The sequence below is a fragment of the Cryobacterium sp. PH31-L1 genome (assembly GCF_030063145.1).
GTDB lineage: Bacteria > Actinomycetota > Actinomycetes > Actinomycetales > Microbacteriaceae > Cryobacterium.
The window spans coordinates 343,820-399,881 of sequence record NZ_JASISM010000004.1 but is presented as its reverse complement, the minus strand read 5'-3'; the positions used below and the strand labels follow the sequence as shown (position 1 = coordinate 399,881).

Here is a 56,062-nt window from a genome sequence, read left to right as displayed (position 1 = left end):
CGGCCTGCAGAATAATGTGCTGGCAGTTGGCCTCACGCAAAGCGCGGTGGCATATGGCCAGCTGCCGCTGACTAATCCCGACGGCGGCATTTCCCACTACGGCTACAACACCGTCAGCGGCGGTCCCCTCACTCAGGACCCGGCCGAGGCCTTCAAAACGGAGCCCGATAAGAACGTGTACCTCGTGTTCGGCGGAAAGCACTATCTTTTCCAAGGCCACGAAGGCGCACCTCAGGGCTACGTCACACGCATCAACCTGGACGAACCGGACCTCACCAAGCGTGTGACCCTGATCGCGAGCACCCGATCCGACGGACAGCCGGTTCCCACCTTTGACGGCATCACCTGGGATCCCTTCACCCAGCAGCTTCTCGTGACCGCTGAGGCGGCCGCGCCGGTCGGTGGTGTGTTCGCCATTTCACTCGACGCCAACGGTGATCCCGTCGACAGCACGCTAGTTCCTCTCCCGGCCCTGGGCTCGGGCGGGTACGAGGGCGTGCAGAATGACTCGGCCGGGAACGTCTGGTTGGTCGAGGACATCGGTGGTGCCGCAGCCGGAGGCGGGAAAGTGCCTAACAGCTTCGTCTACCGTTTCACCCCCACAACGGTCGACGATCTGTCCGCGGGAACACTTCAAGCGCTGCAGGTGCAGAGAAGTGACGGCACGGCTGTGACCGCCAAGCAACTCGCCGACAACCCCTCTGACTCGTTCATCAGCGACCTGCACCATTACGGCACATCATTCTCAACGAAGTGGGTGACGGTCCCCTTGGGCGCCGACAGCAACGCCACAGCCGGAGCTGCCGCGGCTGGTGCCACCCCGTTCAAACGCCCCGAGAACGGCGTCTTCCGCCCCGGAACAAACTTCGGCGAGTTCTATTTCACCGAAACGGGTGACACCGACAGTGCAAGCACACTGCCCGGCGCATACGGCGGCATCTTCCGCCTGACGCAATCCGCACCGACGTCCCAGACTGGCACGCTCGCTCCGGTTTTCCTCGGCGATTTGACGCACACGGGCCTGGACAACATCCAGTTCGCAAGGAAGGACAAGCTGCTCGTGGTTGAGGACGCCGGCGACAAGCTGCACGCTCAGCGAGACGCTCTCGACTCCGGCTACCTGCTCGACGTTGGAACCCACCGCAAGAACGGGCCGACGGCGGTTCGTTGGCTGGCCGAGGGCCGCGACGCGTCAGCGGCCTACGACCACACCTTCAGCCCCGGTTACAACGATGGCGACAACGAAATCACCGGAATCCATATATCCAACGGTGACGTGACAACCGCCGGAATTCTTGGAGCACAGGTTCCGCAACTGGTCTCTGGGCAATATCGCACCTTTTGGACTCAGCAGCATGGTGACAACGTGACCTGGGAACTTCACGCCCCCGCGGGCACACACAACAGCGGCCTCGAGTAGTAGTCGTACCCGCTGCCCTACACGAGGGTGATGCCCCAGCGCGAACCGCGGCCGGGGCATCACCCGCAAAAATGGAGTTTCGGCCTGATGCGGGACTGTCCGTGACCTCAGCGCGCACGCAATCTTTTCGGTGCAGCCCGTTTCACGTTCGACGAGGTGCGGACATGCTCCCAGAGTTCCGCGAACACGCGGGCGGCCTCGGTGCCGGGAGCGTACGATCCCACCGGAGCGCGCTCGGAACCCATCCGTTCGATCACAACGGCCGAGGGGACCACAATGTCGATCACCTGCGGATGTTCACGCGGCAGAGTCTCGGCAGTCAAGCGGTGCGAAAGTTTGCGGCGGTCCACCATTGACAGGAATGCAAAGACCTTGGGTGGATTGTCGGAATCCGCGATAATCTCGTTGACTTGGTCCAGTGACCGAAGCGAGAGGGGCGACGGAACGAGAGGCAGCACGACGAGGTCGGCGGCGTTCAGGGCGTTTTCAGCGACGCGGGATTCGCCGGGCGGGCAGTCCAAGATCACGACGTCATAGTCCTTGGCGACAGATTCGAGCACCTTGGCGATACGGTGAGTGGACTTTTTCGCCGCGTTCAGGACGAGGTCTAAGTCGCGGTATGTTTCGTCCGCTGGTAGTACGGCAAGATTTTTGTAGGCCGTCGACCGGATCGCGACGTCCATCTCGGTCTTCCCTCGGATCAAGGAGTTCACGCCGCCCTTGACCCGCGGCTTTACGTTGAGCACATAGGTTGAAGCGCCTTGCGGGTCGAGATCCCAGAGCAGCACCCGGCATTCCCGTGACGCTTCCCAGGCTAGATTGACGGCCGCCGTTGTCTTGCCGACCCCGCCCTTGGTGCTGTACACCGCAACCGTCTTCATGCCCCCATCCTAGGAGCACACGGCATGCGGGGAACGTCGCGATGGGTGCCCGCGGCCGATAGGGTGGGGCCGGATATTCTTGACCGGATCGACAATCTCGTGCCCCCTGGCCGGTTCTACAGTGTTGGTAGGAAACCTTTCTAGCGCGCTGTCGCCCGTTGCGATGGTAGGACTTCAGTCCTTCAGATTCTTGTTGCCGAAAGTCTGAAAAGCCATGTTCGAATTCATTCTGGCTGCCACCGCTCGCTACTACTTCTTCTTGCGTCGGTTCATGCCGCAGTAGGTGCCCAACTCGTCGGTCACATTTTCGAGGCCGACCACGTCGCCGTAGTCCAGGGAGAGTTCGGAACTGCAGCCGGCGGGCGCGGCGGCAGTCGGCTGCGCGGTCTGCTCAGCAGTAGTCGCATCCGCTTCGTCATTCGTGGCGGCGGCGCACCCGCCGAGTCCGGCCGAGAGAATTCCGGACACAGCGATTGCCAGTGCGGACCGGCTGAACCTGCGAACCGTTCTGCCGGATCGTTCTTCGCTGAACTCCCCGTGCACGCTGTACGTGTTCTTGACAATCATTTTTGCGTCCCCCGAGCGGTCTTTGTCCGACAGTAAAGGAGAATTTCGCCACGATGCGCCGGTACTCCGGTGCCGATCTCGAGGGAGGCCGCAGCGCAAATTCTCGAGGATTGCTAGATTCAAGTATGCGAGAACTTCAGGCGCGAATCATCGCGGAACTCAACGTCTCACCCACCATCGACCCGGCCGCCGAAGTACGCCGCCGGGTGAAATTCCTTAAGGAATACCTCAAGCACACCGGTGCTCAGGGGCTCGTGCTCGGCATCAGCGGCGGCCAGGACTCTACGCTGGCCGGTCGGCTGTGTGCACTGGCCGTCGACGAACTCGCCGCAGAGGGGCATCCGGCCACTTTTGTCGCCGTGCGCCTGCCCTACGCGGTGCAGCGCGACGAAGCGGATGCCCAACTCGCGTTGGATTTCATCCGCCCGCCCTCGCAGGCCACCTTCAACATTGAGTTCGCCGTCGATGGGTTCGAGAGCGAATTCCTGGCGAGCCTGGACGTGGCCATGACGGACTTCACCAAGGGCAACGTCAAGGCCCGCTCCCGCATGATCGCCCAGTATGCGCTGGCCGGCCAGCTCGGCCTGCTCGTGGTCGGAACCGACCATGCGGCAGAGGCCGTCACCGGCTTTTTCACCAAGTACGGCGACGGCGGCACCGACATTCTGCCGCTCACTGGGCTCACCAAGCGCCAGGGCCGCGCCCTGCTGATGGAGCTGGGTGCGCCCGAACAGCTCTACCTGAAGGACCCCACCGCGGACCTGCTCGACCACACTCCCGGTCAGACCGACGAGGCCAATCTCGGCCTGCAGTACGAGCACATCGACGATTTCCTCGAGGGTCAGTCGGTCGACGACGAGGTGGCCGAGGCTATCGAGGCGCGCTATCTCAGCACCGAGCACAAGCGGCGGGTGCCGGCCTCACTGTTTGACGAGTGGTGGCAGTAGGCCCAACATAAAAGCGAGCCGGTTAGCGCTGGGAAGCGCCGACCGGCTCGTTTCGTGTGTCGCGACTACAGGGTCGGGGCCGCCGAGGAACGCGTGAGCGGGTCGGTGCCGCGCACCTCGAGTTTGTTGACGTCGTCGAGCAGACGCTGGGTTTCTGCTCCGGCGTCCGACGCTGATGCCGGAGCGCGGTTGACGGCTGCAGGCGTGAGCGGTGCGACCCGCACCGGTGCCGGCGCCGAATCGGCGGCGTTGTACTGGTCGTGGTGCTGCTGCGCCACCCACGCTTCCTGCTCGGCGAGCAGGCTCTTCTCGGTGGAGGAGTTCTGCGACTTCCAGCGATCGAGATCGCCCTGGAAGATCTTGCGAGCGCGAGCCGGCTTGTTCTGCCATTCGACGAGGCGATCGCGAAACTCGACCAGTGCCGGTTCCAGCTGGTAGCCGAATGTCGCGGAGGTGCGCTTGAGTTCGTACAGTTCGTGGGCGGCCCAGTTTGCCGCGATGCCCGATCCGCGAATCGGCAGCAACCGCACCTGGATGTCGGCCTGGCCGACCGCCCGGTCGCTCATTACCTGCTCCTGCGGTGTCAGCGAATTCCAGACGGATGCCTCGGTCGCGGCATCGACGAGGGTCGCGATCGCGGCCACTTTGATCTCGCGATCTCGCTGGGTGACGAGCCGTTTGACGGCGCCGCGCGAGATCAACGCGGCCAGCACGCTGGCAATGACGATCGCGCCGATGAACACGACCGCGGTAAAAACCATCGGTTGGGTGCTCACGTCGGTAAACCAGGCTACGAAGTTATTCCACCATTCCATGTGCTGGATTTTATCCGCGCCGACCCCATTTGTCGGGGATCAGACGCGGCGTGCCTTCAACCCGCCTCTGGAACACGTAGCCGCGTCAACGGAAGCAGTCCACCGCATCGTCGATGCGACAAAACACGCCGAGTTCGCGGGTGCGGGTCGCGAAGACGACGCGCCTGGCGCTGAACCGGTCGCCGTAAGCGCCGCCAGTATCAGCACCGCCTTTATAGGCACTGGCCTCGCGTTCGATGTAGCCGACGACAGCGCCGACCGGGTCGACGATGCGCCACAGCCCGTCACGCACGAGGATGAACCGGCGGCCAGGTACTGCTGGAAATGCTGAGTGAATAACGGGTGCGATGAGAGTGGTCATGAGTGCTCCTGACCTACTGGTTCAGCGGTTACCCGGCCGGCCGCGGGTATTTCCTTTACCGTATGGGCGACCACCGACATCCGCTTTCGGCGAACACAGGGCCGGAGTGCCGGCTCGACCTGTGGCTTCGACGGGGGACGAGTTAGGGTAGACGGGTGCAAACTTTTGTGGTCGCAGGTGGATGTTTCTGGTGTCTCGATGCTGTGTATCGGGTGTTACGGGGAGTGAGCGACGTGGTGTCGGGGTATACCGGCGGCACGACCGCCAACCCGAACTATGAGTCGGTCTGCACCGGGCGCACCGGGCACGCCGAAGCCGTCGCGGTTACCTTCGACCCCGACGTCATTCCGGCGAGCGTCATTCTCGACGTGTTCTTCACGCTGCATGACCCCACCCAGCTCAACCGTCAGGGCAACGACGTCGGAACCCAATACCGGTCGGCCATGTTCTACACCGACGACGCGCAGAAGCAGCTGTTTGAAACGGCCCGCGACCGGGCGACCGAATGGTGGGGCTCCGGCATCACGACCACGATCGAGCCGCTCGGCGACTACCATGAGGCCGAGGACTACCACCAAGACTTCTTCAACAAGAATCCCGGGCAGGGCTACTGCATGGCCGTCGCCGTGCCGAAGGTCAACAAGATCCGCAAGTCGTACTCCGAGTACCTGGTCAGCTAGCCTCTCCTCCCCAATCAGTGAGTAGCTGAGTTCTCCACGGATTTACGCGGGTCCAAGCGGGTCGTCCGTTCCGGGCGGCACACTCACTGTGTGCGGCCCGGGTTCGACAAAGACTGGCACGAGTTGTTGTTCCCGGGTCGTGTGCGCCGGCGGTTCGCTGGGCGCCGCGCGCTTGCGTGTTCACGCAATCACCGTGCCGGGAGAAACCATGAGCGACAGCATCACAATATCCGGCGTTATTGGCACCGTTCCCCACCTGATCTTTGGCAAGAACGGGATCCCGATCACCTCGTTTCGGTTGGCCTCCCGCCAGAGCCACCGTGACAAGGCCAAAGACGAATGGATAGTCGACGAAAGCTGCTGGTATTCCGTCACGACCTTTAGGCAGCTGGCCACGAACGCGGGAAAATCGCTCAGCAAGGGCGAGCACGTTGTCGTCACCGGACGGCTGGTCATTCGCCAATGGAACAACGCCGAAAAATCCGGGACGTCCGTTGAGATCATTGCTGATTCTGTCGGCCACGACCTGGCCTGGTACACCACGACGCCGGTGCGCAGCGGGGCGCCAGCACGAGCCGAGGCCACGCCCACCGAGCCGGATCCGGTTGAACCCTTCGAATCCGCTGAAGCAGCTGCCGCCTATGGGGCCGACCCGGGGGAGATCGACCGGTCCGGAGACGGGTTTGTCCCCGTCGACACCGATGCTGATCAGGACGCGTATGCCCGTTTAGACTCGTAGCATCGTCCACGCGCGTGGACTAGGGGGAGGCAGTTCGTGAGCGCGGCACAACCAGTACGGCAGAATATGACCGTGAGAACAGCACGGTGGTCTGCACGCCGCCCGCGGTACACCGTGGTAGTCGTGGCGGCGGTACTGCTGCTCGGAGTCGGCTTGACCGCGTGCACCGGCGCCCCGGCCGAAGCGCCAGCGACCAGTGGCACGGCGCAGGCCAGTTCCGCCGCACCGGAGCCCTCGGCAACTCCGGCGCCCGACCCGGTACTGCTGCCCGACGGAAGCGCGTCCGAGAACCTCGTCTACTTCAACTTTCTCGCTGCCGCTGTCACCAAGGCCAACCCCAACGCTGACGGGCGCGCCTACATCGACGCGCTCGTGGCTGGCGGGTTCGACCGAACGGCTATGGAAGTGTCCTTCGATCGAACCCAGGCCGACCTGGCCGCCGACTCAATCCAGTTCTCGGTGCGATTCAATGGCGAATGCCTGATTGGGCAGATCGGGCCGGCCAGCGACGGCTTCCACAGCGTGGTCGCGCCCATTCTGTCCACCGGATTGTGTCTCGTCGGGTCCACCCGGCAAATAGACTGGTAAATACTATGGCCGAATTTATTTACTCAATGGTCCGCGCTCGCAAGGCGATCGGCGAAAAGCTGATTCTTGACGACGTCACCATGTCCTTTTTTCCCGGTGCCAAGATCGGTGTGGTCGGCCCCAACGGTGCCGGAAAGTCCACGATCCTCAAGATCATGGCGGGCCTGGACACCCCCAGCAACGGTGAGGCGAGACTCTCCCCGGGCTACACCGTCGGCATCCTCATGCAGGAGCCGCAGCTCGACGAGAGCAAGACCGTGCTGGAGAACGTGCAGGAAGGCGTGGGGCCGATCAAGGCCAAGGTCGACCGGTTCAACGAGATCAGCCTCGCCCTCGGCGAACCCGACGCCGACTTCGACACCCTGCTCGCCGAAATGGGCGTGCTGCAGGAAGCCATCGACGCAGCGGATGCCTGGGACCTCGACTCCCAGCTCGAACAGGCCATGGACGCCCTGCGCACGCCGCCGGGCGACTCCGAAGTCTCCAACCTCTCCGGTGGTGAGAAGCGCCGGGTGGCTCTGACCAAGCTGCTGCTGCAGAAGCCCGACCTGCTCCTCCTCGACGAGCCCACTAACCACCTCGACGCCGAGAGCGTGCTGTGGCTCGAGCAGCACCTGGCCAAGTACCCGGGCGCCGTGCTCGCCGTCACTCACGACCGGTACTTCCTCGACCACGTGGCCGAATGGATCGCCGAGATCGACCGCGGACACCTCTACCCGTACGAGGGCAACTACTCGACCTACCTCGAGAAGAAGCAGGAACGTCTGCTCGTGCAGGGCAAGAAAGACGCGAAGCTATCCCGGCGACTCGCCGACGAGCTCGAGTGGGTGCGTTCCAACGCCAAGGGCCGCCAGGTGAAGTCGAAGGCCCGCCTGGCCCGCTATGAAGAAATGGTCACCGCCGCCGAAAGCACCCGCAAGCTCGACTTCGAAGAAATCGTGATTCCGGTCGGCCCGCGCCTCGGCGCACAGGTCATCGATGCGAGCAAGTTGGAGAAGGGCTTCGACGGGCGCATGCTCATCGAGAATCTCAGCTTCACGCTGCCGCGCAACGGTATCGTCGGTATCATCGGCCCGAACGGCGTGGGAAAGACCACTCTGTTCAAGACCATCGTCGGCAAGGAACCCCTCGATGGCGGCGAACTGCGAATCGGTGAAACGGTCGACATCTCCTACGTCGACCAGGACCGCGGCGGCATCGACCCGAATAAAACCCTGTGGGAGGTCGTCTCCGACGGCCAGGACTACATCCAGGTCGGCAAGACCGAGATACCCTCGCGCGCCTACGTATCGACCTTCGGTTTCAAGGGACCTGACCAGCAGAAGAAGGCCGGTGTGCTCTCCGGTGGTGAGCGCAACCGCTTGAACCTGGCGCTCACCCTCAAGCAGGGCGGCAACCTGCTGCTCCTCGACGAGCCCACTAACGACCTCGACGTCGAAACGCTCGGTTCGCTCGAAAACGCGCTGCTCGAATTTCCGGGTTGCGCCGTGGTGATCACTCACGACCGGTGGTTCCTCGACCGGGTGGCCACGCACATCCTCTCGTACGAGGGCACCGACGACAACCCAGCCAACTGGTACTGGTTCGAGGGCAACTTCGAGTCCTACGAGCAGAACAAGATTGAGCGGCTCGGACCGGATGCGGCCAAGCCGCATCGCTCCGCCTACCGCAAGCTCACCCGCGACTAACAAAAAAGGGAGACCGTGTGAAGCTGCACGTACCGATTCGCCTGCGTTGGTCCGACCTCGACGCCTACGGTCACGTCAACAATTCTGAGATGCTGCGACTGCTCGAGGAGGCGCGCATCCTGGCTTTCTGGGTGACCGAAGACGACGGTGCGATCGGCGCGAGCACGGCCGTGCTTGACGGCCGCCCGGGTGCGGCAACGCTCACGCTGATCGCCCGGCAGGAGATCGAATATCTGGCGCCGGTTCCGTACCTGCGTCAGCCGCTGGACGTTCGACTCTGGCTGGGCAAACTCGGCGGCGCCAGCCTCGACGTCTGCTACGAGGTGTGCAGCCCCGACGGCGTCACGCCCGAGGTGCTGTACGCCCGGGCGAACACCACGATTGTGCTCGTTGATGCGGCGAGCGAACGCCCCCGCCGCATCAACGACACCGAACGCGCGGCGTGGACTCCCTATCTCGACGCTCCGATCGAGTTCGCCCGACGCTGACAAATACCCCATTCGGCGGCTCCAATTGCCGCGATATGCGGGTATTACTGAACCGAACACGCGTCCGTCGCGTGTTAAGCAGGGGAGGTAGTCATGGCTGATGAGCGCGCCGAACTTCTGCAGGCCCTGCACGACGAACACGCGCCGCTTCTGTGGCGCTATGTTGTGCGGTTGACGCACGATCCGGCCCTTGCCGATGACGTCGTGCAGGAGACCCTGCTGCGCGCCTGGCGACGCCCCCGCCTGCTCGACCAGACCGAGGTGTCGGCTCGGGCCTGGCTGTTCACGGTGGCTCGCAACCTCGTGATCGACGACCGACGCTCGGCCAGGGCCCGGCACGAGATCCCCACCGATCAGCTGCCCGAGGTGCCCACCGACGACCAGACCGACGCACTGCTCGATGCCTGGCTGGTCGCGGATGCCCTGCACGACCTCTCACCCGACCACCGGGCGGTCATTGTCTGCGCGTACTATCGAGGCCAGTCCGTGGCCGAGACCGCGCGGGACCTGGTCATTCCCGAAGGCACCGTGAAGTCCAGGCTGCACTACGGCCTGCGAGCCCTCCGGCTCGCACTGCAAGAGCGAGGAGTGACGGAGCGATGAACACTCCAACAGATCTGTACACGGACTGGGACGGCGCCTACGTGCTCGGCGCCCTCTCACCGGCCGACCGCCGGGACTACGAACGTCACCTCAATGACTGCGTCGCCTGCAGCCAGGCGGTCGCTCACCTCGTGGGTCTTCCTGGGCTGCTCGCCCAGGTGCCGCTCGATCAGGCCCTGCAACTCGGCCAGCCCGCTGATTCCCGAACGGATCCCGCCCCCTCCGCCACCCTGCTGCCCCGCCTCGTGCAGGCAGCCAGAGTCCGCACTCGGCGCGCCCGCCTGCTCGCCGCTGGCGCGGTGGTGGCCGCCGCTGCGATCGCGGCATCCGCTGCCCTCGTCCTGCCGGGCTGGCTCGATCAGCCCGGTCAGAGCATCACCGAACCGGCCGTAGCCATGACCGCTGTGATTCCCAGCCCGCTCACGGCCTCGTTTCGCCTGACCGGCGAAGAGTGGGGTACGCGCATCGACGCGAACTGCAGCTACGCGCGCGGCGGGGATGATTTCGGCGCGCAGCCCTACGCCCTGTTCGTCACCGACCGGGACGGCCAGGAGACCCTCGTGGCCAGCTGGATCTCCGGTCCCGGCAGCACCATCAGCGCGGCCGCCACCACGAGCGTGTCCGAAAACGACATCGCGAGCGTGGATATTCGGTGGATGCCCGACGAGAAGGTGCTGCTCGAATCCAAACCCAGCTGGTAGCGCTCCTACTCGAGAACGATGGGCACGCGCAGCATGCCCTCCTGCGCCACGGTGGCCAGGAGCACACCGTCGCGGTTGAAGATGCTGCCCGTGGCGAGGCCGCGACCACCCTGCGCGCTCGGTGAATCCTGCACGTAGAGCAGCCATTCGTCGACCCGACCGAACCGGTGCCACCACATGGCGTGATCCAGGCTCGCCACCTTAAGGCCTGGAGTCGCCCAGGCCACTCCGTGCCGGCGCATGATCGGTTCCATGATCGAGTAGTCGCTCGCGTAGGCCAGGGCTGCGCGGTGCAGATCGGGGTCATCGGGCAGCGGCAGGAAGGTCTTCATCCACACGGCCTGACGCGAGGTGTGCTCGCCATTGACCTTGAGAAAAATCGGCGAGGGAATATGCCGCATGTCGAAGGGCCGCTCGCTCGCCCAGTAGCGCGCCACCGAGTGGTCGATGTGGGCCAGCGATTCGGATGCCGTCGGCAGGCTTTCCGGATCGGGGATATCTTTCGGCATCTCCAGGTGATGCTCTAAGCCCTCATCGGCGTCCTGGAACGACGCGATCATCGACAGGATCGGCACGCCGTCCTGGTAGCACTGAGTGCGGCGGGTCGAGAACGAGCGGCCGTCGTGAATGCGTTCGACCGAAAAGGTGATCGGCTGGTTGACGTCGCCGGGGCGCAGAAAGTAGCCGTGCATCGAGTGCACGTGGCGTTCGTCTGGCACGGTGCGCATCGCAGCGACGAGGGACTGGGCCAGCACCTGCCCGCCGAACACGCGGCCGAGTGGCATCCACTGGGACGGCCCGGTGAAGATGTCCTCGCTGGTACGTGCACCGGTATCGGTCAGATCGAGGACGGCCAGAAGGCTTTCCATGGGCTTGTGCATGCTGTCTCCTCGGGCAAGTTCGCGTTCGCGGCATGCGGTCGTGGCGCATCTTGATAGTTTAGAAGATGATGAGCCAGTCATTCACTCTTACCGATTCCCAGTCCCTCAGCGATCTGATCGTGTTTCTCTCACGCTCCGGTCGCGTTCTCGACGGTTCCGTGCGCCTCATGGCGTCCGACGGCGTTCTGGCGGTGTACACCGCCATCTTCTATCCGCGCGGTCTGCTCGACGCGAGCCCGACCGTGCTCGGCCTGCGCACCTTTGCCCTGACCGAGCCGGTCGACCTCGACAAGGTCGTGCCGGTGCGGTCGCTGCTGGAGCGCCTCAAACGCCTCGAGTCAACCGCGCGCGACCTGAGCCTGCCGGTCATCGTGACCGTTCCGCTTGAGGTCAATACGGTGACCTGGGCCGGTATCTCCCCGCCGAAGGGCGGGTGGGAACCACACGGCCAGACTCCGGCGTCGCACCTCGAAGCAGCCGCTCGTGAGGGCATCGACGAGGTTGCCGCCGCCCTGCCGGGGGGCACCGGCGAGCTGATCGTGGAACGCGTGCGCTCCGAAGTGTGGGGCCGTCAGGTTGACGGGCTCGAATTCGTACCGACCGGGGCCGGTTTCGCGGCGTTCAGCCTGGGCTTTCTTTCCAATGACGAACCCGTGCAGCTGTTCGAGTCGGGGCTGTGGACTCGCCTCAGCACGAGTCGCGGCCACGTTCTGGTGCGGCGCAAGCCGTGGACTCTCCAGGCCTGACCGGCTCCACAACGGCAGCGTCGGTGGCGAGCAGGGCCGCCCAGACATCTGCTCGAGCCGGAAACGATGCCAGGTCGCGGGAGAGCAACTGCTCACCGTGCTGAATGCGGGTGCGCACCGTGTGGCGGTGTACCCCAAGCTGCGCGGCGGCCTCACCGAAGTGTCCGTTGCACACGAGCCAGACCCGCAGGGTAGCCAGCAACTCGGTGCCGTGCGCCCGATCGTGCGCCATCACCGGCGCGAGGGTGGCGAGGCCGACCTCGCGGGCGTCCGTTCTGGCCAATAGGGCTAGCACGCCCTGCCGGGCGACCAGGCTGAAATCGGTCACACCCGGTGCGCTCTCCCTGGCCCGGGCCAGCGCCTGCTGGGCCTGATCGAGGGCGCGGGGGAGCTGGCGGTAGGCGGTCGGCTCCGACAGACCGGCGTGCAGTTTGAACAGCGCGCACAGATTTAGAAGGATGCCGTGGGCCGCGCGGTCGAGACACAGCACCACGGTGTCGTCCCGGCCGGCGAAGAACAGCTGCCCGGGGGAGTCGTCGACGCGCAGTTCCAGGTACTCGGTGATCGCATCCCGGCGCACCGCCGGAACATCCACGACGGCGACGAGCACCGGAGGCTCCGGGAGCGCGCCCCACATCTGTTTGGAGATCTGATCGACCAGGGTGTGGTCCCCGGCGAGCAGGGTGTTCAGCAGGCCAGAGCGCAGCAGCCCCTGGGCACGATCCAGGGCATTGTTCTGTTCGAGGGCGAGGCCGGCCAGGGCAATCACGCTCGTCACCACCTCGGTGCTGGCCTGATCCAGGGCGAGCGCGCCGCCGAGGGCGAGCACACCGCGCAGGTGATCGTGACCGCCAAGGGTCTGCAGGGTGAGCGTCTCGCCGCCGGCATCAACCGTGCTGCTGGAACGCTGGCCGCGGGCCAGTAGGCGCCGGGCCTCGAGCTGCACCGTGGCGAGCGCCTCGGGGGCAGTGGCGAACGTGGCGCGGGGAAACACCCGATCCAGGGTTCCGCTCGCATCGAACAGGGCCACCCAGTGGCCGAGCTGGGCGGACAGCTCGGCGAGAGTCGCGCTCAGGCCGTCCGGACGCAGGGCGGCGAGCGCGATCGCGCGCTGGGCCTTGAGCGCCCAGGTGGCGCGGGCATACCGGTCTTCGGCCACGAGGTCTCCGGCCGCACGCGCGACGGCGATGAACGGGGTGCGATACGGCACCTCGAACAACGGCAGCCCGAGCGTTCGGCAGGCGGCGATCAGTCCGTCGGGCGTGCCGTCCCGAACGACGTCGGTGCCGAAACCGAGTGCCGTGATGCCGAGGTCTCGCAGACGCTGTACGTACGGGCGGTAATCGGCATCCGCTGCCGGATCACTGCCGAACTGGGTGCCGGTCGTAAGCAGCACCTGGTCGGCGGAGAGGAACGGGGTGGGGTCGATCAGGTCGGAGCTGTGCACCCATTCGACGGTGCGGTCGAGCAGTGCCGCCCGCGTGATCGGGTGGGCCGTGCCCGCATCAGCGTGCTCGATCATGGTGAGTCCGAGGTTCGAATCAGCGAGGAGCAGGCGCAGGGTGGGGAGCATGAGCTGACTATACAGTGTGGCGGAATATTGCGCCTCAACTATACAGCTAGGAGATAGTGCTATCGCTGGGTTGTGCCTAGCATTGCCGCATTGGCACCGTAGCCGCGGTACCGCCCGTCGCATGGATCGGAAACACTCATGACACTCGTAGACACTCCTCGCCTCACCAGCACGCCTCTCGGTGGCCCCACGCTGGCCCAGGAACGCAGGCTGGTCACGAGCATCCCCGGGCCGAAGTCGAAAAGCTTGAGTGAACGCAAGGCCCAGGCGGTCTCGGCTGGCGTCGGGATCTCACTGCCCGTGTACGTCGTGGCCGCCGGCGGAGGCGTTCTGGTCGACGTGGATGGCAACTCACTCATCGACCTCGGGTCGGGCATCGCCGTCACCGGTGTCGGCAACAGCGCGCCGCGCGTGGTCGAGGCCGTCGCCGCCCAGCTCGCCCAGTTCACCCACACCTGCTTCACCGTGGCGCCCTACGATTCCTACATCGAGGTGGCCGAGGCCCTCAACCGCCTCACCCCCGGTGACCACACTAAGCGCAGCGTGCTGTTCAACTCCGGCGCCGAAGCGGTCGAAAACGCCGTCAAGATCGCCCGCCACTTCACCGGCAAGCAGGCCATCGTGGCCTTCGACCACGCCTACCACGGCCGCACGAACCTCACTATGGGCCTGACCGCCAAGAACCAGCCCTACAAGAACGGTTTCGGTCCCTTCGCCCCCGAGGTGTACCGGGCGCCCATGTCCTACCCGCTGCGCGACGGCGGCCTCGATGGTGTCGTGGCCGCGAACCGTGCCATTTCGCAGATCGAGAAGCAGATCGGCGCGAGCAACCTCGCCGCGATCATCATCGAACCCATCCAGGGCGAGGGCGGCTTCATCGTTCCGGCACCCGGCTTTCTGGCCACGCTGCTGGCCTGGTGCCGCGCCAACGAGGTCGTCTTCATCGCCGACGAGATCCAGACCGGCTTCGCCCGAACCGGCGCTATGTTCGCCTGCGAGTACGAGGGCATTGTGCCCGACATGATCTGTACCGCAAAGGGCATCGCCGGCGGCCTGCCGCTGTCGGCCGTCACCGGGCGCGCCGACATCATGGACTCCCCGCAGGCCGGCGGCCTCGGCGGCACCTACGGCGGCAACCCGCTCGCCTGTGCCGCAGCCCTCGCCACCATCGACACCTACGAGACCGAGCACCTGGTCGAACGCGCCGCCGCCATCGGCACGATCATGGGCGACCGCCTCGGCGCGCTAGCCGACGCCGACCCGCGCATCGCCGAAGTGCGCGGACGCGGCGCCATGATGGCCATCGAACTGGTCGATCCCGTCACCGGGGAGCCGGATGCAGCCCTGACCGGCCGCCTCATCGCAGCTTCCCACGCGCAGGGCGTCATCCTGCTCGGCTGCGGAACGTACGGCAACGTCATCCGCTTTCTGCCGCCGCTCAGCATTCCCGACTCCCTGCTTCTCGAGGGCCTGCAGGTTTTGGCCGACGCACTCGCTGCCGATTCGGCCGCAGCATGAGCGCCGTTATCGAGGGCGCTGTGCGCTCCAGCGGTCAGGTCGCACTCCTGGCCCGCGTACCCGATCAGCTCTACATCAACGGGCAGTGGGTGAACGGCACCGGGGAGCCGATCGTGGTGACCGACCCCGCCACCGGTCGGGTGCTGAAAACCATCCAGAACGCATCCGTCGCCGATGGCGCCCGCGCCCTCGACGCGGCTGTCGAGGCCGCGGACTCCTGGGCAGTAACTCCGGCTCGAATACGCGCCGAGATTCTGCGCCGCGCCTTCGACCTGCTGCAGGAACGCCGGGACGACTTCGCCACGCTCATGACGCTCGAGATGGGCAAACCCATCGCCGAAGCCAACGGCGAAGTGACCTACGGCGGCGAGTTCCTGCGCTGGTTCAGCGAAGAGGCCGTGCGCATCAACGGCCGGTACGGTGCCAACCCGGAGGGAACCGGCACGATGGTCGTCAACCACCGGCCGGTGGGCCCGTGCTACCTGATCACGCCGTGGAACTTTCCACTCGCCATGGCCACCCGCAAGATTGCCCCGGCGCTCGCCGCTGGCTGCACCGTTGTGGTCAAGCCGGCTGAACTGACACCCCTGACCACCCTGCTGTTCGTGCAGCTGCTGACGGATGCCGGTGTGCCGGCCGGCGTCGTGAACGTCATCACGACCACCGAGTCGCAGGCCGTCTCGGCCCCGATCATCGCCGATCCCCGGCTGCGCAAGCTGAGCTTCACCGGGTCGACCGCGGTGGGTCGCGCCTTGATCGCTCAGGCGGCCCAGAACGTGCTGCGTACCTCGATGGAGCTCGGCGGCAACGCCCCCTTCGTCGTGTTCGCCGACGCCGACCTCGGCAAGGCCGTCAACGGCGCCATGCTCGCGAAGTTTCGCAACACCGGCCAGGCCTGCACGGCGGCCAACCGGTTCATCGTGCAGGCGTCGATCGCCGAGGAATTCGGCCGCCGACTCACCGAACGGGTGAATGCGCTCGTGCAGGGCCCCGGCATCGACCCCGCCGTGAATTTTGGACCGCTCGTGACGGAGACAGCCGTCGACAACGTTGACGCCCTCGTGCAGGATGCCCTCACGCGCGGCGCCACGCTGCTCACCGGCGGCACCCGCCCCGATGGACCCGGCTCGTTTTACGCTCCCACCGTGTTGACCGGTGTGAGCTCTGACAGCCGCCTGGTGCGGGAAGAGATCTTCGGCCCCGTCGTCGCGATTACAACCTTCGAAACAGACGAAGAGGCCATTCAAATGGCAAATGACACCGAATATGGTCTGATCGGATATGTTTTCACCACCGATATCGCACGTTCACACCGTATGATCGACAGTATCGACACCGGAATGATGGGCCTGAACACCGGCTTGGTTTCCAACGCCGCGGCACCGTTCGGCGGAGTCAAGCAGTCCGGTCTCGGTCGGGAGGGTGGCCTGGAAGGCATCAACGAATACCTCTCGACCAAATACACCCTCATTCCCGCGTCCTAATCCCACCCAACACAGGAGCAACCATGACCACGATTGATCGTGACGTCGTTATTATCGGCGCCGGGGCATCCGGTCTCACCGCCGCCACCGCACTGCAGAAAGCCGGCCTGACCGTCGCCGTGCTGGAAGCCCGCGACCGCGTCGGCGGGCGCCTGTGGACCGACCAGATCGAGGGCGCCATGCTCGAGATCGGCGGCCAGTGGGTCTCGCCCGACCAGCATGCCCTCAAAGAGACCCTGGCCGAGCTGGGCCTGGCGACCTATCCGCGTTACCGAGCCGGTCGCAACATCTACATCAATGCCGCCGGCGTGGTGAACCGGTTCGACGGCGACATCTTTCCGGTCCCGGCCGGCACCGAAGCCCAGATCGTCGGTCTGATTGAGAAACTGGACGCCCTCGTGGCCGAGATCAACCCGGACAGCCCGTGGGAGCATCCGCTCGCCAAGGAACTCGACGAGGTGTCCTTCAGCCGCTGGCTCGAGACCCAGACCGACGACCAGGAAGCCCGCGACAATATCGGCATGTTCATTGCCGGAGCCATGCTCACCAAGCCCGCGCACGCCTTCTCGGCACTGCAGGCTCTGCTCATGGCGGCCAGCGCTGGTTCGTTCAGCAACCTCGTCGACGCCGATTTCATTCTCGACGAACGAGTCGTCGGCGGACTGCAGCAGGTGCCGCTGCTTCTCGCCGCGAACCTGGGCAGCGACGTATTCCTCGGGCAGCCGGTGCGCAGCCTGGCCTGGAACGAGGCCGGTGTCACCGTCGTGGCCGACGGCATGACGGTTACCGCCCGCCACGCCATCGTGGCGGTCCCGCCGCCCCTGATCAGCCGCATCAGTTTCGAACCGCCCTTGCCGCGCCGCCAGCAGCAGTTGCACCAGCACCTCTCCATGGGCTTCGTGATCAAGGTGCACGCCGTCTACGAGACTCCGTTTTGGCGCGCCGATGACCTCTCGGGGACAGCGTTCAGCCCCTACGAGCTCGTGCACGAGGCCTACGACAACACCAACTTCGAGGACCCGCGGGGCACCCTGGTGGGCTTTGTTTCCGACGAGGAAGCGGATGCCGTCTTCGCGCTGACCGCCGACGAGCGCAGGACGCGCATCCTGGAATCTCTGTCGCACTACTACGGTGCGCAGGCGCTGCACCCGGTCGTCTATTACGAGAGCGACTGGGGTTCCGAGGAATGGACCCGTGGCGCCTACGCCGCGAGTTTCGACATGGGCGGACTGGCCCGGTATGGCGCCGAACTGCGCAGCCCCGTTGGCCCGATCTCCTTCTCCTGCAGCGATATGGCCGGCAAGGGCTATCAGCACGTTGACGGTGCCATTCGGGTCGGCCAGGAATCCGCTGCGGCGATCATCGCCCAGCGAATCCGGGTCACCGCGTGAGGTTTCTGGTCGGTTATACCGCTACCCCCGCGGGAGCGGATGCCCTCGCCCTCGGCGTGCGCCTCGCCCGCGCGCCGGGCGCCGAACTGGACATCGTGCTCGTGCTCAACGCGGGGGAGCGTGCGACGCTCACCCCCACCGATCCCGGCTACCATCGACTGCTGCTCGAAACGGCCGAGGTCTGGCTGGCCGAGGCACTGACCCTGGTTCCTGCCGGCATCTCCGTGCACACCCACCTTGAACACGCCGACTCCTTCACGCGGGGGCTGCTCAAAGCGGCCGAGCGCCTGCAGGCCAACCTGATCGTGGTCGGCGCGGCCACCCACGGCCTGCTGGGGCGCTTCGCCATCGGCAGTGTCGCGGGCGGTCTGCTGCACTCCTCCCACGTTCCCGTTGCGCTGGCTCCGGAAGGCAGCCGCGCGATGGGCACCGACGAACCGATCGGCCGAGTCACCTGCGCGGTCGGCACCAAGCCGGGGGCCGACGGACTGCTGACGGCCGGCATCCGCTTGGCCCGCACAGTGGATGCCCCGCTACGGCTGGTCTCCCTCGTCGCGATCGACCGCCCCGGTGCCGACGCCCAGACCATTCAGCTGGCCGCCGACCACGCCCAGGCCGTGCTCGACTACGCCACCGAACACCTGATGGACGGGCTCGAGGTCACCGCCAGCGTCGCTTCCGGCGGCAGCATCGAGCATGCCGTGCGCGGCCTGCACTGGGACCCGGCCGAGGTCTGCATCGTCGGCTCCAGCCGGCTGGCGCAACCACATCGACTTTTTCTAGGTTCGATCGCGGCCAAAATGCTGCGCGAATTGCCGGTGCCGCTCATCGTGGTGCCGCGAGATTTCACCGAGACGGGGAAGTAATAGAGCATGACACTTGAAATCAACGCCAGTGAAGCCGTTGAAAAAACGACGGGGGGAATCTCCAAGAAGGGGCTGAGCGCCGGCTCGGTCGGTCTGGTCGGGGCCGTCGTCATCGGGATCTCCTGTATCGCCCCGGCCTACACGCTCACCGGAGCCCTCGGCCCGACGGTGGCCGAGGTCGGTTTGCAGTTGCCCGCGATCTTCGTGGCCGGGTTCATCCCCATGCTGCTGGTCGCCCTCGGCTACCGCGAACTGAACAAGGCGATGCCGGACAGCGGGACGAGCTTCACCTGGGCTACCCGTGCCTTCGGCCCATGGATCGGCTGGATGTCCGGCTGGGGGCTCATCGCCGCCACCGTCGTGGTGCTCAGCAACCTCGCCGGTATCGCGGTCGACTTCTTCTACCTAATGCTCTCGCAGATCTTCGGCAACAGCGCCGAGATCGCGGGTCTCGCCGGCAATCCGTGGATCAACGTGGGCACCTGTCTGGTCTTCATCTTCGCCGCCACCTGGATCAGCTATCGGGACATGCAGACCACCCAGAAGGTGCAGTACTGGCTGGTCGGATTTCAGCTGATCGTGCTGGTCGGCTTCGGCATCATGGCCTTCGTACACATTGCCAGCGGAACGGCCTTCGACCCCACACCGGTCTCGCTGTCCTGGTTCAACCCCTTCGCCGTGACCTCCTTCTCCGCCTTCGCGGCCGGACTGAGCCTGTCGATCTTCATCTTCTGGGGCTGGGATGTCACCCTGACCATGTCGGAAGAGACCAAGGGCTCGCGCTCGACCCCGGGCCGGGCCGCAACCCTCACCGTGATCATCGTCATGGTGCTTTACCTGTTCGTCGCCATTGCGGCCATTTCCTTCGCCGGTGTCGGCGGGGTGGGCGTTGGCCTCGGCAACCCGGAGATTCAGGGCAACGTGTTCTTCGCCCTAGCCGGCCCGGCGCTCGGCCCGTTCGCGATTCTCATGTCGATCGCTGTACTCTCCAGCTCGGCGGCCTCGTTGCAGTCCACGTTCGTCTCGCCGGCCCGCACCCTGCTCGCGATGGGTCACTACGGCGCGTTGCCGCCGGCCTACGCCAAGGTCAGCCCACGATTCTTCACCCCCGGGTACGCCACCATCGCGTCAGCGATCGTCGCTGCCGGGTTCTACACGATCATGCGTTTCGTCAGTGAAGACGTGCTCTGGGACACCATCACGACGCTCGGTATGATGATCTGCTTCTACTACGGCCTGACCGCGTTCGCCTGCGTCTGGTACTTTCGCCGCCAGTGGTTCGCCACCGTTCGGAACGCCTTCTTCACCCTGGTGTTTCCCCTGATCGGCGGCATTATTCTGGCGGTGCTGTTCTGCACGACCCTGGTCGACAGCATGGACCCGAACTACGGCAGCGGATCCGAGATCTTCGGGCTCGGTCTCGTCTTCGTGCTCGGCATGGCCATCCTGCTCATCGGCGCTGTCATTATGTTCGTGCAGTCCAAGGTGCGGCCGGCTTTCTTCCGCGGCGAGACGCTCAGCCTGGCGGCGCCGCGGTTCGGCGAGCACGAGGAGTAGGCGAGCTGCGGCATCTGCTTGCTGAGAGCGGATGCCGCGCCGCTCGCGTCACTCGCTGGCCTTGGCGGCACTCGTTAGCGCTGGTGGCATTCATTGGTAGGGGGTCCACGAACCGTAACGAGTGCCGCGAGCCGGTCCTGCGGACGCTCATGGGGCGGCGGGCTCGCGTCCTTTAGGCTGTGGGAATGCCCACACTGTTGCACCTCGACTCGTCCGCAGACCTCGTGACCTCGCGTTCGCGCGCGATCACCGCAACCTTCGCGGACTCTTGGCGCAGTCTCGGCAGCGACCACACCGTCGTTCACCGCGACCTGCACCGCGAACCGCTGCCGCACCTGACGGATGCCGCGCTGCACTTTCCGCCACACCTCCGTCCCGAGGGTGCGAACCCCAGCGCCGAGCAGGAAGCTTTGCAGCAGGCGCTCATCGCTGAACTTCTTGCCGCCGACGTGCTGCTGATCGGTGTTCCGCTCTACAACTATTCGATGCCGTCGACGTTGAAGGCCTGGATCGACTACATTCACCTGCCGGCGGTGACGGCACCGTTCAACGATCCCGCCAGTCAGCAGCCGCTGGCCGGTCGTCCGGCCGTGCTCGTGTCGACCCGCGGTGGCGTCTACGACGCCGGAACGTGCACGGAGTTCGACGACCACGCGCTTCCCGCGCTGTCCCTGATTCTGGCGAACGCCCTAGGGATGACGCTGGAAACGATCGTGGCCACGCGCACGCTGAGCGAACGTTTTGGCGCCGCCGCCGACGAGGTGGCCAAGCAGCACGAGGAGTTGGCGGGTGCCCACGAGTCCGCGGCCGAGGCCGCCCGTCGCCTGGGCTGACGCGCATTCATGACAACAAATAGCTCGTTTCTTCGCAATCGTACGCTTCGCACCAAAACGCTGCAGCTGTGGGAGCTACAGTCCCCGTCTCGGGGAACTCCGTTGTGGACATGCCGAAAGACTAGGTCTCGCACAGCGCGCCCGGTCACAGTTGCCACCGATCGTAATCGAAACGTGCGGGAGCGCTAGTCGCCCTTGAGGTCGCCGAACTCTGATCCTCGTGTCGACGATGTGCAGGGGTGACCGAACCTCAGGCGGGTCCAAACAGGGGAGACTACGAGGTAGACGAATATCGGAGATATCTGGTGGGGCAGAAATCATTCTTAAGAATTCATCAAACACGCTCATTGGGCTGAGCCTGGCTGGCCTATTGACTCTCGGGCTTGCAGGCTTCGCAGCCGCGTCGGTCGGCAATTCTGCAGCGGAACCAACGGTAGAATCAGTCCTCGCGGAGAATTCAAGTCTCAATGATGGTGTTGAAAACATCCTTATTATGTCTGTCACATATAGGCTTGGCTTTAAGTCATCGGCCGAAATAAGTGGAGTCAGTTTCACTTATCAGACGGCCCCGATAATCGTCAATAACAACTGAGCCTATTCTCTGCGGAGTCGCGCCTAACGGGAGATTTGTTGCAGCGCCCAGGAGTTTTTGTCGGGGTCGCTGAAGAAGGCGTAGCGCACGCCGCCGCCCATGTCGTTGACGTCGGACACGGCAACACCCTTCTCGATCAGAGTTGCCCGAGCCGCCTCGACATCGTCGACCACCAGGTGGAGGTTCTGCACCGGTGCGGCGTTCGGGTCGCTGAATCCCACTCCGATGGCGATAGAGCAGGCCGACCCCGGCGGCGTCAGCTGCACGACCCGCATCCCGTTGCCGGGTTCCACGTCGTGATCGAGGCGAAAGCCCAACTGATCGACGTAAAAGGCTTTGCTGCGGTCGACGTCCGTCGAGGGTATTGGAACAAGTTCCAGTCGCATGTCCATGGTGCACTCCTTCGTGCCGCAGGCAGCGTGCCTACAGGAGAGTCAAGCATGCCACGCCCGACGCCGGTCAGGCATCCGTTTTGAGCGCGCCTGAGGTCAGCGCGTCGAGGTCGGCGAGCGGCACGAGCCCTTCGGCTTTCGCCGCGAGGGCCGAGTCGACGGTGATCAGTGCATCTGCTTGGAGCACCGTGACCGCGATGTATTCTGCCTCGTACGTAGTCTCCCAGCCATGGTCGCGGGCGACGCGCCACGTCGTACGGCGCGAGATCCGATCGCCGAGTAGCCGCATCTTCAGCGCGGTGAGGCGCCCGTGCTGCTCGAGGGCCTGCTCCTCAGTGATATCCCCGGCGCGAACGGCAGCAAACAGTATGGCCAGAGCCTGCGAGCGGATGATGCTGGGTGCGACGATCTGATGGCTCGCGCCGACGCGCAGGTCGGTGGCGACGATGTGCAGCAGGGTCGGTGCGTCGATCACGAAGCGAGTCATGCTGCACACCCTAGACCGGTCGATCTCGGTGAGCCGCTGGTAGTCGATACCGGCGGCCGGCATGCTGGTCAGGAGCTCGCTTTCCCCGAATTGCGGATTGTGACGCGACCCCGGCACGGTGCGCACGTCGATGAGCCGTTCGATGCCATTTGCCTTAAGCATTCTGACGAACTCATCAAGCGGATGAGTCGAATGCCCGATCGTGTACACGCAGGTTCCGGCCATGGTTCCATTAAACCGCGTGCCCAATTCGTGTGAGGCCGTCGAGTCTCTCAGCTAACTCGCGGGTGGGTGAAGAGGCGGCCCAGCTCGCGCACGGCGAGGTAAACGACGGCGGCCAGCAGCACGAAGGCCCAGTCCATGAAGCCGAGCGGTCCGGTCGCAAACAGTACCGAGACGAACGGCACGTAGACGATCACGAGCATCACGCCGAGGCCGAAGGCACAGGCGAGCAAGAAGGTGGGGTTCGAGAACTGGTAGCGGCTGAACGCACCGAGCTCGCTTCGGCGCTGCACGATGTTGACCAGCTGGCAGACCAGAATCGTGACGTAGGTCATGGTGGTGGCCTGCGCAATGATCGCGTCGGCGACGGGGCCATCGAACGGGTTGACTCCGGCCCGGCCGTAGAACAGCAGATAGTTGATGATCGCGAGAAGGCCGATGAGCGACCCGGCATAGACCACATCGAGGATGCTGCGCCGATTGACAATGTGCGCCCTCGGGTCGCGCGGCCCGCGCTTCATGATGCGGCCCGACTCCGGGTCCTTGCCGAGCGCGGCGATGGGCAACAACTCGCCGAGCAGGTCGATCGCGAGAATCTGCAGCACGTTGAGCGCCAGCGGAACCCCCGCGATCGTGGCGAGCAGCAGGCTCGCGATATTGACCACGAGTTCGGCGGTGTTCGAGGTGAGACAGGCGAGCACACCCTTCGCGATGTTCGCGTAGATCACCCGGCCCTTCTCAATGGCCCCGACCAGGGTTGAGAAGCTGTCGTCGAGCAGCACGACCTCGGCGGCTTCCTTGGCGACGTCCGTGCCCGAGGCGCCCATCGCGACACCGATACTGGCGTGACGCAGCGCCGGAGCATCGTTGATACCGTCGCCCGTGACGGCGACGACGTGGCCGGACTTCTTGACCAGGTCGACGATGCGGGTCTTGTCTTCGGGGTCGACCCGACTGAATACGGTGTACCCGGTGAGCGCGTGGGCGAGCACCTCGTCGTCGCCCATCGCTCGCAGTTCGTCGGCCGTGACAACGCTGAGCTGACCCGTGCTGTCGAGGCCGGCCTGGCGGGCGATGGCCTCGGCCGTGCGGGAGAAGTCGCCGGTGATGATGTTCACTCGAATCTGGGCGTCGAGCGCGGTGCGCATGGCGCCCGGCACCGAGTCGCGAATCGGGTCGACCATCGAGACAAGGCCGAGCAGCACGAGATCGCGTTCGACGGTCTGCGGGTCGACGGCGTCGGCATCCGCTGGGGTGACCATGCGGGTGGCGAACGCGAGATTGCGCAGGCAGCGATCGGACTTCTCGGTGTGCCGGTCGAGGAAGGCCTCGCGGTCGGCGACGGTGATCGGCCGCACGGAGCCGTTGTCATCGATTTGCGTGCAGCGCTCCACGATGCTCTCCGGCGCTCCCTTCACGTGCGCGACGAGGGTGCCGTCTGGGCTCTCACGAATGGAGGTCATGAGCTTTCGGGCGGAGTCGAACGGAAACTCGCGCACCTCGTGATCGACCCGGTCGAGGTCGACTCCGGCCTTGGCGGCCGCCGTCACGAGAGCGCCCTCGGTGGGGTCGCCGAGGATATGCCAGCCGGCGTGCGACTCGTCGGGACCGAGCAGACGAGCGTTGCTCGCGAGAAAACCGGTGCGCAGAAAAGCCGTCAGGCGCGCGGTATCAACGGATGCCGCACCCGACACAGTCCCGCCGCCCACCGCCTCGATGCCGCCCTCCGGCGCATAGCCGATGCCGTGCACGACGAAGTCGCGGCCGGCCACGACCAGTTCGGTCACTGTCATCTCGTTCTGGGTGAGGGTTCCGGTCTTGTCGGTGCAGATTACCTCGGTGGCACCGAGGGTCTCCACCGCGCTGAGCCGCTTGACCAGGGCCTGCCGCTGCGCGAGCGCCCCGGCCGCCTGCGCCAGCGCCGTGTTCACCTCGGCCGGTAACCCCTGAGGAATCACCGCGCTGGCAAACCCCACAGCAAACAGCAGCGCCTCATGGAACGGCAGGTTCGCCTGCACCGCGACGACCAGAAGCACGAGGGCGAGGGCCACCGCCACATAGGTGATATTGCGGGCGAGGTAGCCCATCTCCCGCTGCAACGGGCTCGTGGTGCGCGGCGCGGACTGGGTGAGCCGGGCGATGCGCCCGAGCTCGGTGCGGGCGCCGGTGGCGATGACGACGCCGATCGCCTCGCCGGTGGCCACCGTCGTTCCGGCGTGCGCGGTGTTGTGGCGCTCGGCCACGGCGACCTCGGTCATGATGGCGTGCGTGTACTTGCGGGTGGGATCGCTCTCGCCGGTGAGGGCGAATTCGTTCGTCGAGAACGCGGTCGCCTCAATCAAGCGGATGTCCGCCGGCACCGCCGCGCCCTCCTCCAGCCGCACGACGTCGCCGACGACCAGCTCGGCGGAGTCCACCTGCCCGAAGGTGTTCTCCCGGAGCACCTGGGTGAGGGACTGCGCAAGGTGCTGGAGGGCATCCATCGTCTTGCCGGCGCGGTATTCCTGCACGAACCCGATCGAGGTGTTCAGCAGCACCAGCAGCACGAGCACCGCCGAGGTCAGCGTGTCGCCGAGGTAGCCAGTGATTGCCGCGCAGGCGAGCAGAAGCACGATCATCCAGTCCTTGAACTGGCGCAGGTAGCGCAGCAGCATCGATTCCTGCTGCACCTTGACGATCACGTTGTCGCCGTAGCGTTCCCGGTGCAGGGCGACCTCGGCAATGCTCAGGCCGGTGCGTCGCGCATCGAACCGGGCGAGCACCTCCGGCTCGGAGAACCGATAGGCGTCACCGGCCGCGACGGCAGCCCCAACCGGATCCGCATCAGGCGAAGACAAGCTTTCACCCTGTGGTGTGGTGCTCTCGTGCATGCGAACTCCCCGGATCACGAGGTTGTTCGAACCACGTATCTAGAGCGAGCCTAGCGAGCCAATGCCCCGTAGAGTGAAGTCACTGCCGTCTCGTGGCTAGTCGTCGAAACTGTTCACCATGGCAAAGGCGGCGCGCTCCAGATAATCCCAGAGGATGCCCTGCTGCAATGACGGCAGGGCGGCTGCGTCCACGGCGACTTTCATGTGTCCGAGCCACCGGTCGCGGGCATCCGGATTGACCTTGAACGGCACGTGCCGCTGGCGCAGACGGGGGTGACCGCGCTGCTCGCTGTACGTGCCGGGGCCGCCCCAGAACTGCTCGAGGAACATAACCAACCGGTGTTCGGCCGGGCCCAGGTCATCTTCGGGATACATGGGCTTCAGCACCGGGTCGGTGGCCACGCCCACGTAGAAGTCGTGCACGAGCTTTTCGAAGAACGGGGTTCCGCCGACCTCGTCGAAGAATGTCGGCACCGCGGCTGCACCGTTCTCGTTCTCGCGCAGGTGTACGCCGGCAGGAACGGTCGGCTGGTCGGTCGGGTGTCGTTCAGAGGTCACGTGGTGCGGCTTTCTTCTCTGGGGTTAGTGTCTAGGTGCTGGATCGTCGCCGGGGCAGGGTTAGTCCGCGTCGTCAGTGCGGGTGTCGGGGTCGGGGGTCTTCATCGGGGCCGGTTCGGTCTTAGGCTTACGCCCGCGCGGCTTGCGCACGGCCACGGGACCGGTGCGCGCCCCGGCGACAACGGCCGGCACCGCAGCGGCTGCTTCGTCCGCCGCGTCCAGGGCGCCGTCGGCGGGCCCGACCTGGGAATTGTCGAGTGTTCCGTCGCCAGTGGTCATGACCACACTGTTGAGCGGAGTGAGCGGCACGCCCATGCCGTCGAGGGCCTTCTTGAGGTGCAGGCGTAGATCGCGGGCGAAGTCCCACTGCGCCGAAACCCGGGTCTTGACCACGAGCCGGGTGACGAGGGCTTCAGCGGTGATCGACTCGAGGCCCCAGATCTCGGGCTTCTCGAGAATGAACGCACGCCACTTGCGGCTCGAGGCGAGGGCACTGGCCACGCGCAACAGTTCATCTTGCACGGCTTCAACGTCGGAGCTGTAGGGAATAGCGAGGTCGATGATGACGCGGGCCCAGCCCTGGGACATGTTGCCGACTCGCAGAATCTCGCCGTTGCGCACGAACCAGAGCGTGCCATCGATGTCGCGAATCTGCGTGATGCGAATTCCGACCGTTTCTACGACACCGGATGCGAATCCCACGTCGACCACGTCACCCACGCCGATCTGGTCTTCGACGACCATGAACAGGCCGTTGAGAATGTCCTTGACGATGTTCTGCGCGCCGAAACCGAGGCCGGCACCGATTGCGGCGCTGATCAGTGCGAAGGAGCCGAGAATGTCCTTGTTCAGGGTGGTGACGATGAGCAGCAGGGCCGTGATCAGAATGAACACGTTCACGATGTTCGACAACACCGCACCGAGCGTGCGCGAGCGCTGCACGACGCGCACCGCAGCCATCGGAGATACATTCAACGCCTGGGTGTCGTCGACCTTCTGGGTCCTCTTCACACCAGAGACGATCTGCTGCACGACCCGCCGAATCACGAATTGCAGGGCCCAGCGCAGGGCGAACGCGATAACGATGATCGCGAGGACGGCGACGATCTTCTCGACGTAGTCGGTCCATGGAATTGCAGCGAAGTATTTGCCGAGGTCGGTCCAGATAGTTTCCCAGTTCATATCCAAGCCAGTCTACCGAGGGCGCTCGGCGACAGCGGGAACGGGCAACGCACACCAGGAATTTGGCCGCGCTCGTGGTCTGCAGGACTCGGTGCTTGAGCCGCAGGCGGCGGCATCCTCTCTGTTTACGTGGAGTTTGCTGTGAACGTGCGATTGCACGCGCGGACCCCGCGACCGACCTCTGCCGGTCGCGGGGTCCGCGGTTGTCGTGCGAACTAATTACTCGGCGTCGCGCGCCTGCACCCTGAGCGACCGCTCAACCCCGGCGAGGTTCTCGACCACGAGGCGGCGCAGGGCGGCCGGCTCGGGGTTGGCATCGAGCCAGGCCTGCGTTGCGTCGGCGAGGGCCTGGTTGTTTAGCGGGGCCGGGTAGAGGCCGATCACGAGTTTCTCGCCGATCGAGAAGCTGCGCGCCTCCCACACCGACTGCAGCATGTCGAAGTAGGTCGCCACGAACGGCTCGAGCAGTGCCGAGTCGTTCACGCGCAGGAACCCGGCGGCGGTCGTGCGCACGATGGTCGTCGCGGCCGTGTCGACGTCGATCAGCGAGGACCAGGCGGCGAGCTTGCCCTCCGCCGTGGGCAGAGCGGCCTTCGCCAGGGCTGCGGACTGGGCGCCGGTCGCCGTGTTGTCGGCTTCGAGCGCTGCGTCGATCTCCGTCGCGGTTGCACGGCCCCCGGCCACGAGAGCGATGAGCAGCTCCCAGGCCAGGTCGGTGTCAACCTCGAGGCCCTCGAGTACCGTCGCGCCCGACCGCAAAGCAGCCACGTTATCGAGCTGCGCGGTGGTGGCCGCGACCGAGGCGAAGAACTTCACGAACTGGAACTGGGCGTCGCTGCCGGCCGCCGCACCCTGAGCGAGGGTCCACAGCGCATCGGCGACCTCGGTCGTCACGGCGCCCCGATGCGGCTCGGCCACGTAGTACGTGGCGGTGAGCACGACCTGGCCGAGCACGGTGCGCAGGGTGGTCGACTCGGTCTCGGTGGCCACGTTGTTCAGTACCAGGCGCACGAAGTCGCGCGCCGTGGTTTCGGCGTCGCGGGTGGCGTCCCAGACCGAACCCCAGACCAGGGCCCGAGCGAGCGGACTGTCAATGGCAGCGAGGTGCTCCAGGGCAACGGCCTCCGAGGCCGGGTCGAGGCGTACCTTGGCGTAGCTGAGGTCGTCGTCGTTAAGCAGGATCAAATCGGCGCGTTCGCGGCCGACGAGAGCGGGAACATCCGTTCTGGGTCCGTCAACGTCAAGCTCGACCCGATGCGTGCGCACGAGCTTGTGGGCGTCGTTGAAGGTGTAGAAGCCGATCGCGAGGCGGTGCGGGCGAATGGTGGGGTAGTCGACAGCGGCACTCTGCAGCACGGTGAAGGCGGTGATGACGCCGGAGTCGTCGACCGTGATCTCTGGACGCAGGGTGTTGACTCCCGCGGTCTCCAGCCACAGCTGGGCCCAGCCGCTGAGGTCGCGGCCACTGGCTGCCTCGAGCTCGACCAGCAGGTCGCGCAGCTCGGTGTTACCCCATTGGTGCTTCTGAAAGTAGGAGCCGACGCCGGTGAAGAAGGCGTCGATGCCGACCCAGGCGGCGAGCTGCTTGAGCACGGAGCCGCCCTTGGCGTAGGTGATGCCGTCGAAGTTGACGAGAACGTCGTCGAGATCGCGGATGGTGGCGACGACCGGGTGGGTCGAGGGTAGCTGGTCCTGCTTGTAGGCCCAGCTCTTCTCCATCACGGCGAAGGTGGTCCAGGCTTCGTGCCACTCGGTGGCCTCGGCGGTAGCGATGGTCGACGCCCACTCGGCGAAGCTCTCGTTGAGCCACAGGTCGTTCCACCAGGTCATGGTGACCAGGTCGCCGAACCACATGTGGGCCAGCTCGTGCAGAATCGTCACGACGCGACGTTCCTTGATGGCGTCGGTGACCTTGGAGCGAAAGATGTACGTTTCGGTGAAGGTGACCGCGCCGGCGTTCTCCATGGCGCCGGCGTTGAACTCCGGCACGAACAGCTGGTCGTACTTGTCGAAGGGGTAGGCGTAGCCGAACTTCTCCTCGTAGTAGGCGAAGCCCTGGCGGGTCTTCTCCAGGATGTAATCGGCGTCGAGGTACTCGCTGAGGCTCTTGCGGCTGAACACGCCGAGCGGAATGGTGCGTCCGTCGCTCGACGTGAGCTCGCTGCGCACGACGGCGTACGGGCCGGCGATGAGCGCGGTGATGTAGCTCGAGATGGTGTGGGTCGGTTCGAACGCCCACGTGCTGGCACCGTTGCCGGCGTCGATCGGTGTGGGCGTGGTGGAGTTGGAGACGACCTGCCACTGGCTCGGCGCCGTGACGGTGAAGGAGAACTTCGCTTTCAGGTCGGGCTGCTCGAACACGGCGAAGACGCGGCGGGAGTCGGGTACCTCGAACTGGCTGTACAGGTAGACCTCGTTGTCGACCGGGTCGACGAAACGGTGCAATCCCTCACCGGTGTTGGTGTACAGCGCGTCGGCGACGACGACGAGCTCGTTGTCGGCCTGCAGGCCGTCCAGCGCAATGCGGATGCCGTCACTCACGACGGTCGGGTCGAGCAGGGCGCCGTTGAGGGTGACCGAGTACACGCGCGCGGTGATGGCGTCGATGAAGGTCGAGGCTCCGGGGGTGGCCGTGAAGTGCACGGTAGTGGTGCTGCCGAACGTGGTGGGACCGCTGGTGAGGTCGAGCACAACGTTGTAGCTCGCGACGGTGACCAGCGCGGCGCGCTCGGTCGCTTCAATGCGGGTGAGATTTTCTCCAGGCAACTTAGTTCTCCAGTTCGATTCACGAGGGTGTTGCTTTGGCACTCGTGGCGCCATCGCACCCCGCAAGCCTAACCATGATTACGATGTGGGCATGAGAGCAAGCACCGACCCGCTGGTCCGGACCGCCGAACGCTACCGGGCCTTCGCCGAAGTGGAAGCTCGCGGAATGAGCGCCTGCTACGAGGCCTGGGCGGCCGGAGTCGCGGCCGATCCCGCCACCGTTGCCCTGATCGACCAGCTGCCCGCGGTCAAACGCCAACCGAACCTCGTGTTCAGCGCGGCCCGGCTGCACGGCGCAGCGGCGGGGGAATATCCGGCGTTCGCTGCCTGGCTGTGCGAGCACTGGACCGACGTGGCCGCGACCTGTATCACCCACGCCACCCAGACCAACGAGCCCGGTCGGTGCGCCGTGCTGCTGCCGGCATTGGCGGCGCTCGCCGGGCCGCTCGCGCTGATCGAGGTGGGTGCATCCGCTGGACTGTGCCTGCATCCAGACCGGTACAGCTACCGGTACCGGTTAGCTGATGGCAGTGAGCGCAAGTTCGACCCCTCAGACGGTCCGAGCCCGGTCGTTCTGGACTGTGACGTCACCGGCCCGGTGCCGCTGCCCGAGCGGATGCCCGACATCGTCTGGCGCGCCGGTATCGACCTTCACCCGCTTGACGTGTCGAGCGAGGCGGATGTGGCCTGGCTCGACGCGCTGATCTGGCCGGAGCACGACGACCGCCGGGCCCGGCTGCGCGCCGCGGTGCCGGTGGCGAGGCAGCAGCCGGCCCCGATTGTGTCGGGCGACCTCAACGAGCAGATCGAGGCGCTCGTTGCCCGGGCTCCAGCCGGGGCGACCGTGGTGGTGTTCCACACCGCGGTGCTCGCCTACCTCAACGAGGCCGATCGCAACCGGTTCTCCGAGCAGATGACCCGGCTGCCGGTGCGCTGGCTGTCGAACGAGGGGCAGAGCGTGGTGCTCGGGGTACTGGAGCGGCTCTCGGAACCGCCAGCGGAGGCATCCGCTTTCATTCTGGCCCTGGACGGCGAGCCGATCGCCCTGACCCAGCCGCACGGCCGGTCACTGCACTGGCTCGCGCCGGGGGACTAGTGCCACACCCGCAGGTTTAACCGCACGCTGCTACTCTAAAATCATGGTTCCGACCAATGAAGCCCGGTACGCTGCCCTGGCCAGTGAACCGCGCCGTCGCGCCCTGGCACTGCTCACCGAATCCGCCGTGCCGCTGGGCGCAAGCGCAGTGGCCGCCGCCCTCGCACTCCACATCACGACGGCCCGGTTTCACCTTGAGCACCTCGAGGCGGCCGGGCTCATCGAACGCCACGTCGCCCGGGCCGGGCAGCGCGGCCGCCCACACGTGTTGTTCAGAGCGGTCGCGGCACCGCTGGCGGCTGAAAACGCCCAGCAGCAGCTGACCGAGGCCCTCGCCGCGGTCATTGGCGAGGATGCCGACGGCGGCCGCGCCCGCGCGATCCGGGCCGGCGAGCGCTGGTCGGCGCAGTACGCTGCCGCGGCCGCTGGGGTGGCGACCGATGGGCCTACTGTCAACGTGGTTCCGCCGTTGTTGAGTGTGCTCACCGAGATCGGTTTCGAGCCCCAACTCCGAGCCGAGGAGGCAGTCATTGCGCTGACGTCCTGCCCGTTCCGGGCCGAGGCGCGAGCGAACCCCGATGTGGTCTGTTCGGTGCATTTGGGCCTGATGACAGGTCTCGCCCGTTCGCTTGGTCAGGACGCCGAGGGCATCAGCTTGGAACCCTTCGTGCAGCCGACGCTCTGCTTGGTGCACCTGTCATCGAAGCACTCGTGAGCTGATTGAAAGGAATTAAATCCTCTAAACTAGTGCTATGAAAGACAAGCTCTGGCACATCGTGTCCGGCAGCCTGGTGCCCGCCTGGCTCGCTGCCGCGGTGCTCGTCACTCTGCTGCACCGCCAGGTGCCGTCGTCGGGCTGGCTGCTCGTGCACCTGCTGCTGCTCGGCGCGGTGAGCACGGCAATTCTGATCTGGAGTCAGCACTTCGCCGACACCCTGCTTCGCCACAAAGCCCTCGGGGACCGTCGCTCCCTCGGCTTGCGCCTGAGCGTGCACACCGGAGGCGCGATAGCGGTGATGACCGGCATGGTCGCCGAGTGGTACCCGCTCGTGCTGGTCGGCGGCATCCTGGTCGGACTGAACGCGTTGGCCCACGCCGCGGTGATCGTTGCCCAAACCCGCGGGGCGATGCCGGGTCGGTTCGCCCCGCTGGTGCGCTACTACATCGTCAGCGCCGTGATGCTCTCCGGCGGCGTGATCCTCGGCATTCTGATGGCCAGGCTCGACAACGGAGGCGAGGCCTACGAACGCCTGTTCATCGGCCACCTCGGCCTTAACCTGCTCGGCTGGGTGGGCCTCACCGTGATCGGTACCGTCGCGCTGCTCTGGCCCACGGTGCTGCATACCCGGGTCGATGTAGCCACCGTGGCGGCCGGAAGCACCCTTCCGGTATTGGCGGGCGGCCTCGGGCTGCTCCTCGCCGGCTGCCTGGCCGACCAGCGGCTGCTCGTGGCGCTCGGCGTTCTGATCTACCTCGTTGCCCTGGGTCGAGTGCTCTGGGAGGGCATCGGACACCTGCGCCGGGCGCCCGCCGTGACCTTCGCCGCCTGGAGCCTCGGTGCCGCCCAGATATGGTTTGCCCTCTGTACCGCCGGTTTCGGGTTGCTGGTGGTTCTGGCCCCCAGCTGGACGGCCGCGGCCGCCGGCGTCGAAACCGTCGTGCCGTACTTCGCGATCGGATTTGCCGCCCAGATTTTGCTCGGGGCCCTCAGCTATCTGGTTCCCGTGGTGCTCGGTGGAGGCCCGGCCGCCCTCAAGGCAACCGCGGCCGAGCTTGACCGTGGCGGCCTCTTTCGGGTCTTCGTCGTAAACGGCGCCCTCGCCCTGTCGTTGCTTCCCGTCTCCAGCACCGTCACGGTGGCATTGTCGATGCTGATCGTGGCCGCCCTGGCCAGTTTCCTGGTGCTGTTCACCCGAGCCCTGCGCGCAAACCGGAGGGTGCGTGCCCTGCCGCTCGTGCGCATGGCGCCGAGCGAGCGAACGGTGCCCGGTGAGCGACCGCGCAGCACCGGGCGGATGCTCGCGGCCGCGACGGTTCTGCTGCTCACGGTGACCGTGGGGATCGTGGCCGACCCCGCCTCGGTGGGCCTGTCGACGGTATCGTCCCAGACCGCCGGCGCCGCCGCGACCGGACACACCACTACGGTGGCGGTCGAGATGGTGGACACCAGCTTCGTACCCGACCGCATCGAGGTGCCGGTCGGTGATGATCTGGTGATCACCCTCACGAATAGCGACGAGATGGTGCACAACCTGGTCCTGGAATCCGGTCTGGTGTCGGGCTCTCTCGAGCCGGGCGCCACCGAGACCGTGAACGTTGGTGTGATCGGCGCGAGCGTGGCCGGTTGGTGCTCGATCGCCGGACATCGGTTGCTCGGCATGGAGATCAGCATCGTCGCCGTCAGCGCCGAGAGCGCCGTGCCCGATAGTGCCACCCATTCCGGCCACGCCGCGGCCGCGGCCGGGGCATCCGCTGCTGACGATCTCGACCCCATGGCTGAGCCCGACGCCGGTTTCGAGGCGCGGGACGCCGTGCTGCCGCCCGCCTCGTCCGCCAAGGTCCACCGGCAAACCTTGACCGTGCAGAACATCGAGACCGCGGTGGCGCCCGGCGTCACCCAGATGCTCTGGACGTTCAACGGCACCGCGCCAGGGCCCACCCTGCGCGGCACCGTCGGCGATGTCTTCGAGATCACCATGGTGAACGAGGGCACGGTCGGGCACTCGATTGACTTTCACGCTGGCGACGTCGCGCCAGACGCCGTGATGCGCACCATCGCGCCCGGAGAGTCTCTCGTCTACACCTTCACCGCCACCCGGTCGGGCATCTGGCTCTATCACTGCTCCACTATGCCCACGTCGGTGCACATCGCCAACGGCATGTTCGGCGCGGTGATCATCGACCCGCCGGGCCTCGCGGAGGTGGACCGCGAATACCTCCTCGTGCAGTCCGAGCTGTACCTCGGCGCTCAGGGCGGGGAGGTGGACGTTGCGAAGGTCGCGACGCAGATCCCCGACGTCGTGCTCTTCAACGGCTACGCGAACCAATACGCCGCCCGGCCGCTTCCGGCGAAGGCGGGGGAGACCGTGCGGGTCTGGGTGCTGGCCGCGGGCCCCAACGTGGGCAGCGCCTTCCACGTCGTGGGCGGTCAGTTCTCCACCGTATTCAAAGAGGGCGACTACCTGTTGAAAGACGGCGGCAGCACCGGTAGCGGTGGCTCGCAGGTACTCGACCTCGCCGTTGCGCAGGGCGGGTTCGTCGAGCTCAGCTTCAGCCAGCCGGGCCACTATCCCTTCGTCAGCCACATCATGTCGGACGCGGAGAAGGGCGCCCGCGGCATCGTCGAGGTGCTGCCGTAACCGGCACTGGCCCCCGCACCAAATTCTTAACGATCAGGGGATGCGTGTATCGCCCAGTGGAGTGCTGGCGGGCAGTGTGAAGCGGTAGCCGAGAACGGTCGCGCCAGCGTTGGGATGGTCGAGGGACGTTAGTCGCAGGAAGCCCAGCCGCTCAAGCAGCCGACGGGAGGCGGCATTCCCGTCGACGACGGTGGCGTCGATCGTCGTCACCTGCAAGATGTTGACTGCCAGATCGAGCATGGCGCGCACGGCCTCGGTGGCGAGTCCCCGCCCCTGGCGGTCGGCGCGCAGCACGTAACCGATCTCGGCCCGGTGATCGTCGCCGTTCTTCAGTAGAACCTCGCCAATAACGAGAGCGGATGCTGCCTCCTCGATTGCCAGCACCAGCCACTGACCGACTTCCAGCACCACGCCCTGCGCGAGCTTCAGCCGCAGGGCGGCCTCGGTCTGCTCGCGATCGCGAACGGGCCAGGGGATATACCGGGTGACTTCCGGGTCGCCGTGAAAGACCGCCAGATCATCGAGATCGTCTGCGCGGTGGGGCCGTAGCAGCAGTCGGCTGGTACGGATCGGATACTGCGGGTGCCAGGGCGCAGGCGGGTCGATCAAATTGTACTCCTCGCGCTTTGGCAGCCTGCGCCGGTCGCCCTGCCCATGCTAAATCGTGACTGATGTACAAATTACATTGTCGTTGACCACGGCGTACGCCGCGATGTGCACACTATTTGCGGCCGCGGCACGCATCAGTCCGCTCGCCCAGAGGGCCTGCTGGATGTTGCGCGCGTCAGTTTCCGTTGGGTGTTCCCACGCCGCGAGCAGCTCGTCCAGATCTTCTCTCAGCTCTGCGTGCTCCTCGCGGGATCGCGCGGAATGACCGTACTCCAGGACCTGGGGAGGGACGGTCATGATGAGATGGTGGGGCGAATCTCCCGAAGCCGCTGCGCGATGGCCGGACTGCGGCTGGCCTATTCCACTGCTGGTCGGTGAGTTGACTTTGCCGTCGTTAGCAGCTGTAGAAGCCGCCTACGCCGTTGTCAATTCGACAACCGGTGCCGTCTGAGATGCCGGTGCCTACGCCACCACCGCCACTAGGCCGACCAGAGCTGCTACCGCTGCTGCTGCTGCCGGAACCGCCGAGAGTGCTGTCATCGCTGGAGGAACCGGAGTTTGTAGCCTTCTTCGCAGAAGCCTGGTTCGCCGCGACACGCGAAGCCTCCTGTGCCGCTGCCTCAGCAGCAAGACGCGCAGCCTCGATCTCGGCAGCCACGCGTGCAGCTTCAATCTCAGCCGCGATGCGAGCTGTTTCGTCGGTCTGGAATACAGCGAAGTCGCTCGTGAGGACAGTAAGGCTTGCGTTGAGCGTGGTCGTGGCGATCGTGGCTGCGCTGTTGGTAGCTGTGATGCTGGCGACCTGGTCGCGGTCTGCGCAACCAGGCACGGCCGTGAACGTGATTTTCTCGAGGACAGCGGTGGCAGCACTGACGTCACCAATGAGCTCGGCGCCGCTGGCCCGCGCGGGGACAGCTTCCAAGGCGCTGATACCTGCGACAGCGTCAACACCCTCGATGGCGTCTACGGCGAGCACCTCGTCGACCGCAGGCACTGCGTCCACAGCAGCGCGTGCGGCGTACTCCGTGCTTGTTCCTGCACCAGCAGGCAACTCGAGGACAGCGACAGCGAGTACCGCAGCGTCAGAGACTGCCAGGGAAGTCTGTGCACGGGCAGCGGCACGGGTGCTGGCCTTGGCAGCAGAAGCGCAGAGACTCGTCGTCTCGGCGTTGTAACTGGTCACACCGAATGCCGCAGCCGTAATGCCCCCGCCGAGCACGAGGGTTCCGACAGCGAAAACGGCGATGAGCTTGATGTTGTGGGTGAGGAAAATATGAGTCTTGGTTGAGATCGACGTGTTGTTCTCCACGAGAGTTTCCTGTTCACTTGGCTTCGAATGGGGTGAATTGGATCATGGATTGGTGCTTGAGTGCGGCGAGTCCACGCTTCTGCGGCAGGAGCGTGAGGAGCGCCACGGCCATGAGCCCGGTCGGCGCGGTACCAGGCAGGACCAGCCCCGCACCCATGGAAAGGCTGAACGTATTGCTGATGGCGACCGTCGATCCGAAGTCATCGACGATGCCGATCGGCGCCGCGGGAATCCCGACAATGGCGGCTGCGATGCCAACCCAGAGGGACGGCGGTCGCGCGATTTACCGATGTGGTGACCGCGAACGGCTCACCTAAAGGCTGTGCGTTCCTGCGCAAATCGCATAAGTAACTGGTTGACTTCCTCCGGGTGGTTCTCGCTGGGCGGCCAGATGGATGGCATATCGATCCTGATGAGCTGGGCCTGTGTTGGGGGCCGACCGTGACCGTCATAGAGAGCAATTTGCATCAGCCGATCTGCGTAGCCATCGGTGGTCTGTGGCGGATACCAAGCGAACCCGGTATAGCCGGGCGCGACCGCGAGTGGATCGAAATGCCAGTATGCGATCCGCGCCTGCGCCTCGTTGGCGAGGGTCCGGTCTGACCGGGCCGCCTTCTGCTTAATTTTGCGCGTAAAGAGGAACATGATCCCTATACCCAGAAAGAGAAGTAGTGGAACGACTTGCTGGATGATCGGCCCTGCGGGGTAGGGATTTATGGCCTCGCAGTTGGATGCGCTGAGGAGAACGTTGTCCGGCTCGTTGAGGGCCGCCAGACACTCCTCATAGGTAAAGTCGCGGGTGTCAGAGCCTAACGCCAACATAAACCTTGAAAGGAGCTCAAAGAGCAGGCCGAGCGTGAAGAGGCCGGCGAGTACAAAGCTCAGAACTGCGGCAACTTTCAGACCGGACTGCTTCAGACGTGCGGGGTGGCGCATGAGGCGATGCTTCTCGTCATTGGGGATCTCGAGTTGTGCGCGGCCAATGGCTCGCGCCCACCCCTGGAGCCACTCGGAATCACGATTGCGAATATATTGCCCAAGTCTGAATGCTGGTCCTCTCCAAGCCATGAAGGCGATTCCTTCGCCCGTCTGGCGCCAGATCGAAAACTGGTGCCACGTGGCTTGCTCTGCCATCGTTTGCTGACTCTCGGCCATCACGAGCTGTATTGCGAGTTGCTCTTCTGCTGCGCGCGCTGCACGAGCTGACTGGAACGCTGATACTGCCTGGAAACCGGCACCAACCCATACGCCGGTTGCGGCGCTGCGTGCAGCTTGGTTCGTTGCGGCGTTGCTCTGGGCAGACTGCCCAGCTGAGTGGGCAGCGTTTCGACTGTGCTGTTCAATGTTGTGAACAGAATTTCTGATATCTCGGCCGTAGTTTGCCATTGCATTGCCCCCTGTAACTCGGTTCGGACGACACGCAATTCCCGCCAATACAAGCGGCGGGCAGGGTTCCTCTTCCGCAATCAGATTAGCGGTATTGCCCTGCTACAAAGCACCCACGAAGCGTCCCCCTGTTGAAACTTCCTCCGAGTCACGTGCCCGTGCGCCGGGCGTCTATTCCGCGATGTATTCCTGTCGAACAGCGCCGCCTGTGGCTGAAGCCAAATAGCCGAAGTCGTGGTCTGAGTTCAAAATAACAGCGTCGTTGACCATGGCGTACGCCGCGATGAGCACGTCAATTGCGACCGCGGCACGCATCAGTCCGCTCGACCAAAGGGCCTGCTGGATATTCAGCGCGTCATTCTCGGTTGGGTGTTCCCACGCCGCGAGCAGCTCGTCCATGTCTTCTCTCAGCTCTACGTACTCCTCGCGTGATCGCGCGGAGTGACAGTACTCCAGGACTTGGGGAGGGCAGGTCATGATGAGATGGTGGGGCGAAATCTCCCGAAGCCGCTGCGCGATAGCCGGACTGCGGCTGGCCTTTTGCCAGATGCTGTTGTCGACGAGGTAGGTCGTCATGGGCCTATGCGCTCTGGGCTGTTGTCACGGCTCGCGTGACGGGCAGGTTTACATCGGGCGTGACAGTTGGGGCGTCGATCTGGTCAGGATCGAAGCGCCGGCCGATGATGCGCTCAACGGCGGCGGGTTGCCGGCGAACGGCAATCAGCGTCCGGAGGGCAAGATCAACAGTCTCGCGATTAGACTTTGCACCGGTGAGTTTCTTGGCCTGCTCAAGGTCGTTCTGGTCAATGTCGATAGAGGTGACCGTCATGGTGCCTCCCTTTTCTATATAGTTGAGTATATAGAATTGCCGCGCGTGTGGGTCGATGAACTCGTGGGGGGTCGCTCATCCGTCGGTCTGGTCGGGCTCGCCTGTAGTGTCGTCTGCTGGTGTGACCGGCGCTGTCGGCCCGCTCCACCCGAAGGAGAATTGGCGCGTTACCACGGGCGCCGCATCCTGCATCGGAACATAGCTGCCGCCGTTCGGCCCGTCGCCCGGCTCCTCATCGGGTTGCCAGCGCGGGGTGTCGCCACTGCTCGTGCCGAGGAGCCGCCGGGTCAAGGATGCGCCCGCCGACAGCAGATCGTCGAGGGACACCTGCAGGTCGCTGTCGCTGACGGTGCTGGCGCGGAGGGCAGCGCGGAGCACGGCACGGCGAATGAGCTCCTTGGCGAAGGACCCTGTTACGCCCTCCGCTCGGCCGGCGGCGGCATCGAGGGCGGCCGGGCTGAACGGCAGCCCGCCCGCATAACGCCGGAACAGCCGCATGCGTTCGGCCAGGGCCGGCAGCGGCACTTCCACGGCCAGATCGACTCGGCCTGGCCGCTCGGCGAGGGCACGCTCGAGTACCTCGACCCGGTTGGTGGTCATGACGAAGGCCACATCGGCGTCGCCGTCGAGCCCGTCGAGGGCGTCGAGCACCTCGAATAAGAGGGGCTGCGGCGTCGTGTTGCGTTGCATCGCGACCAGGTCGATGTCCTCTAGCACGACGATGGACGGCGCAAAGGTGCGCGCGATCTCGGCGGCCGCAGCAATGTGCACGATGCTGGTGCCGGTCAGGAGCACGGCGGTGATACCCGGGGTAGCGCTCAGCAGGTGGCGCACGGTGAGGGTCTTGCCGGTGCCGGGAGGACCGTAGAGCAACACCCCGCGCTTGAGGTGCTGCCCGGAGGCGAGCAGTGCCTGGCGCTGCTCGCCGATACCGATGACGTGGTCGGTGATGGCACCGAGGATGCCGTCCGGCAGCACGATGGCCGAGGCTGGAACACCGGGTCGCTCCAGGAAGGTGATTCCGGCCCCGGCCCCGTATTCGGTCTGCACGAACGAGAGCACCTGCCCGCGCAGCACGCTGTGCTCGATCATGAGCGCGCGCAGGTGCTCGAGAAAGCCGGTGACCGCCTGCGGTGATGTGGCCATGATCTCGAGTTCGGCCGTGTTGCGCCCGAATTGCGGGTTCGCGGCGCGTTGCAGCACCGCGATTCGCTCACCGTTAAAGCGGATGAGCCGCAGGCCGAATGAGACCACCTGACGGGTCGACGTCGGTCCGGTCGCCCGGGCCGAGTAGTCTACCGGGCCGGGGGCGAAACCATGGAACGGGCTGGACACGAGTTCGGACAGGCTTGAGTGAAAGCGTTGCTGGCCGCCGGAGACGCCGAGAAGGCTGGCCGGATCGGTTCCGGCCAGGGTGGTCAGGGCCACGTCCGCGTCGACCAGGCGATGGTCGGCCAACGTTTCGGAGACCACCGGCAGCGTTGACGCGTTGGCTCCGAGAAACGCGGTGATCGCGTCGCCGAGCGGTGACAGGCCCGACGGGTTCTGGGCATCCGCTGTGGCCACGACGCGTTCCATGAATTTTTTGAACGAGCGCACGACGTCTCGGTCGAAGGTGTCCTTGGTCATCTCAAGCTCCTGTCGTTGTAGCGCAGTGGGGAGGTTAGCGGGCCTGCGCGATGATCGCTTCGGCGACGGCCACCGCCTGGGAGACCGATTCGACCGAGTAGGCCGACTCGCCGAGCGAGAAAATCACGGTGCAGTAACCCGAGTCGGCGCAGACCTGCACGGCGTGCTCACCGTCGACGGCCCCCTCGAGCACGATCGGCGTCAGTGCGGCCTGACTGTCCGGCTCCGGGATCATCGTGTCGACGATCCCGGCGAGACCATAGCCGACGTGGATGTAGGTGCCCAAAACGCCGTCGCCGCGCACGTCGCACCGAAATATCCCGGCGGACTCCGACACGAAGCCGTCGAAGTAGACCGGGTTCATGTTTGACGAGTCGAAGATTTCGTACTCGATCGAACCGACGCCGAGGGCCATGGCGATGCCCTGCGGCTTGAGCGCGCCGGTGCAGGCCGGTTCCCGCGGGGTCAGGTCGACCGCCGGCCAGGCTAACTGGCTGGGTTCGGCATCCGTCAGAGTGGAATAAACGGATGCCGCGAGCGGCGTCATCTGAGCCACGATCTCGTCGCTCGTCATGCCGTCAAAGCGCTCATCGCGGGTACCGAATGAGTCCAAGCTCATCGTGATTTCGACCCAGGCGTCGCCGACCGGAGCCGAGATGAAACACCCGGGGTCGCCGCATCCGGTGGCCGCTTCGATGCCGCCGATGCTGGTGAGCGGGTCGGCCGGACCGTTGCCGGCATCGCTTGGCGCCCAGGAGTCGGCCGCGTCGGGCAGTACCTTGACGCTCAGGTAGGCCCAGTCGGAGTCGGACTGGTGATCCATCGGATTGCCCGCCGCCGTGCCGACTCGCCAGGAGCAGGACAGCCCACCGAGGGCTGAAACGGCGTACTCGACCAGGAATGTCGATGGCTGCGTCGCGGCAACCGGGGTCGGCACGGTGCCGGCGGAATCCACGAAGATGTTGGCAATGTCGCCCGGGGCCGCGATATCGTCGCAGTTGAGCGGGCTGGTGGCTGCGGCGGGTGTTGTGGTTGGCGTAGTCGTGGCCGACGGTTCCGGCACGGGATCGACCGCGCATCCGCTGAGGGCGACGAGGGCGAGAAAAACGGTCGGCAGGATCAGGGTGCGGCGCAGCATCCGGTCAGCCTAGCAGCGGGTATTTTGCCCTGTGACCTGTGCTTTCCTCGACATCGCCGCGCGCTCGGCGTAGGCTCGATGACTCAGAGAAGGGGCGCTTCAGCCATGTCGAACGCGGCACCAACGAATTGGAACGACAAGATCATTGCGGAATTCCGGGCCAACGACGGCCGGGTCGGCGGCAATTTTGAGGGTGCCCCGCTGCTGCTTTTGCACTCGACCGGGGCGAAGTCCGGTTCCGCGCGCGTCACTCCCATGATGTACCGCGCGGTCGGCGACAGCTTTGCGGTGTTCGCCTCCAAAGCTGGCGCCCCGACCAACCCGGCGTGGTTTCACAACCTGGTGGCGACGCCAGATGCGACCATCGAGGTTGGCACCGAAACACTCGCCGTGACGGCCCGGGTGGCCTCGGGAGCGGAACGCACCAGCATCTGGGACCCGCACAAGGCGGCGTACCCGGGTTTTGCCGACTACGAAAAGAAGACCACGCGCGAAATCCCGGTCGTCATCCTCGACCGCCGCTGAAACGCCGCCCGCGCAGTGCTGGCGCGAGCGATTGTTGCACGCGGGCTGGCAGCACGGGCCGAAGCATGCGCGGGACGCTGCGCGCGCCCCGAAACGGCGGGCGGAGCATCCGCTTCGCGCTGGCGAAAGCCGCACGCGCGCGCCCGAGCTGCTGACGCGGCCGGTGTGCTGGGGGCGCGTGCAGCTTGTGCCCGCGCCGCGGCTTCCGCAGGTCGCAGCACGCTCCGGACATACATACCAAAACGCATACCATGATGGTATCTTCAAGTCATGAGCCGACAGATTGCGGTGCGCCTGCCCGACGACATAGTGGACTATCTCGACCACGCAGTGAGAGACGGCCGCGACAGCAGCCGTGCCGCCGTGATCACGCGGGCCCTCCAACGAGAACGTCGTCGCGAGGTTGCACTTCGTGACGTGCAGATTTTGTCTGCGCAGCCAGCAGGCATCGACGATCTGGACGAACTCGTACTCTACGGCGCGACGCTCCCGACTGACCTCTCGTGACGATGCGCGCGATTCATATTGCGCACCTCGACAAGGCACGGCCGGTTCTCGTGCTCACTCGTGAGCTCGTTCGCCCGCATCTGACCCGGGTGACCGTCGCGCCGATCACCAGTACCGTGCGGGGACTGTCCACCGAAGTTCCGGTCGGCCCGGCGAACGGCCTCGACCAGGACTGCGTCGTGAGTTGCGACAACATCGTGACCATCCCGGTCGCGAGCCTCGGCCGCCACATTGGTTTTCTGCTTCCCAACCAGGAGTCACAACTCAGCGCCGCCATCCAGACGGCGTTCGACCTCGACTGATTGACTCGGCCTGACGGGGCTGACTTCCACGTCGCGCAGTGCTGGAGCGAGCGATTGTCGCACGCGCGCCCGAAACGGCGGGCGGAGCATCCGCTTCTCGCGGGCGAAAGATGCACACGCGAGCCCGGGGCGCTGACGCGGCCGGTCTGCCAGCCGCGTCAGCAGCTTTTGCTAGCGCGTGCGGCAGCACATGCTCGCGCGGGCGGCAGCGCGGCGACCAGCTGGGCCCAAACCGACTACCAGGCGCCGGGCTGGTAATCCTTGAGGAAGACCCCGTAGAGGTCTTCGCCGGCCTCGCCGCGCACGATCGGATCGTAAACCCGGGCCGCACCGTCGACCAGGTCGAGCGGAGCGTGAAAGCCTTCCTCGGCCAGGCGCACCTTGGTGGGGTGCGGGCGTTCGTCGGTGATCCAGCCGGTGTCGACGCTCGTCATGAGGATGCCGTCTTCGAGCATCTCCTTCGCGCTCGTGCGGGTGAGCATGTTCAGTGCGGCCTTGGCCATGTTGGTGTGCGGGTGGCCCGGCCCCTTGTAGCCACGACCGAACACGCCTTCCATGGCCGACACGTTCACGATGTAGGTGCGTCGGGCAGCGGATGCCGTGAGCGACGCACGCAGACGGCTCACCAATAAGAATGGTGCGGTCGTATTGCACAGCTGCACTTCGAGCATCTCGAGCGGATCGACGTCCTCGACATTGGCCGTCCAGCTATTCACGTCGTGCAGGTCGGGCACGAGCCCGCCGGCGTCGATCGCGGTGCCGGCGGCGAGGCGTTCGAGCGACGAGGACCCCGCAGCGAGGGCCAGGCGGGTGAGGTCATCCGCTGTGAGAGCACCAGCGCCGGACGCGGCCGCAAGAAGCGGATGCCCCGACACGGACGCCGCCAGGGCCAGTGGATGCGCGTCGTTGGTGTGCCCGAACGACACGATCTCCGGCAGCGGGCCGTCGGGCAGCGGAGAATCCTCGGCCTCGACCAGCGGGGAGTAGGAGCCTCTCGAGCGCCGCACGGTCTGCGCGGCGTTGTTGATGAGAATGTCGAGCGGGCCCTGGGCAGCGACGGAATCGGCCAGGGCGATCACCTGAGCCGGGTCGCGCAGGTCGATGCCGACGATGCGCAGGCGGTGCAGCCAGTCCTTGGAGTCGGGCATGGCGGCGAAGCGGCGGACGGCATCGCGGGGAAAGCGGGTGGTGACGGTGGTGTGGGCGCCGTCGCGCAGCAGGCGCAGTGCGATGTACATGCCGATCTTGGCGCGGCCGCCGGTGAGCAGGGCACGCTTACCGCTCAGGTCGGTGCGGGCGTTGCGTTTGGCGTGGCTCGACAGGGCGCAGCTCGGGCAGAGCTGGTGGTAGAACGCGTCGACCACGGTGTACTTCTGCTTGCAGATATAGCAGGCGCGGGGAACGAGCAGTTCACCGGCCGTGGCCGCGCTGGTGCCGAGCGACAGCTGGGCGCCGCGGGTCTCGTCGTCGATGCGGGTGGGCGCGCCGGTGGCGGTGGCGGCGATGACGCTGCGATCGGCCTCGGCGATGACCGCACGCTTCTCCAGGCGGCGCGCCATTTTGACTGATTTGAACATCTTGGCGGTGGCCTGGCGCACGGTGACGAAGTCGGCGCTGTCCGGGTCGACGTCGCTGAGGGAAGCGAGAACCCGCAGGGTCACCGCGAGGTCGTGCGGGTCGATGTCGATGAAATCCGGATCGGATGATTCGAAGTCAGCGGTCGACACGCGCGATTCTTCTGGTGCCGAGCCGGTGGGCGCAGTGGTGGAGGGCGCGGTGGTCATTCGAGGATTCTACGCGGGGTGACTGTGAGCATCCGTTTGCGCGTGCACGACCGAAAGCCGGCCACGCACGCATGCAGGACGTTAGAGCTTCACCGGCTCCTGAATGGGGATGGCGTTGGTCGGCGGTTCGAAGGTGTGGTCGAACGGCATCTCATCGGTGTCGAGCAGGGGATTGTCGTCCTGCGTCTTGACCAGCTCGTGCGCTTCCTCGTCGCTGTTCACGCTCGGCATGGAACCGGGCAGCGGACGGTTGGCCGATTCGCGCAGGAAGAAGATGGCGATCGCCCCGACGAACGAGGTGCCCATCAGGTAGAACGCCGGCATCATGTCGTTGCCGGTGCCCACGATGAGCGCAGCGATGATGAACGGCGTGGTTCCACCGAAGATGGCGACGGCGAAGTTGTAAGAGATGCCCATCGCGCCATACCGGCTCGCCGTCGGGAACAGGGCCGGCAGGGCCGAGGCCAGGTTGGAGACGTAGAACGTGACCGGGAATGCGATGAGCGCCAGTCCGAGCAGGGTCGACCAGATGTCGCCTATGCCGATGAGCAGGAACGCCGGGTACGCCAGTACCACCGTGCTGACCGCTCCTATCCAGAGCACCGGGCGACGCCCGATGCGGTCGGAGAGCCGGCCGGCCAGCGGAATGCACAGCGCCATCACCACGAGAATCGGAATGGTCAGCGCGGTGCCGTGCAGCTCGTCGTAGCCCTTGTTCTCTGTGAGATAGGTGGGCATATATGAGGTGAGCGCGTAGCCGACCGTGTTCGCGGCGGCCACGAGGATCATGGCGATGATGATGTTGCGCCAGTACGCCTTGAAGATGGCGATCGGGCCCTTGGGTGTCTCGGCGGTGGCTCCGACCGGATTCTTCTGGGCTTCCTCCTGCGCGTCGAGGGTGGCCTGGAACGCAGGCGACTCGTCGATCTTCATCCGGAAGTAGATGGCGACCAGACCGAGCGGCCCGGCGATGAGGAACGGGATGCGCCAGCCCCACGCTTCCATGACGTCCTGGCCAAGGGTGACCTGGAGCACCGAGACGAGCGAGGCTCCGATGGCGAAACCGAGGTAGCTGCCCATGTCGAGGAAGCTCGCGAAGAAGCCGCGCTGCTTGTCAGGGGCGTGCTCGCTGACGAAGGTCGTCGCTCCGGCGTACTCGCCGCCGGTTGAGAAACCCTGTACGAGCTTGACGAACACCAGCAGCACCGCAGCCCAGACGCCGACCTGTGCGTAGCCGGGCAGCAGCCCGACAGCGAAGGTGGAGGCCGCCATCAAAATCAGCGTCGTAGCGAGCACCTTCTGGCGGCCGATCCGGTCGCCGAGCCAGCCGAAGAACACACCGCCGAGCGGGCGCGCGAAGAAGGTCGCGGCGAATGTACCGAGCAGGAACAGCGTTTGAACGGAAGCGTCGGCTTCCGGCAGAAAAACCGGACCCATCGTCGTGATCAGGTAGCCGAAGACACCGACGTCGTACCACTCCATTGTGTTACCCACGATGGTGCCGCCGAGCGCACGCTTCATGATGGGCTTGTCGACGACGTTGACGTCGGAAATGGCGATGCGGCGGCGAAGGAGAGCTTTCTTGGGCTTTGCCCCGCCAGCCGTGGCGCTCGTGGCACCGGAATTCGCCTTGGACGTGCTTCGGTCAGTGGGCATGTGAATTTCTCCCGTGGAGATATTTGTGTTTGCAAATACAACGCTCTACTGCATGGTGCAGATTTCTTTCAACCCACTTAGAATACCCCCTGGTAGGGGGCATTGCCCAAATGGCGAATCTCGAATTCGGGGATGTCCAGCTCGTCTGCTTAGGCTGGGGGTATGACTGATTCTGTTGACTTCTGGTTTGACCCGTCGTGCCCTTGGGCCTGGATGACTTCCCGCTGGGTTGACGAGGTCGCCCGGCTGCGTGATTTCGAGGTGACCTGGCACGTGATGAGCCTCGCCGTTCTCAACGAAGACCAGGACGTGAGTGAGGAATACGCCGCATTCTTCCCGCGGGCACTCAAGTACACCCGCCTCGTGACCGCCGCCAGCGAATTACACGGCCAGAAGATGGTCAAGGCGCTCTACGACGCGCTCGGCACCCAGATTCACCCGGGCGGCAACTCGAACCCCGACGAAGTCATTCCCGCGGCGCTCGCCGAGGCGGGACTGCCGGCGAGCTTCGCCGCCTTCGCGGACAGCGACGAGTACGACGCCCAGATGCGGGCCAGCCACTTCGACGGCATCAACCGGGTCGGCCAGGATGTCGGCACCCCGGTGATCGCCGTCAACGGCGTGGCCTTCTTCGGCCCCGTCATCTCCCCGGCGCCCATGGGCGATCAAGCTCTCACACTCTGGGATGGCGTGGTCGCGCTCGCGAGCTACGACGGGTTCTTCGAGCTCAAGCGCAGCCGTACCCTCGATCCAATTTTCGCCCCGGCGGTCAGCATTAAATAGACTGCTCACATGCGCATCCACATCGCCACGGACCATGCCGGGCTCGACCTAAGCCACCACCTGATCACCCACCTGCGTGCGGCCGGCCACGAGGTCATCGACCACGGGCCCCAGGCCTACGACGCCCTCGACGACTACCCCGCCTTCTGCATCAATGCCGCGCAGGCCACCGTCGACGACCTCGAAGGTGGCATTGAAGCGCTCGGAGTCGTGTTCGGCGGCTCCGGCAACGGCGAGCAGATGGCCGCCAACAAGGTGACCGGCGCCCGCGCCGCCCTGGTCTGGAACCTCTCCACCGCCCGGCTCGCCCGCGAACACAACGACGCCAACGTCATCTCGATCGGCGCCCGCGAGCACACGATCGAGGAGGCCACCGGCTTCATCGACGCGTTCATCGCCGAACCGTTCAGCGACGAGGAACGGCACGTTCGTCGCATCCGCCAGCTTGGTGAATACGAGCGTACCGGCACCATCGCCGGCAAGAACGTCGACGGCAAGTGACCTGAGGTGCCCGAAGGTCATTCCGTTCACCGCATCACCCGACAATTCCAGCGCAACTTCGTCGGGCATCGCGTCACCGTCTCGTCGCCGCAGGGCCGTTTTGTGGCCGGCGCCGCCCAGCTCAGCGGCCACACCATAATGGATGCCCGCGCCGTCGGTAAGCAGATGTTCCTGGAGTTCGACCACGGACTGTGGTTGCGCATCCACCTCGGAATGTACGGTGCCTGGGACTTCAGCGGCGAAATTCAGATGGATGCCACCATGGCCTCGGCCAACGGGCGGATGGGCCAGACCAACCAGCACGGCACCGAGCTACCTGCTGGTACGCCGACCTTCGACTCGGCCGGCGAGAACTCGATCTTCAGTATCGGGGCGCCGCGCCGTACCCGGGTTCGGATGTCGGAGCAGGAGAAGGAGATCGACCTGGCCGATTCCTTTCCGCCCGAGCCGGTCGGCCAGGTGCGCGTGCGCCTCCTGAGCGACACGGTGTGCGCAGACCTGCGCGGCCCGACCGCTTGTGAGGTTCTCGACCCGGCCCAGGTCGACGCCGTGATCGGCAAACTCGGCCCCGACCCGGAACAGGGCAACACGCCGGCGGCCGAGGAGCGTTTCGTGAGTGTCGTGCGCAAGAAGCCCACACCGATCGGCCGGTTGCTGATGGACCAGAGTGTGGTCAGCGGCATCGGCAACGTTTATCGTGCCGAGATGCTCTTTCGTGCCGGCCTCAACCCGCATGCCCCTGGCAAGTCGCTCAGCGATGACACCGTGCGCGCGCTCTGGAAGGACTGGGCGCACCTGCTGCACATCGGCGTCGTCACCGGCCAGATGATGACCATGGACAAGCTCGAGGGCGACGAGTATCGGCTGGCTATGAAGAGCCGCGCCGACCGGCACTGGGTCTACAAGCGCGAAGGCCTGCCCTGCCGGGTCTGCGGCACCCACATCGTGCTCGAAGAGATGGCGGCGCGCAAACTGTACTGGTGCCCGCGCTGCCAGGCCTGAGCTTCGCCGTGGTGTGACGGCGCCCGGCCAGCTGCGAAAATAGGGTAATGAACCAGAGTCGACTTGCCCGGCCGCGCCGTCGTGTGGCCACCATCGTCAGCGGTGCCGTCGTGGGCGCTGTGGTACTCGCCGTGGGCCTGACTGCCTGCACCGGCGACACCGGCGCGGGCGTGATCGACACCGTCGGCAGCATCGATTTTGTGAACCCGCTCGCCATCCCGGCGCTGGCCGAATCGACGGTGAACGCCGACGGGGAGCGAGTCTTCAACCTCACGGCCGAGGAGGGCACGACCGAGTTCACGCCAGGCGTCGCCACCGATACCTGGGGTTACAACGGAAGCTACCTCGGCCCGACCCTCGTTGCGGAACGCGGCGATACGGTGCGCATCAACGTTGCCAACGACCTCGACCAGGCCACGACGGTGCACTGGCACGGCATGAGCCTGCCCGCCGAGATGGACGGCGGCCCGCACCAGATGGTCGAACCCGGCGCGAGCTGGAGCCCGAACTTCACGATCGATCAACCCGCGGCAACCCTCTGGTATCACCCGCACCCTGAGGGAAGGACCGAACACCAGGTCGAAATGGGGCTCGCCGGCCTGTTCCTGCTGCAGGACGACGAGGAGGCGGCGCTCAACCTGCCGCGCAGCTACGGGGTCGACGACATTCCCGTCGTGGTGCAGGACCGCCGCTTCGACGACAACGGCCAGTTCGTCACCGACGTGCGCGGCTATATCGGGCCGATCGGTGACCAGCTGCTGGTCAACGGCACCCTCGCGCCCTACCTCGACGTGACCAGCGACGTCGTGCGCCTGCGCCTGGTCAACGGGTCCACGGCGCGCGTGTACGACTTCGGGTTCAGCGATGGGCACTCGTTCGATTTGATCGGAACCGATGGGGGACTGCTCGGCGAGGCGGCACCGATGGACCACATCCGCTTGTCACCGGGGGAACGCGCCGAGATTCTCGTGAAAATGACCCCGGGTGAGACCGTGAAACTGCAGTCCACCCCGCCCGACCTCGGCACGTCGGCCAGCGCCGCGACACGTAACGCCGGTGACGACACCCTCGACGTCATGGAACTGCGCGCTGCCGACACCCTCAGCAGCATCGGCGCGACGCCGACCACCCTGGCCAACATCGTGCCACTCGACAAAGCGGATGCCACCACCGACCGTTCCTTCACCCTCAACGGTTACACCATCAACAACAAGCTGATGGACATGACCCGCATCGACGAGACCGTTGGGGCCGGAGCGACCGAGGTGTGGACCGTCGACAACGCGATGCCGTTGCCGCACAACTTTCACGTGCACGCCGTGCAGTTTCAGGTGCTGCGGGTGGGGACCGAGTCGCCGCCAGCGGAACTCTCCGGGTGGAAGGACACCATTTATCTCGAACCCGGCGTTCGCTACGAATTGATCATGCAGTTTGCGGAATATTCCGATGCTAACTTTCCGTATATGTTCCACTGCCACATGCTCGCGCACGAAGACGCCGGAATGATGGGCCAGTTCGTGGTGGTCAAGCCCGGGGAGCAGGCCGGTACGCCGCCCACCGCGCACGACTCGATCGTGCCGAAATCCAACCTGGCTATCGGCAGCGGGCCGCGCGTGCTCGCGCCGGTCCACGGGCACTAAGCAAGGGCATCCGCTTAACGAGTGAAAGCCGCCAGCGTGGGCTGGCGGCTTTCACTGTGAAGCGCTAAACAGAGGGGTCGACGGGAATCGAACCCGCGTCATAAGTTTGGAAAACTCAGGCTCTACCATTGAGCTACGACCCCACGCCCAACATTCGGGCACTGGGATAGCGTAGTACAAGAAACCGGGCGCCGGATGCCAGTGCGGGCGCATCCGCTCGAAAGCCGTGCATTAGACTGGCTGAGGTCAATCCGGCTGTCGCGAGCGTTCTCACGCGCCAACGAATTGGTTCCCCAGTTATCAGTACCAACGGATTGAAAAGATCCGGGGCGTAGCTCAGCTTGGTAGAGCGCTCGTTTTGGGGGCGAGAAGTCGCAGGTTCAACTCCTGTCGCCCCGACATTACCCGCAGCACACCGTTTCAATACACAGGAGAGTCACGAGTGAAGTCCACGGTCGAAAAACTGAGCCCCACGCGCGCCAAGCTCACCATCACGGTGAGCCCCGACGAGCTGAAGCCAGCCATCACCCACGCCTACGGCCACATTGCCGAAGACATCAACATCCCCGGTTTTCGTAAGGGAAAGATCCCGCCCGCGATTATCGACCAGCGCGTCGGCAAAGCTGCCGTTCTGGAACACGCCGTCAACGAGGGCCTCGACGGTTTCTACCGCGCCGCCGTCGAAGAGAACAAGCTGCGCCCGTTGGGTCGCCCCGAAGCCGACATCGTCGAATGGCCGAGCAACACCGACTTCTCCGGTGACCTGCTTCTCGCCATCGAGGTTGACGTGCGCCCCGAGATCGACCTGCCCGACTACGCCGGCCTCAAGCTCACCGTCGACGCTGTCGACGTGTCCGACGAAGAAATCGCCGAAGAACTAGACAAGCTGCGCAGCCGTTTCGGCACGCTCATCACTGTTGACCGTCCCGCCAAGACCGGCGACTTCGCCCAGATCGATCTGAACGCGGCCATTGATGGCGAGGAGGTCGATACCGCCAGCGGAATCTCCTATGAGGTCGGCTCCGGCGACCTCATCGACGGCATCGACGAGGCGCTCGATTCGCTCAGCGCCGGCGAGACCACCACCTTCAACTCCGACCTCATGGGTGGAGACCACGAGGGCGAGACGGCCGAGATCACGATCACGGTCATCGCCGTCAAGGAGCGCGAGCTGCCAGAGGCCAACGACGACTTCGCTCAGATCTCGAGCGAGTTCGACACCATGGCCGAGCTGACCGAGAGCCTCAAGGTTCAGGTCGAGAAGTCGAAGGCCTTCGGCCAGGGCAGCCAGGCCCGTGAGCGTCTCATCGAGACGCTTCTCGGCTCGGTCGAGGTTCCGATCCCCGCCGCGATCATCCTCGATGAGGTGAACCGTCACCTCGAGGGCGAAAGCCGTCTCGAAGACGACACCCACCGCGCCGAGGTCACCGAAGCCAGCGAGAAGACGTTCCGTCAGCAGATTCTGCTCGACACGATCGCCGAAGCAGAGCAGGTCAAGGTTAGCCAGGACGAGCTCACTCAGTACCTCATCCAGGGCGCCAGCCAGTACGGCATGGACCCGAGCGAGTTCGTACAGACGCTCAACACCAACGGTCAGATTCCGTCGATGGTTGCCGAGGTTGCCCGCAACAAGGCCCTCGCCATTGCCCTGGGCAAGGCCGAGGTCGTTGACTCCAACGGCAAGCCGGTTGACCTGAGCGAATTCACCGGCCCGGTTGACGATGATTCCGCCGACGACGCCGCTGTCGAAGCGGATGCCGCCACCAGTGACGATGACGCCCCCGTTGTCGAAGCCGACGCCGAGGTTGAAGAGAAGCCCAAGAAGAAGAAGGCTGCTGCTAAGAAGTAGCATCTGTTCGCGTAAAACGGCCGGCTGGATTTTTTCCAGTCGGCCTTTTGCATGCTGCGGGTGCGCTGTGCGGGGCTCGGTAATCTGCCGAGGGCGAACAGAGCCGTTTTCGCTCGCGCGCTCCGATAGATTCATTGAGAAGCGACAACTGAAACGGAGCACGACATGGCCGACCCGACACCCACCAACGGTGTATTTGACCGACTGCTGAAGGACCGCATCATCTGGCTCGGCTCAGAGGTCCGTGACGAAAATGCCAACGAGATCTGCGCCAAGATCCTGTTGCTGGCAGCCGAAGACTCGAAGCGCGACATCTACCTCTACATCAACTCTCCCGGTGGTTCGATCACCGCCGGAATGGCGATCTACGACACGATGCAGTTCGTACCCAACGACATCGTCACCGTCGGTATCGGCATGGCCGCCTCGATGGGTCAGTTCCTGCTCACCTCGGGCACCAAGGGCAAACGGTACATCACCCCGAATGCACGGGTGCTGCTGCACCAGCCGTCTGGTGGATTCGGTGGCACGGCCGCCGACATCCAGACCCAAGCGCGCCTCATTCTCGACATGAAGCAGCGACTGTCGGAGATCACCGCCGCGCAGACCGGCAAGACGCCAGAGCAGATCAACGCCGACGGTGACCGCGACAACTGGTTCAGCGCCCAGGAGGCCCTCGAATACGGTTTCGTCGACCACCTCCGCGCATCCGCTTCGGATGTCATCGGCGGCGGCGGCACCGACCCCGACGCGGCAGTCACCAAGTAGTCCACCGAAACTGAACAGGAAGAAACCATGACTATCCCCACATTCGGTGGAACGGCCTACAGCTCGATGGGCGTCTCGACCAAGAATGCTCCTGAATCGCGCTACATTCTCCCGACTTTCGAAGAGCGCACGGCTTACGGCTACAAGCGCCAGGACCCGTACGCCAAGCTGTTCGAAGACCGCATCATCTTTCTCGGTGTGCAGGTCGACGACGCCTCGGCCGACGACGTGATGGCCCAGCTGCTCGTGCTCGAGAGCCAGGACCCCGACCGCGACATCACCATGTACATTAACTCGCCCGGCGGTTCGTTCACCGCCATGACGGCGATTTATGACACCATGCAGTACATTCGCCCGCACGTGATGACGGTCTGCCTCGGGCAGGCGGCATCCGCTGCGGCCGTGCTGCTCGCCGGTGGTACAGCGGGCAAGCGTCTCGCCCTGCCGAACGCGCGCATCCTCATTCACCAGCCCTCGGTTGGTGGGCAGGGCGGCGGCCAGGCCTCGGACATCGAGATTCAGGCGGCCGAGATTCTGCGCATGCGCGTTTGGCTCGAGGAGACCCTCGCTCACCACTCCAACCGGAGCGTCGAGCAGGTTAACAAGGACATCGACCGCGACAAGATCATGAGTGCTGCCGAGGCCCTTGAATACGGCCTGATCGACCAGGTTCTGACCAGCCGGAAGAACCTTCCGATGCTGGTCAAATAGTCTCTGACCTGAACCGGCATGACCGGCGCGTCGCCTGCGGGCGGCGCGCCGTTTCGGTTTATGGCGTGCTGCACGTAACTGTCACACGCACAGGCTAGGCTCAATTGCAGCGAGACCAATGGAGGAGGCTGACATGGCCCGAATCGGTGAAAGTGCCGACCTGCTGAAGTGTTCCTTCTGCGGAAAGAGCCAGAAGCAGGTACAACAACTCATCGCCGGCCCCGGCGTGTACATCTGCGACGAATGCGTCGAGCTGTGCAACGAAATCATCGAAGAGCGCCTGGCTGAAGCCGGCTCTGAAGCTGCTGCCGGCGAGTTCGACCTCCCCAAGCCCAAAGAAATCTTCGGCTTCCTCGAGGAATACGTCATCGGGCAAGAACCGGCCAAGCGGGCCCTTGCCGTTGCCGTGTACAACCACTACAAGCGTGTGCGGTCACGGGCCACGCTCACCGCCGCCGAGGCCATTCACGACGACGTCGAGATCGCCAAGTCCAACATTCTGCTGATCGGCCCCACCGGCTGCGGAAAGACCTATCTCGCCCAGACTTTGGCCAAACGCCTCAATGTTCCCTTCGCCGTAGCGGATGCGACGGCGCTCACCGAAGCCGGTTACGTCGGCGAAGACGTTGAGAACATTCTTCTCAAGCTCATCCAGGCCGCCGACTATGACGTCAAGCGGGCCGAGACCGGCATCATCTACATCGATGAGATCGACAAGATCGCCCGCAAGGCCGAGAACCCGTCGATCACCCGCGATGTGTCTGGCGAGGGTGTGCAGCAGGCGCTCCTGAAGATTCTCGAGGGCACGATCGCGTCGGTTCCCCCGCAGGGTGGGCGCAAGCATCCGCACCAGGAGTTCATTCAGATCGACACCACGAACGTGCTGTTCATCGTGGCTGGCGCCTTTGCCGGGCTTGAAGACATCATCTCGTCGCGCGCAGGCAAGAAGGGCATCGGATTCGGGGCGCCCCTGCACATCAAGGGCGACGACATCAACCTGTTCAGCGAAGTGCTGCCCGAAGATTTGCACAAATTCGGGCTGATCCCCGAGTTCATCGGCCGGCTTCCCGTCGTCACCACCGTCACCCAGCTCGATCAGGTGGCGCTCATGCAGATTCTCACCGTGCCCAAGAACGCCCTGGTGCGCCAGTACCAGCGCATGTTCGAGCTCGACGGGGTGGAGCTCGAGTTCGAGCAGCCGGCCCTCGAGGCCATCGCCGACCTCGCCGTGCTGCGCAAGACCGGTGCCCGTGGGCTGCGAGCCATCCTTGAAGAGGTACTCGGCCCGGTTATGTTCGAGGTGCCGTCCAGCACCGACGTGGAGCGGGTCATCATCACCCGCGATACCGTGCTGAACAATGCTCCCGCCGAGATGGTGCTGCACAAGACCCGCCAGGTGAAGTCCGCCTAACCGAGCTGAACCGGTTCTCCGGGCATCACGGCGAGCGGTACTCTACGTGGTAACGGGTAGGCGGATAAGGCGGATGACGCCGCGCACGGGCGGCGCAGTTGGCTGCGCACCGCATCGGGGGAGTGACGGATATGGAGCAGAGCCCGCACGGTGAAAGCGCTGGCGCCCGTGCACGCGAACTCGTGCAACCGATTTCGACCGGCATCGTGGCGGCCATCACCGGCTTCGCGAGCTCGTTTGTGCTCGTCATCGCCGGCCTGCGAGCCGTCGGTGCGTCAGAGGCCCAGGCATCGTCGGGCCTGCTGGCATTATGCCTTCTCGTGGGTATCGTCTGCATTGCCCTGCCCTGGTATTTTCGAATGCCGGTCTCCTTCGCCTGGTCGACGCCGGGCGCTGCGCTGCTGGTCGCGGCCGGTGCCACGACAGACAGCTTCGAGGCGGCCGTTGGTGCTTTTCTGACGTGTGGCGCTTTAATCGTGCTCTGCGGGTTGTGGCCGCAGCTAGGGCGGGCGATCACAAGCATTCCCAGGCCGCTGGCCGCGGCCATGCTGGCCGGCATCCTCTCTCCCATCTGTCTGGCTCCCATCCAGGCCTCCGTTGAGCAACCGCTTCTGGCGCTTCCCGTCATACTGGTGTGGCTCGTGCTGTACCGGCTGGCGCCGCGCTGGGCGGTCCCGTCTGCGATGGTCGCAGCGGCGATCGGCATCGGCCTGACGGCCGGAACAGAGTGGCTGAGCGCGCCGACATCCGCTCCCGCCCTGACCTTCGTGGCTCCCGTCTTCGACCCCCTGGTCATCGTGAGCCTCGGCCTGCCCCTGTTCGTGGTGACGATGGCGGGCCAGAATGTGCCGGGCTTCGCGGTGCTGTCCACC

Annotated in this window: 54 protein-coding genes and 2 tRNA genes (2 of these 56 cut by a window edge); 33 read left to right on the top strand and 23 right to left on the bottom strand. The window is 65.1% G+C overall.

The window, feature by feature from the left end:
* Positions 1-1,420: the 3' portion of an alkaline phosphatase PhoX gene (locus QMF22_RS10865; protein ID WP_283453406.1), read on the top strand. The gene continues 134 nt to the left of window position 1, outside the view; the window shows 1,420 of its 1,554 coding nt (coding positions 135-1,554); the start codon falls outside the window, past its left edge; it ends in the stop codon at positions 1,418-1,420.
* 107 nt (positions 1,421-1,527) lie between these two features.
* On the opposite strand, the gene QMF22_RS10860 is transcribed toward QMF22_RS10865, so the two are convergent.
* Positions 1,528-2,301 (bottom strand): ParA family protein, encoded by a 774-nt coding sequence (locus QMF22_RS10860; protein WP_283453404.1) that lies wholly within the window; start codon positions 2,299-2,301, stop codon positions 1,528-1,530.
* Between the two features lie 249 nt (positions 2,302-2,550).
* Positions 2,551-2,868, bottom strand: coding sequence for a hypothetical protein (locus QMF22_RS10855; protein WP_283453402.1), 318 nt, complete (start codon positions 2,866-2,868; stop codon positions 2,551-2,553).
* A gap of 125 nt (positions 2,869-2,993) precedes the next feature.
* On the opposite strand from QMF22_RS10855, the gene nadE reads away from it, so the two are divergent.
* Entirely contained in the window at positions 2,994-3,815 is an 822-nt protein-coding gene (nadE, locus tag QMF22_RS10850; protein ID WP_283453400.1) for an NAD(+) synthase, read from the top strand.
* A 65-nt stretch (positions 3,816-3,880) separates the two neighbouring features.
* On the opposite strand, the gene QMF22_RS10845 is transcribed toward nadE, so the two are convergent.
* Both QMF22_RS10845 and QMF22_RS10840 read right to left on the bottom strand, forming a co-directional pair.
* Positions 3,881-4,630 carry a hypothetical protein gene (locus QMF22_RS10845; RefSeq protein ID WP_283453398.1) on the bottom strand — a complete coding sequence of 250 codons (750 nt, stop codon included), beginning with the start codon at positions 4,628-4,630 and terminating at the stop codon, positions 3,881-3,883.
* A gap of 85 nt (positions 4,631-4,715) precedes the next feature.
* The gene (locus tag QMF22_RS10840; protein WP_283453396.1) at positions 4,716-4,991 is read right to left on the bottom strand and encodes a hypothetical protein; all 276 of its coding nucleotides are present in this window, start codon (positions 4,989-4,991) and stop codon (positions 4,716-4,718) included.
* 155 nt (positions 4,992-5,146) lie between these two features.
* Here QMF22_RS10840 and msrA point away from each other — a divergent pair, with 155 nt between their 5' ends.
* From msrA to QMF22_RS10805, 7 genes are all read left to right on the top strand, one after another.
* The gene (gene msrA / locus QMF22_RS10835) at positions 5,147-5,671 is read left to right on the top strand and encodes a peptide-methionine (S)-S-oxide reductase MsrA (protein ID WP_283453394.1); all 525 of its coding nucleotides are present in this window, start codon (positions 5,147-5,149) and stop codon (positions 5,669-5,671) included.
* A 208-nt stretch (positions 5,672-5,879) separates the two neighbouring features.
* Positions 5,880-6,410, top strand: a complete 531-nt coding sequence (locus QMF22_RS10830) for a single-stranded DNA-binding protein (RefSeq protein ID WP_283453392.1) — start codon at positions 5,880-5,882, stop codon at positions 6,408-6,410.
* 72 nt (positions 6,411-6,482) lie between these two features.
* Positions 6,483-6,998, top strand: coding sequence for a DUF6993 domain-containing protein (locus QMF22_RS10825; RefSeq protein ID WP_283453390.1), 516 nt, complete (start codon positions 6,483-6,485; stop codon positions 6,996-6,998).
* A 5-nt stretch (positions 6,999-7,003) separates the two neighbouring features.
* Complete coding sequence (gene ettA, locus QMF22_RS10820) at positions 7,004-8,686, top strand: energy-dependent translational throttle protein EttA (RefSeq protein WP_092339894.1); 1,683 nt, start codon at positions 7,004-7,006, stop codon at positions 8,684-8,686.
* Positions 8,687-8,703: 17 nt separating this feature from the next.
* The gene (locus QMF22_RS10815; protein ID WP_092339895.1) at positions 8,704-9,174 is read left to right on the top strand and encodes an acyl-CoA thioesterase; all 471 of its coding nucleotides are present in this window, start codon (positions 8,704-8,706) and stop codon (positions 9,172-9,174) included.
* Between the two features lie 93 nt (positions 9,175-9,267).
* Positions 9,268-9,777, top strand: a complete 510-nt coding sequence (locus QMF22_RS10810) for a sigma-70 family RNA polymerase sigma factor (protein ID WP_283453386.1) — start codon at positions 9,268-9,270, stop codon at positions 9,775-9,777.
* Positions 9,774-10,478 (top strand): anti-sigma factor family protein, encoded by a 705-nt coding sequence (locus tag QMF22_RS10805; RefSeq protein ID WP_283453384.1) that lies wholly within the window; start codon positions 9,774-9,776, stop codon positions 10,476-10,478. Before QMF22_RS10810 ends, QMF22_RS10805 begins: the two co-directional genes overlap by 4 nt.
* Before the next feature lie 5 nt (positions 10,479-10,483).
* On the opposite strand, the gene QMF22_RS10800 is transcribed toward QMF22_RS10805, so the two are convergent.
* Complete coding sequence (locus QMF22_RS10800) at positions 10,484-11,359, bottom strand: acyl-CoA thioesterase (protein ID WP_283453382.1); 876 nt, start codon at positions 11,357-11,359, stop codon at positions 10,484-10,486.
* A 65-nt stretch (positions 11,360-11,424) separates the two neighbouring features.
* Between QMF22_RS10800 and QMF22_RS10795 the strand changes: the two genes are divergently transcribed.
* On the top strand, positions 11,425-12,105 hold the full coding sequence (locus tag QMF22_RS10795) for a DUF8185 domain-containing protein (RefSeq protein ID WP_349357089.1): 681 nt from the start codon (positions 11,425-11,427) through the stop codon (positions 12,103-12,105).
* Here QMF22_RS10795 and QMF22_RS10790 read toward each other — a convergent pair.
* Entirely contained in the window at positions 12,047-13,678 is a 1,632-nt protein-coding gene (locus QMF22_RS10790; protein ID WP_283453380.1) for a PucR family transcriptional regulator, read from the bottom strand. The two genes, QMF22_RS10795 and QMF22_RS10790, sit on opposite strands and share 59 nt — an antisense overlap.
* Positions 13,679-13,816: 138 nt before the next feature.
* On the opposite strand from QMF22_RS10790, the gene gabT reads away from it, so the two are divergent.
* The 6 genes from gabT (at position 13,817) to QMF22_RS10760 (ending at position 21,327) form a co-directional block, all read left to right on the top strand.
* On the top strand, positions 13,817-15,196 hold the full coding sequence (gabT, locus tag QMF22_RS10785; protein WP_283453378.1) for a 4-aminobutyrate--2-oxoglutarate transaminase: 1,380 nt from the start codon (positions 13,817-13,819) through the stop codon (positions 15,194-15,196).
* Entirely contained in the window at positions 15,193-16,680 is a 1,488-nt protein-coding gene (locus QMF22_RS10780) for an NAD-dependent succinate-semialdehyde dehydrogenase (RefSeq protein WP_283453376.1), read from the top strand. Before gabT ends, QMF22_RS10780 begins: the two co-directional genes overlap by 4 nt.
* 23 nt (positions 16,681-16,703) lie before the next feature.
* Entirely contained in the window at positions 16,704-18,071 is a 1,368-nt protein-coding gene (locus QMF22_RS10775; protein WP_283453374.1) for a flavin monoamine oxidase family protein, read from the top strand.
* Positions 18,068-18,937: a universal stress protein gene (locus QMF22_RS10770; RefSeq protein ID WP_283453372.1), complete on the top strand. Its 870-nt coding sequence runs from the start codon at positions 18,068-18,070 to the stop codon at positions 18,935-18,937. The genes QMF22_RS10775 and QMF22_RS10770 overlap by 4 nt, the downstream gene beginning before the upstream one ends.
* A gap of 6 nt (positions 18,938-18,943) precedes the next feature.
* The gene (locus QMF22_RS10765; RefSeq protein WP_283453369.1) at positions 18,944-20,494 is read left to right on the top strand and encodes an APC family permease; all 1,551 of its coding nucleotides are present in this window, start codon (positions 18,944-18,946) and stop codon (positions 20,492-20,494) included.
* Between the two features lie 185 nt (positions 20,495-20,679).
* Positions 20,680-21,327, top strand: a complete 648-nt coding sequence (locus QMF22_RS10760; protein WP_283453367.1) for an FMN-dependent NADH-azoreductase — start codon at positions 20,680-20,682, stop codon at positions 21,325-21,327.
* Positions 21,328-21,942: 615 nt separating this feature from the next.
* Here QMF22_RS10760 and QMF22_RS10755 read toward each other — a convergent pair.
* From QMF22_RS10755 to pepN, 6 genes are all read right to left on the bottom strand, one after another.
* Complete coding sequence (locus tag QMF22_RS10755) at positions 21,943-22,311, bottom strand: VOC family protein (protein ID WP_283453365.1); 369 nt, start codon at positions 22,309-22,311, stop codon at positions 21,943-21,945.
* Between the two features lie 67 nt (positions 22,312-22,378).
* Positions 22,379-23,023: a DUF488 family protein gene (locus QMF22_RS10750; RefSeq protein WP_283453362.1), complete on the bottom strand. Its 645-nt coding sequence runs from the start codon at positions 23,021-23,023 to the stop codon at positions 22,379-22,381.
* Positions 23,024-23,070: 47 nt separating this feature from the next.
* Positions 23,071-25,857 carry a cation-translocating P-type ATPase gene (locus QMF22_RS10745; protein WP_283453361.1) on the bottom strand — a complete coding sequence of 929 codons (2,787 nt, stop codon included), beginning with the start codon at positions 25,855-25,857 and terminating at the stop codon, positions 23,071-23,073.
* Between the two features lie 129 nt (positions 25,858-25,986).
* Positions 25,987-26,394, bottom strand: coding sequence for a globin (locus QMF22_RS10740; protein ID WP_283453454.1), 408 nt, complete (start codon positions 26,392-26,394; stop codon positions 25,987-25,989).
* 114 nt (positions 26,395-26,508) lie between these two features.
* Positions 26,509-27,630 carry a mechanosensitive ion channel family protein gene (locus QMF22_RS10735; RefSeq protein ID WP_283453359.1) on the bottom strand — a complete coding sequence of 374 codons (1,122 nt, stop codon included), beginning with the start codon at positions 27,628-27,630 and terminating at the stop codon, positions 26,509-26,511.
* Positions 27,631-27,849: 219 nt separating this feature from the next.
* The gene (gene pepN / locus QMF22_RS10730; protein WP_283453357.1) at positions 27,850-30,396 is read right to left on the bottom strand and encodes an aminopeptidase N; all 2,547 of its coding nucleotides are present in this window, start codon (positions 30,394-30,396) and stop codon (positions 27,850-27,852) included.
* A 91-nt stretch (positions 30,397-30,487) separates the two neighbouring features.
* Here pepN and QMF22_RS10725 point away from each other — a divergent pair, with 91 nt between their 5' ends.
* The 3 genes from QMF22_RS10725 to QMF22_RS10715 are packed head-to-tail and all read left to right on the top strand — an operon-like array spanning position 30,488 to position 34,851.
* Positions 30,488-31,492 (top strand): DUF2332 domain-containing protein, encoded by a 1,005-nt coding sequence (locus QMF22_RS10725; RefSeq protein ID WP_283453354.1) that lies wholly within the window; start codon positions 30,488-30,490, stop codon positions 31,490-31,492.
* A 43-nt stretch (positions 31,493-31,535) separates the two neighbouring features.
* Positions 31,536-32,207, top strand: coding sequence for a helix-turn-helix transcriptional regulator (locus tag QMF22_RS10720; RefSeq protein ID WP_283453352.1), 672 nt, complete (start codon positions 31,536-31,538; stop codon positions 32,205-32,207).
* Between the two features lie 37 nt (positions 32,208-32,244).
* Complete coding sequence (locus tag QMF22_RS10715; protein WP_283453350.1) at positions 32,245-34,851, top strand: multicopper oxidase domain-containing protein; 2,607 nt, start codon at positions 32,245-32,247, stop codon at positions 34,849-34,851.
* A gap of 33 nt (positions 34,852-34,884) precedes the next feature.
* On the opposite strand, the gene QMF22_RS10710 is transcribed toward QMF22_RS10715, so the two are convergent.
* The 3 genes from QMF22_RS10710 to QMF22_RS10700 all read right to left on the bottom strand — a co-directional run bounded on the left by QMF22_RS10710 (position 34,885) and on the right by QMF22_RS10700 (position 36,769).
* Positions 34,885-35,460 (bottom strand): GNAT family N-acetyltransferase, encoded by a 576-nt coding sequence (locus QMF22_RS10710; protein WP_283453349.1) that lies wholly within the window; start codon positions 35,458-35,460, stop codon positions 34,885-34,887.
* A 48-nt stretch (positions 35,461-35,508) separates the two neighbouring features.
* Complete coding sequence (locus tag QMF22_RS10705; RefSeq protein ID WP_283453348.1) at positions 35,509-35,757, bottom strand: PIN domain-containing protein; 249 nt, start codon at positions 35,755-35,757, stop codon at positions 35,509-35,511.
* A gap of 97 nt (positions 35,758-35,854) precedes the next feature.
* Positions 35,855-36,769: a hypothetical protein gene (locus QMF22_RS10700; RefSeq protein ID WP_283453346.1), complete on the bottom strand. Its 915-nt coding sequence runs from the start codon at positions 36,767-36,769 to the stop codon at positions 35,855-35,857.
* On the opposite strand from QMF22_RS10700, the gene QMF22_RS10695 reads away from it, so the two are divergent.
* Positions 36,741-37,067, top strand: a complete 327-nt coding sequence (locus QMF22_RS10695) for a hypothetical protein (protein WP_283453344.1) — start codon at positions 36,741-36,743, stop codon at positions 37,065-37,067. The two genes, QMF22_RS10700 and QMF22_RS10695, sit on opposite strands and share 29 nt — an antisense overlap.
* An 11-nt stretch (positions 37,068-37,078) precedes the next feature.
* Here QMF22_RS10695 and QMF22_RS10690 read toward each other — a convergent pair whose 3' ends face one another.
* The 5 genes from QMF22_RS10690 to QMF22_RS10670 form a co-directional block, all read right to left on the bottom strand.
* Positions 37,079-38,155 carry a hypothetical protein gene (locus QMF22_RS10690; RefSeq protein WP_283453342.1) on the bottom strand — a complete coding sequence of 359 codons (1,077 nt, stop codon included), beginning with the start codon at positions 38,153-38,155 and terminating at the stop codon, positions 37,079-37,081.
* Between the two features lie 171 nt (positions 38,156-38,326).
* Positions 38,327-38,731: a PIN domain-containing protein gene (locus QMF22_RS10685; RefSeq protein WP_283453341.1), complete on the bottom strand. Its 405-nt coding sequence runs from the start codon at positions 38,729-38,731 to the stop codon at positions 38,327-38,329.
* Positions 38,732-38,735: 4 nt separating this feature from the next.
* A complete protein-coding gene (locus QMF22_RS10680) occupies positions 38,736-38,984 on the bottom strand; it encodes a type II toxin-antitoxin system VapB family antitoxin (protein WP_283453339.1) in 249 nt (82 codons plus the stop codon).
* A 75-nt stretch (positions 38,985-39,059) separates the two neighbouring features.
* Entirely contained in the window at positions 39,060-40,613 is a 1,554-nt protein-coding gene (locus QMF22_RS10675) for an ATP-binding protein (protein ID WP_283453337.1), read from the bottom strand.
* Positions 40,614-40,647: 34 nt separating this feature from the next.
* Positions 40,648-41,751, bottom strand: a complete 1,104-nt coding sequence (locus QMF22_RS10670; protein ID WP_283453335.1) for a hypothetical protein — start codon at positions 41,749-41,751, stop codon at positions 40,648-40,650.
* A gap of 105 nt (positions 41,752-41,856) precedes the next feature.
* On the opposite strand from QMF22_RS10670, the gene QMF22_RS10665 reads away from it, so the two are divergent.
* The 3 genes from QMF22_RS10665 to QMF22_RS10655 all read left to right on the top strand — a co-directional run bounded on the left by QMF22_RS10665 (position 41,857) and on the right by QMF22_RS10655 (position 43,085).
* On the top strand, positions 41,857-42,276 hold the full coding sequence (locus QMF22_RS10665; protein ID WP_283453333.1) for a nitroreductase family deazaflavin-dependent oxidoreductase: 420 nt from the start codon (positions 41,857-41,859) through the stop codon (positions 42,274-42,276).
* A 270-nt stretch (positions 42,277-42,546) separates the two neighbouring features.
* Positions 42,547-42,783 carry a YlcI/YnfO family protein gene (locus QMF22_RS10660; protein ID WP_283453331.1) on the top strand — a complete coding sequence of 79 codons (237 nt, stop codon included), beginning with the start codon at positions 42,547-42,549 and terminating at the stop codon, positions 42,781-42,783.
* Positions 42,784-42,785: 2 nt separating this feature from the next.
* A complete protein-coding gene (locus tag QMF22_RS10655) occupies positions 42,786-43,085 on the top strand; it encodes a type II toxin-antitoxin system PemK/MazF family toxin (RefSeq protein ID WP_283453452.1) in 300 nt (99 codons plus the stop codon).
* Between the two features lie 236 nt (positions 43,086-43,321).
* Here the strand turns inward: QMF22_RS10655 and QMF22_RS10650 are convergent, their stop codons facing one another.
* Positions 43,322-44,869, bottom strand: a complete 1,548-nt coding sequence (locus QMF22_RS10650) for an SDR family NAD(P)-dependent oxidoreductase (protein ID WP_283453329.1) — start codon at positions 44,867-44,869, stop codon at positions 43,322-43,324.
* 81 nt (positions 44,870-44,950) lie between these two features.
* Positions 44,951-46,525 carry an MFS transporter gene (locus tag QMF22_RS10645; protein ID WP_283453327.1) on the bottom strand — a complete coding sequence of 525 codons (1,575 nt, stop codon included), beginning with the start codon at positions 46,523-46,525 and terminating at the stop codon, positions 44,951-44,953.
* A 162-nt stretch (positions 46,526-46,687) separates the two neighbouring features.
* On the opposite strand from QMF22_RS10645, the gene QMF22_RS10640 reads away from it, so the two are divergent.
* From QMF22_RS10640 to QMF22_RS10625, 4 genes are read left to right on the top strand one after another with little or no spacing between them, the layout of a single operon-like run.
* The gene (locus QMF22_RS10640) at positions 46,688-47,308 is read left to right on the top strand and encodes a mycothiol-dependent nitroreductase Rv2466c family protein (protein ID WP_283453326.1); all 621 of its coding nucleotides are present in this window, start codon (positions 46,688-46,690) and stop codon (positions 47,306-47,308) included.
* 9 nt (positions 47,309-47,317) lie between these two features.
* Positions 47,318-47,809: a ribose-5-phosphate isomerase gene (locus QMF22_RS10635; RefSeq protein ID WP_283453325.1), complete on the top strand. Its 492-nt coding sequence runs from the start codon at positions 47,318-47,320 to the stop codon at positions 47,807-47,809.
* A 6-nt stretch (positions 47,810-47,815) separates the two neighbouring features.
* A complete protein-coding gene (locus QMF22_RS10630; protein WP_283453323.1) occupies positions 47,816-48,811 on the top strand; it encodes an Fpg/Nei family DNA glycosylase in 996 nt (331 codons plus the stop codon).
* Between the two features lie 47 nt (positions 48,812-48,858).
* Entirely contained in the window at positions 48,859-50,451 is a 1,593-nt protein-coding gene (locus tag QMF22_RS10625) for a multicopper oxidase family protein (protein ID WP_283453321.1), read from the top strand.
* 72 nt (positions 50,452-50,523) lie between these two features.
* Here QMF22_RS10625 and QMF22_RS10620 read toward each other — a convergent pair.
* Positions 50,524-50,594, bottom strand: a tRNA-Gly gene (locus QMF22_RS10620).
* A 182-nt stretch (positions 50,595-50,776) separates the two neighbouring features.
* Here QMF22_RS10620 and QMF22_RS10615 point away from each other — a divergent pair.
* From QMF22_RS10615 to QMF22_RS10590, 6 genes are all read left to right on the top strand, one after another.
* Positions 50,777-50,850, top strand: a tRNA-Pro gene (locus tag QMF22_RS10615).
* A 43-nt stretch (positions 50,851-50,893) separates the two neighbouring features.
* Positions 50,894-52,300 (top strand): trigger factor, encoded by a 1,407-nt coding sequence (tig, locus tag QMF22_RS10610; protein WP_283453319.1) that lies wholly within the window; start codon positions 50,894-50,896, stop codon positions 52,298-52,300.
* 165 nt (positions 52,301-52,465) lie between these two features.
* The gene (locus QMF22_RS10605) at positions 52,466-53,068 is read left to right on the top strand and encodes an ATP-dependent Clp protease proteolytic subunit (protein WP_092339946.1); all 603 of its coding nucleotides are present in this window, start codon (positions 52,466-52,468) and stop codon (positions 53,066-53,068) included.
* Positions 53,069-53,095: 27 nt separating this feature from the next.
* Positions 53,096-53,779 carry an ATP-dependent Clp protease proteolytic subunit gene (locus QMF22_RS10600; RefSeq protein WP_283453316.1) on the top strand — a complete coding sequence of 228 codons (684 nt, stop codon included), beginning with the start codon at positions 53,096-53,098 and terminating at the stop codon, positions 53,777-53,779.
* A 133-nt stretch (positions 53,780-53,912) separates the two neighbouring features.
* Entirely contained in the window at positions 53,913-55,190 is a 1,278-nt protein-coding gene (gene clpX / locus QMF22_RS10595; RefSeq protein WP_283453314.1) for an ATP-dependent Clp protease ATP-binding subunit ClpX, read from the top strand.
* Positions 55,191-55,321: 131 nt separating this feature from the next.
* On the top strand, positions 55,322-56,062 hold the 5' portion of the coding sequence (locus QMF22_RS10590) for a benzoate/H(+) symporter BenE family transporter (protein WP_283453311.1). 465 nt of this gene lie beyond the right edge of the window; 741 of the gene's 1,206 nt are visible here — the first part of the coding sequence; it begins with the start codon at positions 55,322-55,324; its stop codon lies off the right edge, out of view.

What these genes read in the sequence shown, in the direction of transcription:
- QMF22_RS10860 (WP_283453404.1), bottom strand. Translation starts at nt 2,301, where the DNA reads ATGAAGACGGTTGCGGTGTACAGCACCAAGGGCGGGGTCGGCAAGACA.
- QMF22_RS10855 (WP_283453402.1), bottom strand. Translation starts at nt 2,868, where the DNA reads ATGATTGTCAAGAACACGTACAGCGTGCACGGGGAGTTCAGCGAAGAA.
- nadE (WP_283453400.1), top strand. Translation starts at nt 2,994, where the DNA reads ATGCGAGAACTTCAGGCGCGAATCATCGCGGAACTCAACGTCTCACCC.
- QMF22_RS10845 (WP_283453398.1), bottom strand. Translation starts at nt 4,630, where the DNA reads ATGGAATGGTGGAATAACTTCGTAGCCTGGTTTACCGACGTGAGCACC.
- QMF22_RS10840 (WP_283453396.1), bottom strand. Translation starts at nt 4,991, where the DNA reads ATGACCACTCTCATCGCACCCGTTATTCACTCAGCATTTCCAGCAGTA.
- QMF22_RS10830 (WP_283453392.1), top strand. Translation starts at nt 5,880, where the DNA reads ATGAGCGACAGCATCACAATATCCGGCGTTATTGGCACCGTTCCCCAC.
- ettA (WP_092339894.1), top strand. Translation starts at nt 7,004, where the DNA reads ATGGCCGAATTTATTTACTCAATGGTCCGCGCTCGCAAGGCGATCGGC.
- QMF22_RS10810 (WP_283453386.1), top strand. Translation starts at nt 9,268, where the DNA reads ATGGCTGATGAGCGCGCCGAACTTCTGCAGGCCCTGCACGACGAACAC.
- QMF22_RS10805 (WP_283453384.1), top strand. Translation starts at nt 9,774, where the DNA reads ATGAACACTCCAACAGATCTGTACACGGACTGGGACGGCGCCTACGTG.
- QMF22_RS10800 (WP_283453382.1), bottom strand. Translation starts at nt 11,359, where the DNA reads ATGCACAAGCCCATGGAAAGCCTTCTGGCCGTCCTCGATCTGACCGAT.
- QMF22_RS10795 (WP_349357089.1), top strand. Translation starts at nt 11,425, where the DNA reads ATGATGAGCCAGTCATTCACTCTTACCGATTCCCAGTCCCTCAGCGAT.
- QMF22_RS10790 (WP_283453380.1), bottom strand. Translation starts at nt 13,678, where the DNA reads ATGCTCCCCACCCTGCGCCTGCTCCTCGCTGATTCGAACCTCGGACTC.
- gabT (WP_283453378.1), top strand. Translation starts at nt 13,817, where the DNA reads ATGACACTCGTAGACACTCCTCGCCTCACCAGCACGCCTCTCGGTGGC.
- QMF22_RS10780 (WP_283453376.1), top strand. Translation starts at nt 15,193, where the DNA reads ATGAGCGCCGTTATCGAGGGCGCTGTGCGCTCCAGCGGTCAGGTCGCA.
- QMF22_RS10775 (WP_283453374.1), top strand. Translation starts at nt 16,704, where the DNA reads ATGACCACGATTGATCGTGACGTCGTTATTATCGGCGCCGGGGCATCC.
- QMF22_RS10765 (WP_283453369.1), top strand. Translation starts at nt 18,944, where the DNA reads ATGACACTTGAAATCAACGCCAGTGAAGCCGTTGAAAAAACGACGGGG.
- QMF22_RS10760 (WP_283453367.1), top strand. Translation starts at nt 20,680, where the DNA reads ATGCCCACACTGTTGCACCTCGACTCGTCCGCAGACCTCGTGACCTCG.
- QMF22_RS10755 (WP_283453365.1), bottom strand. Translation starts at nt 22,311, where the DNA reads ATGGACATGCGACTGGAACTTGTTCCAATACCCTCGACGGACGTCGAC.
- QMF22_RS10750 (WP_283453362.1), bottom strand. Translation starts at nt 23,023, where the DNA reads ATGGCCGGAACCTGCGTGTACACGATCGGGCATTCGACTCATCCGCTT.
- QMF22_RS10735 (WP_283453359.1), bottom strand. Translation starts at nt 27,630, where the DNA reads ATGAACTGGGAAACTATCTGGACCGACCTCGGCAAATACTTCGCTGCA.
- QMF22_RS10725 (WP_283453354.1), top strand. Translation starts at nt 30,488, where the DNA reads ATGAGAGCAAGCACCGACCCGCTGGTCCGGACCGCCGAACGCTACCGG.
- QMF22_RS10720 (WP_283453352.1), top strand. Translation starts at nt 31,536, where the DNA reads ATGGTTCCGACCAATGAAGCCCGGTACGCTGCCCTGGCCAGTGAACCG.
- QMF22_RS10715 (WP_283453350.1), top strand. Translation starts at nt 32,245, where the DNA reads ATGAAAGACAAGCTCTGGCACATCGTGTCCGGCAGCCTGGTGCCCGCC.
- QMF22_RS10705 (WP_283453348.1), bottom strand. Translation starts at nt 35,757, where the DNA reads ATGACCGTCCCTCCCCAGGTCCTGGAGTACGGTCATTCCGCGCGATCC.
- QMF22_RS10690 (WP_283453342.1), bottom strand. Translation starts at nt 38,155, where the DNA reads ATGGCAAACTACGGCCGAGATATCAGAAATTCTGTTCACAACATTGAA.
- QMF22_RS10685 (WP_283453341.1), bottom strand. Translation starts at nt 38,731, where the DNA reads ATGACGACCTACCTCGTCGACAACAGCATCTGGCAAAAGGCCAGCCGC.
- QMF22_RS10680 (WP_283453339.1), bottom strand. Translation starts at nt 38,984, where the DNA reads ATGACGGTCACCTCTATCGACATTGACCAGAACGACCTTGAGCAGGCC.
- QMF22_RS10675 (WP_283453337.1), bottom strand. Translation starts at nt 40,613, where the DNA reads ATGACCAAGGACACCTTCGACCGAGACGTCGTGCGCTCGTTCAAAAAA.
- QMF22_RS10670 (WP_283453335.1), bottom strand. Translation starts at nt 41,751, where the DNA reads ATGCTGCGCCGCACCCTGATCCTGCCGACCGTTTTTCTCGCCCTCGTC.
- QMF22_RS10665 (WP_283453333.1), top strand. Translation starts at nt 41,857, where the DNA reads ATGTCGAACGCGGCACCAACGAATTGGAACGACAAGATCATTGCGGAA.
- QMF22_RS10660 (WP_283453331.1), top strand. Translation starts at nt 42,547, where the DNA reads ATGAGCCGACAGATTGCGGTGCGCCTGCCCGACGACATAGTGGACTAT.
- QMF22_RS10655 (WP_283453452.1), top strand. Translation starts at nt 42,786, where the DNA reads ATGCGCGCGATTCATATTGCGCACCTCGACAAGGCACGGCCGGTTCTC.
- QMF22_RS10650 (WP_283453329.1), bottom strand. Translation starts at nt 44,869, where the DNA reads ATGACCACCGCGCCCTCCACCACTGCGCCCACCGGCTCGGCACCAGAA.
- QMF22_RS10645 (WP_283453327.1), bottom strand. Translation starts at nt 46,525, where the DNA reads ATGCCCACTGACCGAAGCACGTCCAAGGCGAATTCCGGTGCCACGAGC.
- QMF22_RS10640 (WP_283453326.1), top strand. Translation starts at nt 46,688, where the DNA reads ATGACTGATTCTGTTGACTTCTGGTTTGACCCGTCGTGCCCTTGGGCC.
- QMF22_RS10635 (WP_283453325.1), top strand. Translation starts at nt 47,318, where the DNA reads ATGCGCATCCACATCGCCACGGACCATGCCGGGCTCGACCTAAGCCAC.
- QMF22_RS10625 (WP_283453321.1), top strand. Translation starts at nt 48,859, where the DNA reads ATGAACCAGAGTCGACTTGCCCGGCCGCGCCGTCGTGTGGCCACCATC.
- QMF22_RS10605 (WP_092339946.1), top strand. Translation starts at nt 52,466, where the DNA reads ATGGCCGACCCGACACCCACCAACGGTGTATTTGACCGACTGCTGAAG.
- QMF22_RS10600 (WP_283453316.1), top strand. Translation starts at nt 53,096, where the DNA reads ATGACTATCCCCACATTCGGTGGAACGGCCTACAGCTCGATGGGCGTC.
- clpX (WP_283453314.1), top strand. Translation starts at nt 53,913, where the DNA reads ATGGCCCGAATCGGTGAAAGTGCCGACCTGCTGAAGTGTTCCTTCTGC.